51 protein-coding genes, 1 tRNA gene and 4 pseudogenes (2 of these 56 only partly in view) are annotated in these 57,671 nt (G+C 56.1%); 29 read left to right on the forward strand and 27 right to left on the reverse strand.

Annotated features, from left to right (window positions below; genetic code table 11):
* Positions 1 to 296, reverse strand: the 5' portion of a protein-coding gene (gene proB / locus HAD_RS10225; RefSeq protein ID WP_035570875.1) for a glutamate 5-kinase. 820 nt of this gene lie to the left of the window's left edge; only the first 296 of its 1,116 coding nucleotides appear in the window; its start codon is at positions 294 to 296; the stop codon falls past the left edge of the window.
* A 101-nt stretch (positions 297 to 397) separates the two neighbouring features.
* On the opposite strand from proB, the gene HAD_RS10230 reads away from it, so the two are divergent.
* Positions 398 to 625: a hypothetical protein gene (locus tag HAD_RS10230; protein ID WP_035570876.1), complete on the forward strand. Its 228-nt coding sequence runs from the start codon at positions 398 to 400 to the stop codon at positions 623 to 625.
* A gap of 3 nt (positions 626 to 628) precedes the next feature.
* On the opposite strand, the gene obgE is transcribed toward HAD_RS10230, so the two are convergent.
* The 4 genes from obgE to HAD_RS10250 form a co-directional block, all read right to left on the reverse strand.
* A complete protein-coding gene (gene obgE / locus HAD_RS10235; RefSeq protein WP_035570878.1) occupies positions 629 to 1,675 on the reverse strand; it encodes a GTPase ObgE in 1,047 nt (348 codons plus the stop codon).
* A gap of 18 nt (positions 1,676 to 1,693) precedes the next feature.
* Positions 1,694 to 2,209: a GNAT family N-acetyltransferase gene (locus tag HAD_RS17995; protein WP_051596108.1), complete on the reverse strand. Its 516-nt coding sequence runs from the start codon at positions 2,207 to 2,209 to the stop codon at positions 1,694 to 1,696.
* A gap of 132 nt (positions 2,210 to 2,341) precedes the next feature.
* Positions 2,342 to 2,611, reverse strand: a complete 270-nt coding sequence (rpmA, locus tag HAD_RS10245; RefSeq protein WP_035570880.1) for a 50S ribosomal protein L27 — start codon at positions 2,609 to 2,611, stop codon at positions 2,342 to 2,344.
* Positions 2,612 to 2,652: 41 nt separating this feature from the next.
* Positions 2,653 to 3,279, reverse strand: coding sequence for a 50S ribosomal protein L21 (locus HAD_RS10250; protein ID WP_035570882.1), 627 nt, complete (start codon positions 3,277 to 3,279; stop codon positions 2,653 to 2,655).
* Between the two features lie 180 nt (positions 3,280 to 3,459).
* Between HAD_RS10250 and HAD_RS10255 the strand changes: the two genes are divergently transcribed.
* Positions 3,460 to 3,549: transfer RNA gene (locus HAD_RS10255), tRNA-Ser, on the forward strand.
* Between the two features lie 350 nt (positions 3,550 to 3,899).
* On the opposite strand, the gene HAD_RS10260 is transcribed toward HAD_RS10255, so the two are convergent.
* Positions 3,900 to 4,193, reverse strand: a complete 294-nt coding sequence (locus HAD_RS10260; RefSeq protein WP_035570883.1) for a hypothetical protein — start codon at positions 4,191 to 4,193, stop codon at positions 3,900 to 3,902.
* Between the two features lie 128 nt (positions 4,194 to 4,321).
* Here HAD_RS10260 and HAD_RS10265 point away from each other — a divergent pair.
* Positions 4,322 to 5,026, forward strand: a pseudogene (locus tag HAD_RS10265) (IS6 family transposase).
* A 60-nt stretch (positions 5,027 to 5,086) separates the two neighbouring features.
* On the opposite strand, the gene HAD_RS10270 reads toward HAD_RS10265, so the two are convergent.
* The 3 genes from HAD_RS10270 to HAD_RS10280 form a co-directional block, all read right to left on the reverse strand.
* Complete coding sequence (locus HAD_RS10270; RefSeq protein ID WP_051596110.1) at positions 5,087 to 7,651, reverse strand: PQQ-dependent dehydrogenase, methanol/ethanol family; 2,565 nt, start codon at positions 7,649 to 7,651, stop codon at positions 5,087 to 5,089.
* Between the two features lie 113 nt (positions 7,652 to 7,764).
* Positions 7,765 to 8,721, reverse strand: coding sequence for an NAD(P)H-dependent flavin oxidoreductase (locus tag HAD_RS10275; protein ID WP_035570886.1), 957 nt, complete (start codon positions 8,719 to 8,721; stop codon positions 7,765 to 7,767).
* Positions 8,711 to 10,762 (reverse strand): CaiB/BaiF CoA-transferase family protein, encoded by a 2,052-nt coding sequence (locus HAD_RS10280; protein WP_035570887.1) that lies wholly within the window; start codon positions 10,760 to 10,762, stop codon positions 8,711 to 8,713. Before HAD_RS10280 ends, HAD_RS10275 begins: the two co-directional genes overlap by 11 nt.
* Positions 10,763 to 11,012: 250 nt before the next feature.
* Between HAD_RS10280 and HAD_RS10285 the strand changes: the two genes are divergently transcribed.
* Positions 11,013 to 12,401: an aldehyde dehydrogenase family protein gene (locus HAD_RS10285; protein WP_206741252.1), complete on the forward strand. Its 1,389-nt coding sequence runs from the start codon at positions 11,013 to 11,015 to the stop codon at positions 12,399 to 12,401.
* An 86-nt stretch (positions 12,402 to 12,487) separates the two neighbouring features.
* On the opposite strand, the gene HAD_RS10290 is transcribed toward HAD_RS10285, so the two are convergent.
* Both HAD_RS10290 and HAD_RS10295 read right to left on the reverse strand, forming a co-directional pair.
* The gene (locus tag HAD_RS10290; protein WP_051596112.1) at positions 12,488 to 13,822 is read right to left on the reverse strand and encodes an MmgE/PrpD family protein; all 1,335 of its coding nucleotides are present in this window, start codon (positions 13,820 to 13,822) and stop codon (positions 12,488 to 12,490) included.
* A gap of 213 nt (positions 13,823 to 14,035) precedes the next feature.
* Entirely contained in the window at positions 14,036 to 16,498 is a 2,463-nt protein-coding gene (locus HAD_RS10295) for a TonB-dependent receptor (RefSeq protein WP_035570888.1), read from the reverse strand.
* A 168-nt stretch (positions 16,499 to 16,666) separates the two neighbouring features.
* Here HAD_RS10295 and HAD_RS10300 point away from each other — a divergent pair, with 168 nt between their 5' ends.
* Positions 16,667 to 17,440: an IclR family transcriptional regulator gene (locus HAD_RS10300; protein WP_035570889.1), complete on the forward strand. Its 774-nt coding sequence runs from the start codon at positions 16,667 to 16,669 to the stop codon at positions 17,438 to 17,440.
* Here HAD_RS10300 and HAD_RS10305 read toward each other — a convergent pair.
* The 6 genes from HAD_RS10305 to HAD_RS10330 are packed head-to-tail and all read right to left on the reverse strand — an operon-like array spanning position 17,437 to position 23,163.
* Positions 17,437 to 18,636, reverse strand: a complete 1,200-nt coding sequence (locus HAD_RS10305) for an acyl-CoA dehydrogenase family protein (protein ID WP_051596113.1) — start codon at positions 18,634 to 18,636, stop codon at positions 17,437 to 17,439. The genes HAD_RS10300 and HAD_RS10305 overlap by 4 nt on opposite strands.
* Before the next feature lie 34 nt (positions 18,637 to 18,670).
* A complete protein-coding gene (locus HAD_RS10310) occupies positions 18,671 to 19,588 on the reverse strand; it encodes an HpcH/HpaI aldolase/citrate lyase family protein (protein WP_035570890.1) in 918 nt (305 codons plus the stop codon).
* 20 nt (positions 19,589 to 19,608) lie between these two features.
* Positions 19,609 to 20,820, reverse strand: coding sequence for a CaiB/BaiF CoA transferase family protein (locus HAD_RS10315; RefSeq protein ID WP_035570892.1), 1,212 nt, complete (start codon positions 20,818 to 20,820; stop codon positions 19,609 to 19,611).
* Positions 20,820 to 21,317: a MaoC family dehydratase gene (locus HAD_RS10320; RefSeq protein ID WP_206741253.1), complete on the reverse strand. Its 498-nt coding sequence runs from the start codon at positions 21,315 to 21,317 to the stop codon at positions 20,820 to 20,822. Before HAD_RS10320 ends, HAD_RS10315 begins: the two co-directional genes overlap by 1 nt.
* 17 nt (positions 21,318 to 21,334) lie before the next feature.
* Entirely contained in the window at positions 21,335 to 21,850 is a 516-nt protein-coding gene (locus tag HAD_RS10325; protein WP_206741254.1) for a MaoC family dehydratase, read from the reverse strand.
* Complete coding sequence (locus tag HAD_RS10330; protein WP_035570894.1) at positions 21,847 to 23,163, reverse strand: spinster family MFS transporter; 1,317 nt, start codon at positions 23,161 to 23,163, stop codon at positions 21,847 to 21,849. Before HAD_RS10330 ends, HAD_RS10325 begins: the two co-directional genes overlap by 4 nt.
* Positions 23,164 to 23,400: 237 nt before the next feature.
* Between HAD_RS10330 and HAD_RS18855 the strand changes: the two are divergent.
* Positions 23,401 to 23,634, forward strand: a pseudogene (locus HAD_RS18855) (IS6 family transposase); the annotation flags it as partial.
* Between the two features lie 101 nt (positions 23,635 to 23,735).
* Here the strand turns inward: HAD_RS18855 and HAD_RS18000 are convergent.
* A complete protein-coding gene (locus tag HAD_RS18000; protein WP_051596114.1) occupies positions 23,736 to 24,431 on the reverse strand; it encodes a Crp/Fnr family transcriptional regulator in 696 nt (231 codons plus the stop codon).
* A 156-nt stretch (positions 24,432 to 24,587) separates the two neighbouring features.
* On the opposite strand from HAD_RS18000, the gene HAD_RS10340 reads away from it, so the two are divergent.
* From HAD_RS10340 to HAD_RS10390, 11 genes and pseudogenes are all read left to right on the forward strand, one after another.
* Positions 24,588 to 26,789, forward strand: coding sequence for a TonB-dependent receptor (locus tag HAD_RS10340; RefSeq protein WP_035570895.1), 2,202 nt, complete (start codon positions 24,588 to 24,590; stop codon positions 26,787 to 26,789).
* 238 nt (positions 26,790 to 27,027) lie between these two features.
* A complete protein-coding gene (locus HAD_RS10345; protein ID WP_277813278.1) occupies positions 27,028 to 28,224 on the forward strand; it encodes an acyclic terpene utilization AtuA family protein in 1,197 nt (398 codons plus the stop codon).
* Positions 28,221 to 28,547 carry a DUF4387 domain-containing protein gene (locus tag HAD_RS10350; RefSeq protein WP_035570896.1) on the forward strand — a complete coding sequence of 109 codons (327 nt, stop codon included), beginning with the start codon at positions 28,221 to 28,223 and terminating at the stop codon, positions 28,545 to 28,547. The genes HAD_RS10345 and HAD_RS10350 overlap by 4 nt, the downstream gene beginning before the upstream one ends.
* 13 nt (positions 28,548 to 28,560) lie before the next feature.
* A complete protein-coding gene (locus HAD_RS10355; protein ID WP_156942222.1) occupies positions 28,561 to 29,994 on the forward strand; it encodes an MFS transporter in 1,434 nt (477 codons plus the stop codon).
* Positions 29,995 to 30,228: 234 nt separating this feature from the next.
* Positions 30,229 to 30,873 (forward strand): annotated as a pseudogene (locus HAD_RS10360) (IS6 family transposase).
* Between the two features lie 253 nt (positions 30,874 to 31,126).
* Positions 31,127 to 32,275: a lipid-transfer protein gene (locus HAD_RS10365; RefSeq protein WP_035572087.1), complete on the forward strand. Its 1,149-nt coding sequence runs from the start codon at positions 31,127 to 31,129 to the stop codon at positions 32,273 to 32,275.
* 2 nt (positions 32,276 to 32,277) lie between these two features.
* Entirely contained in the window at positions 32,278 to 32,721 is a 444-nt protein-coding gene (locus HAD_RS10370; RefSeq protein ID WP_035570900.1) for a MaoC family dehydratase N-terminal domain-containing protein, read from the forward strand.
* 7 nt (positions 32,722 to 32,728) lie between these two features.
* Positions 32,729 to 33,145: a MaoC family dehydratase gene (locus tag HAD_RS10375; RefSeq protein ID WP_206741255.1), complete on the forward strand. Its 417-nt coding sequence runs from the start codon at positions 32,729 to 32,731 to the stop codon at positions 33,143 to 33,145.
* Between the two features lie 26 nt (positions 33,146 to 33,171).
* Positions 33,172 to 33,999 carry an SDR family NAD(P)-dependent oxidoreductase gene (locus HAD_RS10380; protein ID WP_035570902.1) on the forward strand — a complete coding sequence of 276 codons (828 nt, stop codon included), beginning with the start codon at positions 33,172 to 33,174 and terminating at the stop codon, positions 33,997 to 33,999.
* 42 nt (positions 34,000 to 34,041) lie between these two features.
* Complete coding sequence (locus HAD_RS10385) at positions 34,042 to 35,604, forward strand: long-chain-fatty-acid--CoA ligase (RefSeq protein WP_206741256.1); 1,563 nt, start codon at positions 34,042 to 34,044, stop codon at positions 35,602 to 35,604.
* 14 nt (positions 35,605 to 35,618) lie between these two features.
* Positions 35,619 to 36,473, forward strand: coding sequence for an enoyl-CoA hydratase (locus HAD_RS10390; RefSeq protein ID WP_051596115.1), 855 nt, complete (start codon positions 35,619 to 35,621; stop codon positions 36,471 to 36,473).
* Positions 36,474 to 36,519: 46 nt separating this feature from the next.
* On the opposite strand, the gene HAD_RS10395 is transcribed toward HAD_RS10390, so the two are convergent.
* Positions 36,520 to 37,128, reverse strand: coding sequence for a TetR/AcrR family transcriptional regulator (locus tag HAD_RS10395; RefSeq protein ID WP_277813274.1), 609 nt, complete (start codon positions 37,126 to 37,128; stop codon positions 36,520 to 36,522).
* Positions 37,129 to 37,360: 232 nt separating this feature from the next.
* Here HAD_RS10395 and HAD_RS10400 point away from each other — a divergent pair, with 232 nt between their 5' ends.
* Positions 37,361 to 38,158, forward strand: a complete 798-nt coding sequence (locus tag HAD_RS10400) for an SDR family NAD(P)-dependent oxidoreductase (protein WP_035570907.1) — start codon at positions 37,361 to 37,363, stop codon at positions 38,156 to 38,158.
* Positions 38,159 to 38,678: 520 nt separating this feature from the next.
* Here HAD_RS10400 and HAD_RS10405 read toward each other — a convergent pair.
* A complete protein-coding gene (locus HAD_RS10405) occupies positions 38,679 to 40,235 on the reverse strand; it encodes a class I adenylate-forming enzyme family protein (RefSeq protein ID WP_051596116.1) in 1,557 nt (518 codons plus the stop codon).
* Positions 40,236 to 40,348: 113 nt separating this feature from the next.
* Between HAD_RS10405 and HAD_RS18005 the strand changes: the two genes are divergently transcribed.
* From HAD_RS18005 to HAD_RS10430, 5 genes are all read left to right on the forward strand, one after another.
* Positions 40,349 to 40,942: a TetR/AcrR family transcriptional regulator gene (locus HAD_RS18005; RefSeq protein ID WP_162177495.1), complete on the forward strand. Its 594-nt coding sequence runs from the start codon at positions 40,349 to 40,351 to the stop codon at positions 40,940 to 40,942.
* 328 nt (positions 40,943 to 41,270) lie between these two features.
* Entirely contained in the window at positions 41,271 to 43,325 is a 2,055-nt protein-coding gene (locus tag HAD_RS18010; protein WP_051596118.1) for a fumarylacetoacetate hydrolase family protein, read from the forward strand.
* Positions 43,326 to 43,406: 81 nt separating this feature from the next.
* Entirely contained in the window at positions 43,407 to 45,653 is a 2,247-nt protein-coding gene (locus HAD_RS10420; RefSeq protein WP_035570908.1) for a TonB-dependent receptor, read from the forward strand.
* 149 nt (positions 45,654 to 45,802) lie between these two features.
* Positions 45,803 to 47,131, forward strand: a complete 1,329-nt coding sequence (locus HAD_RS10425) for an MFS transporter (protein WP_162177496.1) — start codon at positions 45,803 to 45,805, stop codon at positions 47,129 to 47,131.
* 21 nt (positions 47,132 to 47,152) lie between these two features.
* Entirely contained in the window at positions 47,153 to 47,362 is a 210-nt protein-coding gene (locus HAD_RS10430; protein ID WP_035570910.1) for a glutathione S-transferase N-terminal domain-containing protein, read from the forward strand.
* A 544-nt stretch (positions 47,363 to 47,906) separates the two neighbouring features.
* On the opposite strand, the gene HAD_RS10435 is transcribed toward HAD_RS10430, so the two are convergent.
* Positions 47,907 to 48,713, reverse strand: coding sequence for an enoyl-CoA hydratase/isomerase family protein (locus HAD_RS10435; RefSeq protein WP_051596119.1), 807 nt, complete (start codon positions 48,711 to 48,713; stop codon positions 47,907 to 47,909).
* A gap of 194 nt (positions 48,714 to 48,907) precedes the next feature.
* Here HAD_RS10435 and HAD_RS10440 point away from each other — a divergent pair, with 194 nt between their 5' ends.
* The 3 genes from HAD_RS10440 (at position 48,908) to HAD_RS18675 (ending at position 51,280) form a co-directional block, all read left to right on the forward strand.
* Entirely contained in the window at positions 48,908 to 49,564 is a 657-nt protein-coding gene (locus HAD_RS10440) for an IS6 family transposase (protein ID WP_035572095.1), read from the forward strand.
* A 101-nt stretch (positions 49,565 to 49,665) separates the two neighbouring features.
* A complete protein-coding gene (locus HAD_RS10445) occupies positions 49,666 to 50,481 on the forward strand; it encodes a hypothetical protein (RefSeq protein ID WP_035570912.1) in 816 nt (271 codons plus the stop codon).
* A gap of 547 nt (positions 50,482 to 51,028) precedes the next feature.
* The gene (locus HAD_RS18675; RefSeq protein WP_162177497.1) at positions 51,029 to 51,280 is read left to right on the forward strand and encodes a hypothetical protein; all 252 of its coding nucleotides are present in this window, start codon (positions 51,029 to 51,031) and stop codon (positions 51,278 to 51,280) included.
* A 102-nt stretch (positions 51,281 to 51,382) separates the two neighbouring features.
* Here the strand turns inward: HAD_RS18675 and HAD_RS10455 are convergent, their stop codons facing one another.
* The 4 genes from HAD_RS10455 to HAD_RS18015 all read right to left on the reverse strand — a co-directional run bounded on the left by HAD_RS10455 (position 51,383) and on the right by HAD_RS18015 (position 54,549).
* Complete coding sequence (locus HAD_RS10455) at positions 51,383 to 51,883, reverse strand: hypothetical protein (RefSeq protein ID WP_156942224.1); 501 nt, start codon at positions 51,881 to 51,883, stop codon at positions 51,383 to 51,385.
* Positions 51,884 to 52,019: 136 nt separating this feature from the next.
* On the reverse strand, positions 52,020 to 52,787 hold the full coding sequence (locus HAD_RS10460; RefSeq protein WP_035570917.1) for a DKNYY domain-containing protein: 768 nt from the start codon (positions 52,785 to 52,787) through the stop codon (positions 52,020 to 52,022).
* Between the two features lie 3 nt (positions 52,788 to 52,790).
* The gene (locus HAD_RS10465) at positions 52,791 to 53,690 is read right to left on the reverse strand and encodes a hypothetical protein (RefSeq protein ID WP_035570918.1); all 900 of its coding nucleotides are present in this window, start codon (positions 53,688 to 53,690) and stop codon (positions 52,791 to 52,793) included.
* Between the two features lie 37 nt (positions 53,691 to 53,727).
* Positions 53,728 to 54,549, reverse strand: a complete 822-nt coding sequence (locus HAD_RS18015) for a hypothetical protein (RefSeq protein WP_051596120.1) — start codon at positions 54,547 to 54,549, stop codon at positions 53,728 to 53,730.
* 223 nt (positions 54,550 to 54,772) lie between these two features.
* Here HAD_RS18015 and HAD_RS10480 point away from each other — a divergent pair, with 223 nt between their 5' ends.
* Positions 54,773 to 55,042 carry a hypothetical protein gene (locus HAD_RS10480; protein ID WP_035570922.1) on the forward strand — a complete coding sequence of 90 codons (270 nt, stop codon included), beginning with the start codon at positions 54,773 to 54,775 and terminating at the stop codon, positions 55,040 to 55,042.
* Positions 55,043 to 55,099: 57 nt separating this feature from the next.
* Here HAD_RS10480 and HAD_RS10485 read toward each other — a convergent pair whose 3' ends face one another.
* Together HAD_RS10485 and HAD_RS10490 are read right to left on the reverse strand one after the other, a co-directional pair.
* Complete coding sequence (locus HAD_RS10485; RefSeq protein WP_156942225.1) at positions 55,100 to 55,540, reverse strand: hypothetical protein; 441 nt, start codon at positions 55,538 to 55,540, stop codon at positions 55,100 to 55,102.
* 13 nt (positions 55,541 to 55,553) lie between these two features.
* The gene (locus HAD_RS10490) at positions 55,554 to 56,195 is read right to left on the reverse strand and encodes a hypothetical protein (protein ID WP_156942226.1); all 642 of its coding nucleotides are present in this window, start codon (positions 56,193 to 56,195) and stop codon (positions 55,554 to 55,556) included.
* A gap of 125 nt (positions 56,196 to 56,320) precedes the next feature.
* Between HAD_RS10490 and HAD_RS10495 the strand changes: the two are divergent.
* A pseudogene (locus HAD_RS10495) lies at positions 56,321 to 57,025 on the forward strand (IS6 family transposase).
* 536 nt (positions 57,026 to 57,561) lie between these two features.
* Positions 57,562 to 57,671, forward strand: partial view of a sulfatase family protein gene (locus tag HAD_RS10500; protein WP_084331876.1) — the start only. Its footprint extends 1,636 nt past the window's final position; the window shows 110 of its 1,746 coding nt (coding positions 1-110); the start codon lies at positions 57,562 to 57,564; its stop codon lies off the right edge, out of view.

Genomic DNA, 57,671 nt, shown 5'->3' on the forward strand with positions numbered 1-57,671 from the left:
AGGCCGTGAGGACTGAAAGCCGCCGCGAGGGCGGCCATCAGGCGCGGCTGGCCGATGGCGGCAGCAGCCTGCTTCTGGTCCAGCCTTGCCGTGCCCGCAGAGCCGATCTCCGCCCGGCCCAGCGCCACCGCGCCGGAGGAAACGAGGATGACCTCCTGCCCATGCGCCCGGCAGGCGGCGATGTCGGCGGCCAGCTTCTCCAGCCAGGCAAGCCGGGGGTGTCCGTCTTCGGCAATCAGGGCCGATCCGGTCTTAACGACAATACGCTTGGCTTGGGCGAGGACGTCAGCAATCATGGCGCGCAGCGATACATGAGTGTGGCCTCCGCCGGAAGGAAAAAGTCGAGCGTTGACAAGGCGGGCCGTTGCGCCTCAGTGAGGCGAAAAGAGAGGTGCCCATGCCGCAATTCAACATGATCCTGATCACGCCCGAACAAGCCGCCGGCCATGATGTGCTGGAGCACACGGCAGGCACGCCTGCGCGCGAAGGCGGCGGGGACGAGACCTATCGCTGCGGACGGTGCAAGACGACGCTGCTGGTGGATGTGGCTCATCATGATGCGCATGGTGTAATCGTAAAGTGCGGCAAGTGCGGCGCGTTGAATACCGAACCGCACCACCACTAGGTCCTAGAGGGGCGTCCAGCTGTCATCCGTGTCCGGATTGGCTTCTGCTTCCAGCTCCGCCTGTATGCCCAGGTGCCGGGCGACCTCATAGAGTGCTGGCTTCACACCCTGTCCGGTCACACCGGAAATGAGCAGCGGCTTGCCATCGTATACGGTGGCGAGTTGCTTTGCCTGTTCCTCGACGAGTTCGGGGGTCAGCGCATCGATCTTGTTGAGGCAAACGATCTCCGGCCGCTCGGCCAGTTCGTCATCATAGGCTTCCAACTCGCCCCGGATGGTCCGGTAGGCGCCGGCGACATCATCCTGCGTGCAGTCGATCAGGTGCAGCAGCACTTTGCAACGCTCCACATGGCCCAGGAAGCGGTGACCAAGGCCTGCGCCATCTGCTGCCCCTTCGATCAGGCCCGGAATGTCGGCCAGCACGAAGCGCGTGCCGGGGCCGAGGTCGACCACGCCAAGGCCGGGGTGAAGCGTCGTGAACGGATAGTCTGCGATCTTGGGATGGGCTGCCGTCACGGTCGACAGGAAAGTGGACTTGCCGGCATTCGGCAGGCCGATCAGGCCGGCATCGGCGATCAGCTTCAGGCGCAGCCAGATCCATGCCTCTTCGCCTTCTTCGCCCGGATTGGCGCGGCGCGGCGCCTGATTGGTCGACGATTTGAAGCGCATATTGCCCCAGCCGCCATTGCCGCCCTGTGCCAGCAACACGCGCTGGCCGACTTCGGTCAGGTCCGCGATCAGGGTTTCCTGATCTTCCTCAAAGATCTGTGTGCCCACGGGCAGCTTCAGGACGACATCGTCGCCCTTGGCGCCGGTGCGCTGCTTGCCCATGCCGTGGCCGCCGCGTTTGGCTTTGTGGTGCTGCCGGTAACGATAGTCGATCAGCGTGTTGAGGCCCTCAACCGCTTCGGCCCAGACGTCGCCGCCCCGTCCGCCATCGCCGCCGTCGGGGCCGCCATATTCGATATACTTCTCCCGCCGGAAGGAGACACAGCCTGCGCCGCCCGTTCCGGACTGAATGTATACCTTGGCCTGATCGAGGAACTTCATGATGCTCTCTTACGTGTTTCAGCCAACGCGCGCCATGTCGAAATGATCGACGCGCTCGCCCCGGCCCATACAGAATACTTTGCGCCGGTCCGCCTTCATGAACCTCAGCTTTTCCAGCACGCGGCCTGAAGCCGGATTGTCGACCAGGTAGCCGGAGACGAAGGCGCGTTCGCCCCGGTCGCGCAGCCACTGCAGCAGCGCTCCCGCCGCTTCGGTCATAAAGCCATTTCCCCAGGCAGACGGCGCCAGCCAGTAGCCGACATTGAAGGGCAGGTGCGTGTCCTTCCGCTCGCCGCTGACGACTCCGATCAGGCGCTTGTCCTGCTCGATCGCCAGGATGTGCCTTGTGTTGGTTTCCCGCCCGGATGGGTGCTTTGCGATCCAGTCTTCCGTCTGTGCCACGGTTTGGTGAGCCGGAATGCTGACCACCATTCTGTAGATCTGTGGCTGGTTCACCAAATCGGTGATGGTGGGAGCGTCTTCCAGCCAGATGCGACGCAAGGTGAGCCTGTCTGTGGTTATGACGGCACTCATGCTGTGACTCCTTCCTGAGTCGTTAGCCAGCAGGGGAGACATTGAAAAAGGGGGAGACAGTGGCCTGCCTCCCCCTGGAAACTGATCGTCTGAAGCGATCCGGCCACGTTCCCGCGGCCGCGCTGTCAGCCGCTATTCTGCTGCTTCCGCTGCCGGTACAATGTTTACGTAGACGCGGCCCTTGGCCTTCTTCGCAAACTCGACCTTGCCCTCGGTAAGCGCAAAGAGGGTGTGATCACGGCCCATGCCGACGCCTTTGCCCGGCCATTTCTGGGTGCCGCGCTGACGCACGAGGATGTTGCCCGGGATGACATGCTCGCCACCGAACTTCTTCACACCGAGATACTTCGGATTCGAATCGCGGCCGTTACGGGACGAACCACCTGATTTCTTATGAGCCATAGTCTGCTCCTGATCCTTTAGCGGAGGGCCTTATACAGGCCTTATGCGTCTTTTGCGAGTTCTTTTGCCTGCTCGACCCAGCCGTCCTTTTCGAAGCGGCCGGAAAGACCCAGCTGCTCTTCCAGTTCGGCGATCTGCGCGTCGGTGAGGGCGGCGACCTGAGCGAAGGTCGTGATGCCTGCGCCGTTCAGCTTTTTCTCAAGCGCCGGGCCAATGCCGGTCATTTTCTTGAGATTGTCGGCAGCACCTGCTTCGGCGGCCGGGGCAGCAGCGGCCTCGGCTTTCGGCGCAGCGGCTTCAGCCTTCGGGGCCTCTTCCGTCTTGGCAGCAGCTTTCTTGGCCGGCTTCTTGGCGCCATCGGCGCTGATTCCGGTGATTTTCACCACGGTGAGGTGCTGCTTGTGGCCGATCGTGCGGCGGTAGGTCTGGCGCTGGCGCTTCTTGCGGGTGATGACTTTGTCACCACGGGTCTGCTCAGCAACTTCGCCGGTGACAGCCGCGCCAGCCACGAGGGGCGCGCCAACCGTCACATTTGCGCCTTCGCCCAGCATCAGGACGGTATCGAACACCACATCCTTGCCAGCGTCGGCATTAAGCTTTTCGACAACAATCGTATCGCCTTCAGCGACCTTGTATTGTTTGCCACCTGTCTTGATGACCGCGAACATGGGTCTCATCCTTCCGGCATGGAAATAAACGGGATTCGCGCGGAGCCGTCGCCGACCCCGCGCCTGAAGCGGGGGGTAAACACCAAAGCGGCAGCGCTGTCAAATATCATCTTCAGGCGTTTTCAGGTGGTTGAAATCTGCGCGCAGTCATTATAGGTGACGGCGCTTCAACACCGGCGCGGAGAGGTGCTAGAGTGGTTGAATAGGCTAGTCTCGAAAACTAGTGAACTCGCAAGGGTTCCGAGGGTTCGAATCCCTCTCTCTCCGCCAGCCACCCCCTCATACAGAGAAAAGTACCGCTACCTCCGCGCAAAGCCCCACACACCGCGGGCTTTCGCGCCAAGGCTGCGTCTCCGTTTCCGGAACAGGGTAGATTTTGCGCCCAAAATCCGCCGCCGTCTCCATTCGCCAAATGCAACAGTACCCTCAGGCCCGATTTCCCTGATAACCCGCGATTTACAGGGAAAATTGGAAAAATAACAGGGAAACGTCCCGCAGTGCGCCTGGAAACACACGCAAAATCAATAGGTTTTGGGTAAATTCCCTACTTCAGGAACAGGGAATTTCCTGAAGACGAACAGGGAAATGTTTTCGGAGAACAGGGAACCAGATTGCCGGTATCAGGGAGCTGCGTCAAACCCCAGCGCTGCCCATTGCTCATCCCAGTCCAGTGGAATGTCGGACGTTACGAGCTGCGTCAGCGTCAGCCCCTCGGGCTGTCGTCCATCCAGGATCGCCCCGACAATTGCAGGCGACAGGAATGCCAGCTGAATGCGCTGCCGGACCATCAGCGTCTGCCACCCATAACGCTTGGCGATGTCCTTCATGAGAATGCCCGCCTTGATTTCCTCCAGCCAGGAATGGGCAAGGGCAATCATCCGGATCAGTTTCGGGTCAGGCGCCGTTTGGACCACCCCAAAAACCAGTCTCGATTCCTTCCCGCGTCGCCTGACCCCGAACGGCGCTTCAAGCCGAAGCTTGGTACTGGCATTGTCAGGGCAAATGGCCTTGAGGCGTAGGGCTGGGCGTTTAGCCTTGGAAGATGACCAAGAACCCGTTCCGCTATTTCAAGACGTCAGCTGAAATCATCCAGCTTTCGGTGGTGATGTAAGTCAGATTTCCGCTGTCGTTGCGCAATGTGGAAGACCTGCTTCAAGAGCGCGGGATCGATATATGCCATGAAACGGTCCGTCACTGGGTCGACCGGTTCGGGACTTTCTTCGCGCACAAGATTCGCAAGCACCGATCTGAAAGAATGAGACAATCGCCGCAATGGCAGTGGCACATGGACGAGGTCTTCGTGAAGATCCGTGGGCAGACTCACTATCTGTGGCGAGCGGTCGATCACGAAAGTGAGGTTCTGGAGTCCTTTGTGATGAAGACTCGGGACAAGGCTTCCGCATTGAAATTCATGAGAAAAGCAATGAAACGGTACGGGAATCCGCAGATTGTGGTGACGGACAGGTGCCGATCGTATCGGGCTGCCATGAAGGTGATTGGAAATGCCGGGCGCCAGGAGTGTCGCTGGCATTTGAGCAATCGCGCCGAAAACTCACACTTGCCATTCCGACGAAGAGAACGCGCAATGTCCCGCTTCCGGCGAATGCGAAGTCTCCAGAAATTTGCTTCAGTCCATTCGTCTGTATACAATCACTTCAATCATCAAAGGAATGTCGAGAGCAGGCCCAGGTTCAAATCGCTACGTGACGCCGCTCTTCGCGAGTGGCGCGAACTTCTCGTTGCGTAGCACCCGGTAGTCCGCGAATATCGGAGACTGGTTTGCACCCGTCTGACAGCACCATCGTGACTAATCTGAATTCATGGTCTTCAGAAAGGCGATGATGTCGGCGCGTTGCTGTTCGCGGGGGATTTTGATCGCCATAGCTGTGCCGGGCGCAAATTCTGAAGGCGACGCGAGAAAGGCGTTGAGCTTTTCGGGGGTCCATGTCCCTTCGAGGCCGGACAATGCGTCTGAGTAGTGTACGCCTTTGGATGATGCGATATCTTTTCCCACAATGTTCCACAGGTTGGGGCCGATGCGCGTATCGCCACCCTTTTCAAACGTGTGGCAGCTAGAACATATTGTTGCTGCGCGTTTTCCCGCCACGGGATCTCCACCTGGCAGGGATCCTTGTTTTTCCGGCTCCTCCTGCCCTTGCGAAGATACACTTTCCTGTGGGCCAGCCGCCCAGGCTGCTTTTTGATAATCTGCGACGGTGCGGTTGATCTCTAATGGCGATTGTCCCGCCCGAAGGGATTGGGCGACAAAGATGACATAGGCACGCAGATCCTCAATATCCTTTGTACTCAGATGGTTCTGCATGGGCATGCCACGCTCGGCGAAGGCGCCTTCGCGGATGATTCCCTGGTAATTGTCGAAAACGGCTTTGTTAGATCGCGCGAGATTGGGAATTGCGCCGCCATTTCCGCCTGGAAAACTGTGGCAGCCGACGCAGTTCTGAAAATAGTGCGTATAGCCCCAACCAATATCGACCGGGCTGGCGTTTGTGGTTAGCTCCGTAAGTTTGCGCCGGTCCGAAGGACGTTTCGGTGGCGTCTCCGCCGTCCCTCCGAGTTTGAATGTGTACACAGTGCCGGAGTAGAGGGCGTCGGTAAGACGAAAGGTCTGGCCTTGGCCGCCACCCCATTCGGCAATGATTGTGATATATTGCTCTCCATCAACCAGATATGTGACGGGTGGAGCGATAACGCCCGAATTTACATCGAACTCCCAGAGGACTTCACCGGTTTCCGTATCACGGATACGGAAGAAACCTTCTGCGTCCCCCTGCATAAGAAGGCCTGTGGTGGTGGATAGGAGTCCACCATTGTAGCGACTTGGTTGTGGGATCGCCCAAACTCGTTCCTGCCTGATTGGGTCGTAAGCGATGAGTTCGCCGCTGCTTACTCCTGGTGGAGGAGCATTCGGATCAATCACTTGTTCGTTCCAGGCACGGAATGGAATTGAGACCGCAATGTCGCTGCCGCGTAGAACTCCGCCCGTCATATTGGGCGAGTCGTCGTTCGTTCCGTAAGGTGAAGACTGAATAACACCTGGAATATAAACAAGCCCGGTTTCATGATTGTAAGACATCGGGAACCAGTTGTGGGCGCCATGAGAGCTTGGCGTAATCCAGTGGGTCCGGCCGTCTTGGTATCGTGCATTGTCAGTCTCAATCGGTCTTCCATTTTCATCAATGCCGGTCGCCCAGTTCATATAGCTGAATGGCGCAGCCGAGATGAGTGTGCCGTTCGTTCGGTCGAGCACGTAGAAGAAGCCATTTTTCGGCGCCTGCATCAGCACTTTGCGGCGTTCTCCGGCTATGTCGAGATCGGCGAGAATAATGGGCTGGGTTGCAGTATAGTCCCAACTGTCGCCGGGTGTGGTCTGATAATGCCATTTGTAGGCGCCGGTTTCGGCGTCCAAAGCGACGATACTCGAAAGGAAGAGATTGTCGCCCCCGTCGGGGCTGCGGATCGCGCGGTCCCAGTTTGACCCGTTGCCGACACCGACAAGAACCTGGTTGAACTCGGGATCGTAGACAATGCTGTCCCATGCTGTGCCGCCGCCACCGTTTTTCCACCATTCGCCGGTCCAGGTCTTCGCCGCCATTTCGAGTTCTGGTTGCTCCAAGGGTTGCGATGGATCCCCGGGCACTGTGTAAAAGCGCCAGACCTGATCGCCGGTCGCTGCATCGTATGCCGTAACAAAGCCGCGGACATTCGCGTACTCTGCGCCGCCATTCCCGATCAATACCTTGCCGTTTGCAATCCGAGGTGCGCCGGTGATTGAGTAGTTGCCACCGTCCGGTACGGTCATGACGGACCAGTTTTGTTCACCGGTCGCCGCATCGATGGAGATAAGGCGTCCGTCCAGTGTGCCAACGAAAACCGCGCCCTTGTAAAGGGCAAGCCCCCGATTTACGACGCCACAGCACAAATCGATCGCTTTGACCCGTGGGACTTCTGGGTCGAAGGTCCAGATCTGTGTGCCGGTGCGCGCGTCGACTGCGTAAACAACTGACCAGGGCCCGGTGAAGTACATAATTCCATTAACGACGAGCGGCGTTGCCTGAACACCACGTGTCGAGGTGAGTTCCAGGGTCCATGCAAGCCCGAGTTCGCTCAAGTTTTCCTTTGTGATCTGGTCGAGCGGTGAGTATCGGTCTTCACTGTAATTTCTGCCATAGCTGAGCCAATCTCCTGGCGTTTCGTCTGCTGCCCTGAGGCGCGCGTCATCGACCGTCAGCGATGCATCTTGATGCGAAGCCGTTGCGCTATTCTCGCTATTGGTCGTCGGCGCCGGCCCGCCACACGTGGCAAGGACTGCAATTGCGACCAGAATTGAAATGGACTTCAAGACGTAAGTCATCGGCAGGACCTCCTCCTATGCACCGCTTGGCGGGTGTTTAAGCCACTCAAGCATATTAGAGTGGTTGGGCCGCTGCTCGGGTCGGCATGCATCATGTCTGTGATGGTGGCATATCAGGCAGTGGTGCGAAGAAGATTGTTTGCGAATGCGCGCTTCGATCGGTTGTATTCGTCGATGATCCGGTCGCAGAGGTCCGCGGCGGATTCCACGGATTCGATCATGCCGACGCCTTGCCCGGCGGACTTGATCTTTGAGTAGCGTGCGCGCGCAGCCTGATTCTGAACGCGCTGACCGGGTGTGTAGGCGGCAATTTCATCTGGGTCCAGACCTTCCTGGATAAGGCTCGGGCGAAGCCAGTTCGCCGGTGCTCCGTCCAGTGCTGCCGAGAAAAAAATGTCCTTAGCGGTTGCTGCGACCATCATGTCCCGTGTTGCGTCATCCGACAGGCATTCGCGGGTGGCGATAAAGCGGGTGCCGAAGTAACATGCGGATGCACCCATGGCTTGCGCGGCGAGAATGTCTTGGCCCGTGCTCATGCCTCCCGCAAGTATGATTGGCTTGTCAGTCACCTGACGAACTTCATTCAGGAGGGCAAAGGGGTTGATCGTACCCGTGTGTCCACCTGCGCCGGCGCATACGGCAATAAGTGCGTCGGCACCTGCTTCCGCAGCTTTCTCCGCATGCCTGGCCGACGCGATATCGTGGAATGCGACTCCGCCATAATCGTGGATACGCTTGAACACATCGTCAGGAGCACCTTTCGAGGTAAGAATAACTGGAACCCTGTGCTGAATGCAGAGTTCGAGGTCTCCCGGATAGCGCTCGTTCGTCGGATGAACCACTAGGTTGACGGCGAATGGCGCGGGTGCCTCCATCTCGGCGAGACCGCGTTCCATGTCCTCCAGCCAGTTTGCAAAGACGTCTCGATTGCGAGTGGAATGTGCCGGAAAACTGCCCATCACGCCACGCGAACAACATGCCAGCGCAAGAGGTGGGTTCGAAACGAGGAACATGGGCGAAACGATAAGCGGTACTTTCAGGCGACCGCCGAACGTGAAGTCAATCGACATGGGGCGTTTCCTCACGGGAGTTGAGAATGATGTGAGTATGCTCGCCTATTCCAGGCGCATTGCTGTGGATCCGCATTGGCGTTTGCAGGAGTTGAAACGGAAAGCCCTTGACCAAGTCGCCGCTTGGGCTGGTCGCAAAGGCCCCGGCGGAGCGGATGGCCGGCGCATCGGACAGGTCCTTTCCACTGCGTGCCACTGCTGCGCCGATGCCTGCGTCCAGAAGTGTTTGAGCGCAGTCGGCAGCATTCCATAGCGCGGCCCAGTCCATCAGAGGACAGCCCGATAAGAGGGCTTCAAGGAGGGCGGGGTCCTCACAATTCACTGCGACATACTCGCCGTCTGCACAGCGCAGCATATTTGGGGCATCCGGTCGACGGAAAATCGTATCAGCAGGTCTGGCATCGCTGGCTACGCCGTCCGCGACCCGGGCAATAATATCGCCGATTTGGTAGATGGCGCAGTCTCTTTGCGAAATATCGAGATGCCGGGCGACGCCGTTATGTCGGCACATGATGGCCTGTGCCGCGATCACTGCAGCGCCATAGAGGCATACTGTCTGGTCCGGATAGTTCAGGTTCCGTCCTGAAATGACCGGGACGCCATCATCATAGCTTGTCAGAGACGCAAATCCCGAACTTGCTTCAAGCGTTGACCCGAACGTCGTGTGGTGGGCTCCCGGGCCGGACAGTCCTTGTCCCGAAATAGAGGCGAGCAGGATTGTCGGATTCGCCTGCACTAAACGCTCGAAGGTGACGCCCAGGCGGTCGAGCACACCGCGACGGAAGTTTTCGACAACGATATCGGCGGTTTCAGCCAGTTTCAGAAATTCTCTCAGGCCTTCATCGGTCTTCAGGTTCAGAGTGATGCCCTGTTTGTTTCTGTTGTTGCTTTTGAACAGTGGTGAGTCACCACCGGCCGCTCCGGCCCAGGAGCGGAAAGGGTCGGGGTAGGTATCGGATTCGACCTTGATTACTGTCGCGCCCATATCGGCAAGTAGCGCAGATACGCCAGCACCAGCAGTAATGATTCCAAGATCAAGAACCCTCAGGCCGCTTAGCGGAAGCGAGCCATCAGAATCCTCCTTGGGCGTACCACCTGTCATTTCCCGCTCAATCCTGTGCGGCAAAGCTGGAGCGATGCTGCCTTCCGGTGTTCTTACCAATGCGTTTCGATGCGTAAGCAGTGGGTCGGCAAACAGGTCCTCAATTGTCGACACAGGGGCTCCGGGAACTTCCCGCTCAACAAAGATCTTTGCAAGATCGGCTTTGGTCAGGCCGGCGCACCATTCGGCTATCGGAGCCATATAGTCTGCACGATGTCTGGCCCGGCTGCTAAAACTGCTGAAGCGTTCATCGTTCAAGACAGGATTGCCGATCATTTCGATGACCTTGTTCCAGTCTCTCTCTGTGTAGACGAAGGCGACATGTCCGTCCCTGCAGGCGAGGACCGGCCATTCAGCGCCTTCGCCCTGGCGTTTCAGATCTTCACCAAGCGTACCGGCGATGGCGGCTTTCCAGTTAATCCAGGCGAGCGCCGCCTCTCCATGCAGCCAGGCCTGTTCTGCCCGTCCATGCCGAAACCGTGCCGCAGCGACAGCCGTCAGTGCGGCAAAAGCGGCATAACCGATCGTATGCGCCCCGTAGTTTGCGGCAGGAACCAGAGGTGCGCGGTCAGGATCACCAAGAAGACGGGCCAGTCCGGAGGCAGCAAAGAGCGTATTTTCGGACTGCCATCGCTCGAGTTCGATAGTGACGCTGCTGATAGATCCATCGAGGCATTTTTCTCTGCCGGATTGTGCGGCACGCAGAATAACGCGATGCCGCCCATTGGAAGTGTCGTGAGCCCAACTGATCGGAGACGTTTCAACTCGGGCAGGCTCAATGTGGGATAACTGTGCCAGGGCGGGGCCCTGTTCTTCTGCAGAGATATAAGTTCTCGCACCGAGTTCGCACGCGATCTTGGCTGCGAACTGAACAGCAAGACAGGCTTGTGGGGACGAATTCTTGTCGAAAATCTGCAGAAGGTCAAAATCTTGAAACAAGCGGCACTATCCTGTCATTCTCACTGTTCTTCTTGTTGAGGAGTACGGCGCGCAAAACCAGCGCCGTTCTTTCGGAATCACATACATGATGAACTGGGGGCGTGCGTACTGCGAACACGCATGATCTGGCTAGGCTATTGGGAAAGAGATGCTTGGAAGGTGTAGAACGATGTCACAAGATGCCGCAACCGCGTCAGCAAAAGTGAGGATAGCCGACCATTTCATCGACGGGCGGAGTGTGCCGCCTCACTTGGGCACCTATTTCGACTCTATCGACCCCTCGAACGGTCGGGTGTACGCGAGCGTCGCATCAGGCGATGCCACGGATGTCGAAGCAGCGGTGGCTGCGGCCAAGGCAGCGAGTCCCGCCTGGGCTGCCATGAGGCCACTTGACCGCGGGGCAATTATTCAGAGAATCGGGGAAGCTCTGCTTGAGCATAAAGCGTTGCTTGCTGAGATAGAGACGCGTGAAATGGGTATGCCAGCCCAGGCATCTCCCGATGTCATTGCCAGCTCAGCTGAATATTTTACCTATTATGGCGGTCTGGCGCCTTCGGTGCTTGGGGATACGATCCCGGTAGATGAAGGGACATTCGCTTATACGCTTTATGAGCCTTATGGTGTGGTTGGTATCATCACGCCTTGGAATGCGCCGCTCAATCAGGCTGCACGGAGCGTGGCGCCCGCACTGGCTGCAGGCAATACGATTGTCTTGAAGCCGAGCGAATATACATCGGTCGCAACTGTCGAACTCGCGCGAATTGCTAGTGAAGCAGGTTTGCCGGCGGGCGTTCTGAATGTTGTGACCGGAACCGGGCCAGATGTGGGTGAGCCGCTGGTGCGCCACAGGGGTATTGAAAAGATCGGGTTTACCGGATCTGTGCCAACCGGAGCCCGGATAGGTGCGATCGCCGGGGAGCGGATTGTGCCGGCCACTCTGGAGCTGGGCGGAAAATCACCGGATATCGTGTTCGCTGATGCAAAGCTGGAGGTCGCTGTGCCGCAAGTGCTGTTCGGCTTTATCGCAAACTCCGGACAGATTTGTACCTCCGGTACGAGAATTATTGTTGAGCGCTCAATTCATGACAAGTTGGCGGAGATGCTTGCCGCGGCGGCGCGGCGTATCCCCATAGGTGTGGAAAAGCCGTTTCCCTGCCTCGGTCCCATCGCCAATCGGATGCAATACGAAAAAGTGTTGAACTATTTCGAAAGTGCAAATGCAGAAGGTGCGCAGCTCATCACCGGTGGGTGCCCTGCGCGAGGGGAAGGGCTTGAAGGTGGTCTGTATATAGAGCCCACCATTTATACGGACGTGACGCCAGATATGAAGATCGTTCGTGAAGAGATATTTGGGCCTGTAGGCGTGCTGATCCCCTTCGATACAGAAGATGAAGCCATTGCGATCGCTAATGATACGGAATACGGGCTGGCCGCCGGAGTGTGGTCGCAGAATGCAAGTCGTGTTCACCGTGTCGCCGCACGGCTTCAGGCAGGAACGGTCTACATCAACACTTGGCATGCGCAGGCTGTGGAGGTTCCGACGGGCGGGTACAAGCGTAGCGGCATCGGCCGAGAGCGCGGGCTCAGTGCGATCAAATCCTATATGCAGACCAAAAACGTCACACAGAAATTAGTCTAACCCCTCATGGACCCCGGGTTGGAGGTCTCCACAGGATTTGGTTCACCTTTCCATCAGAAGATTGCATGTCGGTCGCCATGACCGCGTCATTTGACAGCGAGTAAATCTCGCACATCTGAAGCGTCGGACAGATTCATTATGCCCGACCTGAGACGCTCGGCCTTTTCGTGTCCGACAGCGTGCCAAGCATTGCTCAAAAACTTGGTCCCAACACGTCTGCTGACAGTCTCTACGTTGCTCATCAGGTCTCGAAAATCAAAGCTGGATTCGTAATGTCCACCATCGAGCATTGAAATCGAAACGCTTGTTTTGAAGGTATCTGTTCCTGTCTCATTTGCATGAACCAAGGGTCTCAGAAAGGACAGCGTCTTATCTTCTACGGCAGCCTGACTGTAGGATTCATCGGAGGCTGTGTCGCGTCCGGCGAGCACGAGCGCAGCAACATGGGGGAAGGAGAACTTGCCCTCAAGACCTGATTTGGGCTCACCAACAGAAGCGGTCCGCAAGCTCAGTGGAGTTGTAGATACATCGACGCGGGCAATGCGGTGAACGTCGAAGGCATGCTCCGCGACGACGGCGTGCAGCGCTTCGATCATCGGGTGTGTTGCGTGACAAGCAGCGTGGAACTTGAATGCATTATCACGAATGCGGAAAATGCCCGGGTTCTCGACTTTTCGTTCCCCTTCGGTGAGGCCGAAAAACATGGAAAGATACCCTTTCTCTATTTCGAGAGCATTCAGTGGGGCTGTGAAGCCGCGAGCAACCAGGCGGGCTGCGAGCAGTCCGGATGATGCGGCGTGTGCGGCGTTGTAGGGCTTCGCCATCGTGCCGAAAGTGCACTTAAGCCCGCAAGCTTGAGTGGCTGCGAGACCAAGAGCTGCGCGCGCCTTTGTAGAGTCGAGCTTCAGGAGCTGACCAGCAGCAGCGGCGGCACCGAAGACACCGACAGTCGCGGTTGGATGAAAGCCGAGTAAGTAATGGTCGGGATGAAGGAGCGCGCCCACTCGAGCGGCGGTTTCGTACCCTGCGACAACGGCTGTTATTAGGTCTGGTCCTGATGCGCGGAGTTCACATGCCAGTTGGAGGGAGGCGCTGACAACTGCACTGCCGGCATGGGCGGACATTGCCGGTACGAGCGTGTCGTCGAAATCGATTGCATGAGCGGCCGCCGCGTGAAGCATCGCGCGGTTATTGAGCGAACCATTCAATTGCCCAGACAACAGGGGTAGGGCGTCGATGCTGCATTCAAATAACTCTTCGGCCATCAGCTGGACGAGAGAGGATCTGGTACCCCGTATAGTACAACCGATATTGTCAAGGACAACGAGCCGGCCGAGGAGTTCTACATCATCCGGAAAGTCCCGGTGCTGGTAAGACGCAGCGATCGTTGCAATAGCCTCTGTCAGTTCTTGCTGGATCATTGAGGATGCTCCTGTTCTGGGGAAGTGTTTGGGGCGGGCATTTCTGACCTATTCATGCAGACAGCATTCTCTTTTGCGGTCCGGATTTTTTTGGAGCCTGATAGAGCGTTCGCAGTCATTCTGACCGGTAGGGACGAGCATTTGAAAAAATGGCCGGCGGCTTGCGCCGCCGGCCGTCAGGCTGGTGTATCCAGGCACAAAAGGAGGAAACGCCTAGAACTCTTTCTTCAGACGCACCCCATATGTTTGCGGATCACCGGGATTGCCCATGGGGGATCCCCCGGAGACAAAAGGTTGGTTGAACGCGTAGGTGAAGTACTCTTCTCCGAAGCAATTCTTGCAGAAGATCTGGGCGTCCCAATCTCCGGTCACGCGCACGCCAATCTGGGCACCGAATACGCCATATGCATCTTGCTTCTGGAAGCTCAGGGCGTTTGAGCCATCCCCTTCACCAAGGAACATGTCAGAATAGTATGAGTAGTTTGCATTTGCGTAGAAATCGATCGCTTCCGTGATGGGGCGCTGATACTGGCCGCCGAATACGAGCGACAAGTCGGGAGACAAGCCGCGCTGACGTCCGGCTGGCAGGTTCACCACGTCGTCGCCATACGACGCGTCCATCCAGGTCAGGGACATGTTCGCCGACAGATTGTCATTGAAGATGTAGTAGTTTTCGACCTCGATACCTTCGGTCGAGGATGTTCCCGCATTGATGACTTCGAATACCTGCCCATTGAAAGTGGAGACCTGCAGGTCCTCGAATTCGGACCGGAACAATGTCACACCCAGACGGCCAGCGCCGAGGTATTCCCAGCGAAAGCCTAATTCGTATGCGTCTACAAACTCTGGTGCAAAAGTCACAATCTCCGGCGTATCGTCGAGATAAGAACGACCATTGATGATGTTTGTACCGCCGATGGCTGGCTGGCCACCTGCTGCATCATTCTGGAGGTTTATTCCACCCGCTTTGAACCCATGGGCGAACTTTGCATACAATTGCATATCGTCGTCAGGACGGTATTGCAGTGTCAGGTCATATGTGAGTTCTTCGTCTTCTGTACTCGCGGTGAAGTCGGGGCTCGACAGACCGGACCCATTGAGTGCGTAGAAGGCAAATGCCGAGCTCGTGATGAGATCGTAGTAATCCTCACGATCGATCGCTGCATTGTTTTTGTGCGAACCATCTTTCTCGACAGAATTCCAGCGGAGTCCGGCAATCACGCTCCATTGATCGTTAAAGTGGTACGTGCCCTGTCCAAACAGGCCCCAGGAGGTTTCGTTCTGTGTGAAAGCAGAATTCTGGAAGTCGACGCCAACGGAACCAAGTACATCACCTGGTATTGTCCCGCCTGTCAGCAGCTGGCTGTATACGGGCCCGAACTGGCTGCCAACGCTTGCTTTGCGTGTATAGGCGATTTCTTCGGTAAAATAGTTTATGCCAGCGACATAGTCGAATTTGTTCCCCACGGAGCCATTGAGGAGAAATTCCTGCGAGAAGGTCTCGAAGTCAAAATAGAGGCTGAGGCTGCCGCCGAAGTCGAGCGGACCGAAGTCCCAGTCTCCCCCTTGATTGTCATTGTTAATTTCCCGATATCCCGTGATGGAGCGCAGCTGAAGATTGTCTGAAATATCGAAATTGAGATTCAGCGTGAGACCCTCCTGATCCAAAACAGCATCAGAATCATGGTTGGTCGCGATATTGTAGGAGAAAGGATCCGCTGCACCGGGGTTTGTTCCAGTTGGATCTGGTGTCCAGTACCAATAGCCTGCACCGCCAGCGGACTGGTCCAAGGCCGATTGTGCCCAGATCGTGTTATTTAATCCATTCGTGTCTGTATTATCGATACGGGTCGATGAACCGAAGTTCCCGGGGGAGTCCCATTTGCTCCAGTCATAGGTCAGGCGACCGGAAATCCGGTCTGTAGGTTCGAAAGCAAGAGAAGCCCGGATTGCCTTGTTCTTGCTCCACGCGGTGTCCCGCCCGTCGACCGGGTTGGAAAAAAATCCGTCCGTTTCATCGTTCAGTCCTGCCAGGCGAAAAGCGAATTTTTCTCCCATCGGGATGTTGATCATGCCTTCGACACTGCGCTTGCCGTAATTGCCGGCTGTAGCTTGCAGTTTAGCTTGAAACTCATCGAAAACCGGTGCGGCCGTGCGTTGAACGATGGCGCCGGCAGTGGTGTTCTTGCCAAATAGTGTGCCTTGAGGGCCACGCAAAACTTCCACGCCCCCCATGTCGAAAAAAGTCGTGAGGGCGGCGCCCGAACGGGACCGATAGACATCGTCCACATACATGCCGACTGCGCCTTCAAAGCCGGGATTTCCACCTCCCGTGCCGATACCGCGAATTCGTACCGGGGAGTTGCCAATCGGATCCGATAACGTATTGGCAAAGAAGCTGGGGCTGGCCAGGTTGAGGTCGAGAATATCCACCACGCCCGCGACTTCCAGAGCCTCTTCGTCAAACGCGGTTACGGCAATTGGGACGTCAAGAATATCCTGCTCGCGGCGTTGGGCTTCGACGACAACGCTAGGCAGACGACGCGCTGAGTTCGTATCGGTGTTGTTCTCGATTGAAGAGACCGAATCCGATGCGTCTGAGCTTTCCTGGGCAATTGCCGGAAAAGCCAAACCAGAAAACACCAGCGCAGTGCAGGTCAGTAATCTTACTTTCATTTATTCCTCCCGATGGCGCCGTTAATCAACGCTGCACCGGGAACTTCAATGGTGGGCGATAAAGCGCCAATGCACCAGATGTTTTCATCACGTATATGATGTGCCAAGTGTGCGCCATTACATATATGATCAGGGGCGTGGATAAATGCGCCAAATCGTGAGGCAGGCATGGATACTTCGATCAAATCGTCTCAGCGGACGCTAGCATTGTTTGAACTCTTCTCGCTTGAGCAGCGGCCACTCACAATCAAGCAAATCACTGATGCGTTAGATATTCCGCAATCCAGCGCGTCTGTGCTTACCAAGTCACTGGTGTCTCTCGGGTACCTTGAAAAGAATGAACAGAACCGGACCTACTATCCGACGTTACGCGTATCGCTTCTTGGCACCTGGATGCGCCGCCAGCACCAAAGGGCAGGCCAGTTGCCCGCCCTTTTGAGCGAAGTGGCAAGGCTGACCGGTGAATCGACAATACTCGCCATGCGCAACGGCATGTACTCTCAGTATCTGATCGCGCAGAAGGGCAGCTCGCCTACGCGCGCGCAAGTGGAGTCTGGTATGCTCTACCCACTTGCTTGTTGCTCGACCGGCTGGTGTTTGTTGACGCTGGAACGCAAGGACGTGGTTGGAAAAATAGTCCGTAGAACAATATCTGAGGCAAAGGAGGACTATTGGCGAGAAACCGCCAGGAACGCGATTGAACAGGTGCAGCTCACCCAAAGCCGGGGGTACGCCTTTTCAAAAGGGGAGACCATGCGGGGGCTCGGGGCAATTGCAATACTGCTTCCAAGCATGCCCGGCGCCTACGCGATGAGTGCGGGGTGTGGCGGACGAATTGAACGGGTGGAAGCCAAAAAGGATCTGATCCTGGACGCGCTCAATGAACTTGCAAGGTCCGTCAGAACACTGAAAGAACGCGAAGAGCATTTCCTTTTTTCCTAGGTTTTTGTCGGCTTGCCGAGAATGGCATCGGAAATGATGCGCTGCTGAATTTCTGAGCTTCCTTCGAAGATTTTCGTGAGGCGCGCATCACGCCAGTAGCGTTCCACGGCATGCAGGGTTGTGTAGCCAGCCCCCCCCAAAATTTGCAGGGCTTCACTGGTCGTCCGCTCGGCCATCTCAGCGGCATAATATTTGACCATTGCTGCCTCCTTGTCGCAGCGGCGGCCGGAGTCGATCTCATTGCAGACATGATACATAAGTTGGCGCGCCGCTTCGATTTCCGTTGCCATAGTGGCAAGCTTGAAACGAATGGCCTGAAAGTCGCTAATCGGTTGCCCAAACTGGACGCGTTCTTTTGAGAAGGCTATGGCATCTTCAAGGGCCGCTTGGGCGAGACCGATTGAGCGGGCCGCTGTGTGGGCACGGGCACCCTCGAGTCCGGATGCAATAGCTTTGAAGGCACCACCATCAAACTCACGGGATGGCAGCGCCGGCGTCCTAGCCTCATCGAATGCGAGTTCGAACGTCTTCCATCCAAAATAGCCTATTTTCGGAATTGACGCACTGGAAACACCCTTTGGAAAGGTGCCGGGCTTCTTTTCAAACATTATGGATGTCAGTCCGGCCCATCGCGGTGCGTTGGGATCCGTATCTGTACGGCAGACCACGTTCAGGAAGTTTGCCCTATCGGCAAATGTGCACCAGTACTTGTTCCCTGTCACAACCCAATCATCATTCTCCCTGCGAGCGCGGCAGGTGATTGAGGCGACGTCTGAGCCTGCATTTGGCTCTGACATCGCCATGGCGCCGAGGTATTTTCCTTCGGCCATGAGTGCGATCTTCTCGCGCTTCTCAGTCTCGTTGCGTGCCGGGATGGACCGATAGAAAGTGTTCCCCCTGGCGATGATCGATCCAGCGCACATCCATGCACGGGAAAGTTCTTCGGCCACGATACAATACTCGAAATAGCCGAGACCCAACCCGCCATATTCTTCCGGAATGAGAATTCCAAAAAAACCTAGCTCTCCCATTTTGTCTATCAGATCTTGAGGGATGTCGCCCTTTTCCGGGTCGAGTTTGTTTGCAACCGGGAGGACTTCATTCATGGCGAAGTCGCGCGCCATGTCACGCATCATCAGGCGTTCTTCAGTCCAATAACCGGTCTGGGTGGGAGCCGGAGTGACCATATCTGGCATTGTGATGCCCTTCCTTTTCTATGCGCTTGTTTACCTACATCCCGATCAGATCGGCACGATCAACAGTGTTCTGAAAAAGGCGGGCGGAGGCGGCATCTACCATGACGCCTTTGTGGCCTATCGAGCCAATGCCTTCCGCTTCCGCCCTGCGGTACACGTCAATGATTTCGCGCGCGAAATCAACGTCATCCCGCATCGGTGAGAAGACCTCCAGTGCTGGTTCGATTTGTGCAGGATGAATGGCCCACTTACCGACCATTCCGAGGGTGAGGGCACGTTTGCATTCTTCGCGATAAGCATCGGTATCCTTGAAGTTTGCAAACGGACCATCGACTGCGTCGATACCTGCCGCACGGCAAGCGATAGTGAGTTGGTAACGAGGGTAGTGGAAAATATCGCCGGGATAGCCACCCGTTCCGCCAATATGCTTGATCGCCATGCCTTGGCTCGCGGCATAGTCGCCCATTCCAAAGATAAGGCATTCAAGGCGTTCGCAACAATGGGCGATATCCCAGACATTCTGCATCGCCTCAACTTCTTCAATCAGGCATTCTAGGCCGATACACTTTTTCAGTCCGAGTTTCTTTTCCAGTTGGGACAGCAGCGTGTCAGCAAACCGGACGTCGGAAATGGTCATCGGCTTAGTCAACATGATCGTGTCGACGTTTTCTCGCGCGCCTTCCACGATGGTGATGATATCCTCATGGCACCATTCGGTGGTGACGTCATTGACGCGAACGCACCGGACCGTATCCCCCCAGTCGAGGCCGTTGAGTGCCTCTACAATGGTTTGCCGTGCACCAACCTTTGCGGAAGGAGCGACAGCATCTTCAAGATCGCAGAATACATGATCTGCTTGGGATGCTGCGGCTTTTGTCAGCATCTTTTCACTTACGCCCGGGACGGCGAGCTGGCTGCGGCGTAGGCGCATGGTCCGTTTTCGCTTGCTCATCAGTCTGTGTTCCTTCTCACTCAGGCTGGCAAAGCCGCCTTTATTTTTTCAATTTCTGAATCTGTAATCCCGCTTTGGCGCAGAACCTCCTCGGTGTGCTCGCCGAGATACGGGCCACGATGATGAATTCCTCCCGGAGTTTCACTGAGCTTCACGGGAATGCCAGAAACATGGGTCATCTGGGTGGAGCCGGGCTGTTCGACCGGCACGATCATCTGGCGAGCCGCGAAATGCCGATTTTCGGCGATCTCGTCCATTTGGAGAACGGGGCCGAACGGAATTCTTCCGCCCAGCCGTTCAGAAAGTTCGGCTTTGGTGAAATGGGATGTGACATCACAGAGAAGGCGTTCCAGAACGTCCCGGTGCCGACTACGTTGCTCCGGAGAGGCGAAACGTTCGTCTGCCTTGACGTCCGGTGCGTCTATGAGATCACAAAGTAATTCGAAGAAGCGTTGATGCGGAGCCGCGATGGTGACGTGTCCGTCCTTCGCCGGATACATTCCAAAAGGACACATGAAAGGATGCCCGTTACCGATCGGTACGGGAATGCGGTCAGTGATATCATACTGGTAGACGCCCCGCTCGCACACCGCCAGGACCGCATCCAGCATTGCAACATCCACGAATTGTCCAGTACCGGTTCGGCGGGCATGGTGAATTGCACTGAGGACACCGAAGGCAAGCATCATGCCCGGAACGATGTCGCCGATGCCTGGGCCGACTTTTGTCGGATGATCGGGATCAGGGCCTGTTATTCCCATGATCCCACCCATCGCCTGCGCGATGACGTCGAAGGCTGGCCATTCGGCATAGGGTGACCTGCCTGTGCGCGGATCACCGAAGCCACGCAGGGCGCCGTAAACAAGCTTGGGGTTCTCTTCACGAAGGACTTCGTAGGACAGGCCGAGTTTGTCCATGACACCGACCCGAAAATTCTCAGTGATGGCGTCGGCGTCCCTGATCAACTCGAGTAGTACTGTCCGGCCTTCGACGGATTTCAGATCCAGGACGATCGACTTCTTATTCCGGTTCACGCTCTGGAAATAACCACCATGGGTCCGCAGCATGTCGTCGTCGTGCCATGGACCGTTCGGACGCGTCATGTCACCGGTGGGGGGCTCAACCTTGATCACTTCGGCGCCATGATCCGCCAGCATCATCGTGCCATATGGCCCGGCGAGCATTTGTGTCAGGTCGATGATCCTGATGTCAGACAGCGCCCCAAAACTCATTAGCGGTTGCCCCAGTGTGATTGGCGCTTGATCAGGGCAGTCCGCTGCAGCTCGGCGATGATCTTGTCGTTCTGGTTGACCCCCCAGTGCTGGAACACGATGAAGCCAGCATCCTCGCGGTTGCTGTCGTATTTCTCAAGCACGCGGGAATACGCGTAGATCGTGTCGCCATGAAAGATTGGATGTTTCAGGCTGATCTTATCAAGCCCGGTCTCGGCGAGCGCATTTTCGATCGTGTCCTGAGAGGACAAGCCGAGGACAATAGAGAAATTCACACCACCATAGGAGATGACATGACTGCTGCGGGCGCCCGGCGCATTCTTCCTGGTTTCGCCACCCAGACGGGTCATGAAATCCTCATTGAAATGTCCTTGAGCGGTGTTCATCACCATGTTGGTGATGTTTACATTTTCCAGGTTGGTCACGGTCTTGCCGCGCGCATGACGAAGGGTTTGACCAACTTCAAAATGCTCGAAAAAATTGTTGCCGCTGGTCAAGCGTGTAAGTGGCCCCATTACTGAGCTCCTTCGCGTATCATGGCAGAGGCGGACAAGTTTGCTAGATTGGAGCGATGGAAATCGATCACGCGGTCACCAGACTGATTGAAGCCTTCAGTATGCCAGGTGATGACCCCTTTGTTGGGATCACTGTCTGTGATCCGCTTTTCGGTTGTGACAGATTGGGCGGTGAGCGTGTCGCCAATGTAGACGGGGGAATGGTAGGTGAGATCGTAAACACCAAGGAATGGCCCGGCGATTCCTTCTGAGCAATCTTCAACCGACAGGCCGAGAATAATGTTGAAGACAAGGTGAGGGTTCACCACCAAGCATGGGTGCCCATGCGCTCTGGCGTATTCAGAATTGAAGTAGAGGGGATTATAGCTCAGTGTCAGAAAGGTGAATTGTATGGCATCGGCCGCGGTCACCGTCCGTCCCCAATGGTGGTAGATGGTTTCGCCGATGTTGAATTCATGGAACATGCGTCCGCGGGGGCGAAAAACCGCCGCAGCTTTAAGGTCTTCGATATTCACACTGCATTCTCCTTTAAGACGTCCGCATGTGCCTCTCCCAAAATCCTGAAGTCTTTCAGCTGGCGGGCTGTCCAGAGAAATCCAATGCCAGCGATCAGCATTGCTATCAGCAACACTGCGAAGGTGTAGTTCAGCGACATTGCGCCAAATGCCGGTTTCAGTTTCTGGCTGATCCAGCCGGCGAGGGGAGGGCCAATAATTAGTCCAAAGACGTTAGACAGGAGGAGGGCGAATGCGGCGCCGGTTGCGCGCATGTTCGAAGGGATAACGGTCTGGATAATTCCAAGGCTGGGCGCATGGGCGATGTTGAAGACAAAGATGCCGAACCCGAACAGTATGGCCATCGGAAGTGCTCCGCCTACAAATAGGGCAGAGAGAAAGATCGGTATACACAAGAAGCAGCCAGCCGACGGGACCCATCCCATCCAGCGGGAATCGCGCTGGCTCAGCGTGTCGGACAGGTATCCGCCTGCCATCATGCCGGGCACTCCGCCAAGGAGGATGGCGGGGCCTAGGATGAGACCGACTTGCGTCTTGGATATTTCGAAATTCCTGATGAACAGGGCCGCGCCCCATGAGGTAATGACATAGCCCATGAAAACTGCAAACGCGTGGGATAGCACTGTGCCGACATAGGCTTTGTTGCTAAGGAGTTCTGGCAACGCCTTGGTATATGAGGACCTTCTCTGCCTCGCAGGCGTTGCTTCAAACCGCCCCCGCTTCGGTTCTTTTACCGTCAGGAAAATAAGTATACCGCAAATGATACCGGGCGTTGCGGCAATCAGGAAAGTTGTGCGCCAGGACGTCAGGTCTGCAATGAGACCTCCGGCCATTAGGGCGATGGTCGCGCCGAGCACTGTGCCCAATGAAAACACTGCGATAGCGCGTGAGATTTCCATCTTTTTGAAATAGTCGGACAGGAGCGAATGGGCCGGGGCAGTTCCTCCCGCCTCACCGACACCGACCATCATGCGCGCCACAAAAAGGGAGGAAAAACCGGAGGTGGCGGCGCAGGCGGCAGTTGCGATACTCCAGAGGGAAATCGCGCTCGCTATGATGTGCTTGCGGCTGGTATTATCTGCGAGCATGGCAACCGGCACCCCGAGCGTCGCATAGAACATGCCGAACGCCGGTCCCATGAGAAGCCCCTTTGCCATATCGCTCATGGGGCGGCCATTCGCTGCAAATTCCAGCCCTATGTCTTCGATGAGGATAGAGAGGATCTGGCGGTCCATATAGCTGAGGAGATAGCTCAGTGTGAGAAGAGCAAGGACGTAATAGCGGTATATGCCCAGTTTGGGGCGGGCGGTCATCTCCGCTGATGTATTGCTGACTGCCACGATAAGTCCCGCTTTCCCAAACGCACAATTTGGCAAAGCTTAGTCGAGGCGGGCTTATGAGAGCCATTGGCTAAGAAGGTTCATCACATTTGTGATGAGCTGCTGCTCTGTCGAATTGCGGCGTCAGATTAGCTAACCGTCAGGTGGTGGAAATGGGCGAGCAAGCATTATCAAAGGAACCGGGCTTGAAGGAGGCGGATGCGGAATAGCCAAGAAGTCCGTCGGCATTTGCATGGCCGGGCGGAGAATTCACACCTGCTATTTCGACGAAGATACCATGGGATGTTGCGCTTCCCGCGCACGCGAAATCTCCAGAAATTCGCTTCTATCCATTCGTCTGTGTGCAGTCACTTCAATCATCAAAGGAATATTGAGAGCAGGGCCAGGTTCAAATCACTTCGCGACGCCGCTCTTCTCGAATGGCGCGAGTTGGTTGCGGCCTGAGGCCTGCTCGTCCGCGAAAGCGGAGACTGGTTCGAGTTAATCTGACACCACCGCCGAGTGTACCGACAATGCAAATATGGCGTTCACCCAGTGATCAACTGTCAAATGGCCGAAGCATCGGCAGATGCGATCAGCTCCGACACTTTGCCGACGTCATTGATTTTCCAACGGTTCAGGGACTTGCTGAGCAGGCGGGCGTTCTTGAGCTTGGTTATCTCTTTTTGAACCGTCTGACGGGTCACGCCAAGAAAGGCGGATAGCTCGGCGATCGTGATTGGAATGTCGATTTCCTTTGAATTGCCGATCCGGGGCGTCGAACTGCATTCGGCGAGATTCAGCATCACGATGGCAACCTGTTCGCCAATCGGGTGCTCGGATTTGACTTCGCGGAAGCGGATGGTGGATGACACCGTATAGGCAAACTTGCGGCATAATGCTTCCGGAATTTCCGGAAAGCGCGCATAACAGGCTTCAAATTCCGCTTTCGGCAGCACACTCAATGTCACGTCTGTTGCGGCGATTGTGGTGTGAAACAGGTTCCGTCCACAGATAACGGCAGTTTCTCCGAACACATTGCCGGGGACAAAAACGGCGAGTAGCGCGCGTTCCCCACTCGGCAGGTCTGCGACAAGCTTGATATAGCCTTCATCTACCTGGCAGATGCTGAGTCCCGGATCGCCCGCCTCCCGGACCAGCTGTCCGGCCGGGACATGTCTCGTTTGCATCCGGCCGCGCAATTCCTCCCGGATATGCGGCGCCAGTTCGGAAATCCAGTTGTTGAGCCCGGCTATACGCATTTTTCTAGTCTCTGGCCTGACCTGTGTAGCAATGAAACAAAATGCGCGGCGAACGCTATTTTGACTTTTGGAAAATTCTTTCCACGCATTCTGACAATCTCCCGGTAACCCGACAATTCAGAGCAGCGAATTGCCGGACATTATTGGGAGGAATATATGATCAAACTTGCAAGCCGTCTTTTCATGGGCGCATCTCTTGGCGTACTTGTCGGTCATGGGGTTGCAGACGCGCAACAGGAAAATGACGGATCTGCCGACAAGTCCCTCAGAATCGAAGCAGTTACGGTGACCGCGCAGCGGCGCGAAGAGAACCTGCAGACTGTACCGATCACTGTCACCGCTTTCTCCGGTGCGGTGATCGAGCAGAAGGGCCTCGACAATATCCAGTCGATTGCCGACGCAACACCGGGCCTCAGCATGGACGCCTTTCCGCGGACAACGCCGCGTCCGTTCATCCGGGGGATCGGCAGTTCGAACCAGTCGGCGGGTGCAGATCCATCATCCGTCGCTTTCCTGGATGGTGTTTACCTCGGGCGTGGTCCCATGCTGTCCGTCGATGCGTTTGATGTCGAACGCGTGGAGGTTCTGAAGGGGCCGCAGGGGACATTGTGGGGGAAAAACGTGGTCGGCGGTGCGATCAGTTTCATCACAAAGAAGCCGGTCGATGAATTTGAGATTCATGCGCGTGCGACATATGCCGATTACGGCCAGCATGACTATAATCTCGTGCTGAACACCCCCGTCACGGACAAGCTGCTGACTCGGATCGCCCTCTCGTCCAAGAAGAATGACGGGTTCCGCACGAACCTGAACACCGGCGGGCCTCTTGACGACGACGAACGCATCAGCGGCCGGTTTCACGCGCTCTACAAGCTGGACGATGCCACCAATGTTCTTTTCACGATCGATGGCACAAGCGACGATACAGCCGGGCCGGCTCGGTTCAACATTGCGCCCAATGGCAGCAAGGATCTGGACAAGCCCAATGCCACCAATCCCGACCAGCCGGGCTATCTGAAGCGGGATACATGGGGCACGAAACTCGAACTCAATTCCAGCGCACTGGGCTGGGCAGATCTGACCACCTACGTGTCCTATCGGGATCTGGACAATTCGACATCGGAAGATTTCGACGGAACCACGCCTGCGGGAAATGCGGCCAATGGTGTACCGGTTGCAGGCATCCAGGTGTTGAAGGAGGAACAGGCCGATTCGCTATCAGCGGAAATCAGACTGGCAACAAAGTTTGACGGCCCGTTCAACTGGGTTGGCGGACTATTCGCATTGAAGGACACTGTTGACCGCCAGCGCGAGAGCGAGACCAGTGTGCCGGACCTCAGCGAAAACCGTTATATCGCCACCAACGTCACGAAGAGCTTTGGAGTCTTCGGTGAAGGCCGCTATGAGCTCACCAGTGCTTGGACAGCCTTTGCAGGGCTTCGCTTCACAGATGAAACGAAGGAATACGAGATCCGCCGTCTGGTCGGGGACCGGGCCAACCCAACTGTAAATTACACGACCTATGGAAATCCGGGTGTTTCCGACGAGCAGAAATGGACCTGGCGGATCGGTAGCGATTACCAGTTGAACCCCAATGTCTTCCTGTTCGCGACAATCTCGACGGGATTCAAATCTGGTGCGTTTCAGGAACAGCCCAACGCGCCGACCGCAAGGCTGGCGACGGCTCCGGAAACGGTGACCAATTATGAAGTCGGTATGAAAAGCGATTTCTGGTCGGGCCGTGGCCGGGCAAATATCTCAGTCTTCAACGAAGACTATTCCGATCTTCAGACAATTCAGGTCATCGATGATGCCACTCAGGGGCTAGGCGGATCCCGCGTCGTGACGGATACCGGCAATGCAACGATCCGCGGTGTGGAAACGGAATTCCAGTTTTTGCCGACCGACAATATTCGTCTCGGCCTGTTCTATACCTATCTCGACGCAACATTTGATAACTTGCTTGAAACGGAAGAGATTCTTGCCGATGGCACGCCGATTGTCGCCGACCTGAGCGGGAACAGGCTCAGCCGAACGCCGGAACATGCGCTTGCCTTCTCGGCGTCCTACGAAACCGACGATTATGCTTGGGGGTCCCTGTTGTTCGGCGTGGACGCCAATTACCAGAGCAAGATCTTCGACGACAATTCGAACAACAATATCGAAACGCGCGATCCGCGAACGCTGCTCAACGCCTTCATGACCTATCGTGCGAGCGACCGCCTTTCGCTTCAGTTCTGGGCCCACAATATTACCGATGAAGTATATCGCGTGCACCAGGCGGCAACGGCGGGCGGCCATTTTGTTCAGTACGGTCCGCCTCGCCAGATCGGTGTAACGGCGACCTTCGACTTCTGAGTTCCTCCAACGGGCGTGGCGGCCGGAGACGGCTGCCGCGCTCCCTTTTTTTGAAGTGTACGGCATGACAACATTCTCCGAAGATACGTGTAGGATCTTGGTCCCGTCCGGCGTGCTTGGCTCCGGCTGTCCGGAAGAAGCCTTTCAAAGAGGCTTATCACTCGGCCCGCATGCGATCGCGCTTGATGCCGGGTCGACGGATTCCGGACCGTACTATCTGGGCTCGGGCACATCAAAGATGACGGATGCGGCTATCCAGCGGGATCTTCTCCAGATGATTCCTGCTCAGCTAGAGCGCGGAATTCCCCTGATCATAGGCTCGTGCGGAACCTGTGGCAGCAATCAGGGCGTCGATAATGTCGCTACGATCTGCCGTAGTATTCTCAAGGAGCTTGGCTTGTCTGCGCGCATCGCGAAAATCTATTCCGAGCAGGAGCCGGCCGAGATCGAGACGTATCTAAAGCGAGGTGCGGTAGCGCCTCTTGCTCCGATGAAAGACCTTAGCGTCGAAACTATCCGGGCATGCAGGCGTATCGTTGCTCTCGCCGGGCACATCCCGTTCGTGAAGGCGCTTGAGGCCGGCGCGGACATCGTGCTGGCGGGGCGGGCAACCGACACGGCAGTGATCAGCGCCTTTGCGCTCATGCACGGGTTTCCTCCTGCTCCCGCCTGGCATGCAGCCAAGATTGCCGAGTGCGGAGGAATCTGCACCGAAGACGTTCAGCTGGGAGGGGTAATGATAGACATCGATGCGGGCGGGTTCACGGTCGAACCGCTGCATAAGGAAAATCGATGTACGCCCCGGTCTGTCTCTGCTCACATGCTGTATGAGAATTCCGACCCCTTCAAGCTGGTTGAACCGGGTATCGTTCTTCATGTTAACGAGGCTGTCTATACTGCGCTCGATGAACGGCGTGTCCGCGTAACGGGGGCAACGGCACAGGAGACTGCGCCGACCATAAAGCTGGAAGGCGCCCGGCATGCCGGATACCAGACAGTCAGCTTTGTCGGGATTGCCGATCCGGGATTGCTTGCAAACATCGATTCCTGGATCGAGGCGCTATCGATCCATGCACGGAAGCGGATAGCCGGTGTCCTGGGCTATACGGTTGGGGACTATGATATTGACTTCCGGCCCTATGGGGCAGGCGCGCTCAATCCGCTGCCGGCAGGCACCGTGCCTGCAGAGGTTGGACTGATGGTCGTGGTGACGGCGGAGACGCAGGAGAAAGCCAGCGAGATCCTGAAGCTCTGCAACCCGCTACTTCTGCACTTTCCATACAAGCGGAACGCACCCTTGCCGAGTTTTGCCTTTCCGTACTCGCCGGCAGAGATCGAACGCGGTCCGGTCTACGAATTCTGTCTGAACCATGTCGTGGAAGTCAATGAGCCCGGCGAACTGCACCGGATGGTCATCGAGGAGGCCGGCCAATGAGCATTTCCAGGCTTGGCGACCTTGACGTCTATATCCGGTCCAAGAATGCCGGACCGTTCTGGGTCACGATCGATATATTCTGCGGCTCCCGAGAAACCTACCATGAGATTGACGCGAGTGGTGTGATCAACGCTACCGGGATAGCTGATCTGTACGGAGCCAACTCCAATCTTGTGCGCATCTTTCATGTCGAAGATCTCAATGTCCTGAAGATCTCGTTCCCGCGACCCTATCCACAAGGACACGCCCGAGATCGCGACCAGCATTCCGGGCAATACTTCGTGCGATTGCTTGACCTCACCCTTCCCGGCAAACAAGCCTGACGGAGGACGAACCGTGGCATCTGTTCGCAAATTATCCATGGTCACAATGGTGTCCTTCGGTGTCGGGAACTCCGCCGAAGGTATAAAGAGCGCGGCGTTTGGGGCCTTCCTGCTCTTTTACTACCAACAGGTATTGAGTGTACCGGGTGTGCTCACCGGCGCCGCGCTGGCATTGTCTCTGTTTGCCGACGCCATTACAGACCCAATGGTAGGGCACCTGTCGGATGGCGCAAAATCACGATATGGGCGCAGGCATCCGTTCATCGCGCTGGCGGCGGTGCCGCTGGGTCTCTGTTTCTTCCTGTTGTTCAGTCCGCCTCAAGGGCTTTCCGAATTCGGTTATTTCATCTGGTTGGCCGTCTTCGCGATTTCGGCCAGGGTCGCGATGACTTTCTATGATATTCCGCATCTGGCACTCGGAGCGGAAATGGCGCCGGACTACCAGCAACGCACGACACTTTTTTCCATCAGCACATGGTTCCGGGTTGTCTCCGGCGCTGCCGTTACCTTCGTGGCTTACCGGTTCCTGTTCCCGACAACAGAGGCCTTTGATCCGGGCCTGCTCAATCCGACAGGGTATTTCTGGCTCGGGCTGATCTTCGGTTGCGTGATGGTTGCAGTTCTCGCCGTCTGCGTGCTGGGCACGAAAAGCGAGATCCCTTTTCTCCGGAAATCGGATGAAACAGAACGCAAGAATCTGTTCGGTGTGGTCAGGCAGATGCTGGGTACCTGGCAAAGTCCGTCATTCCGGTACGTTTTCGTCGGGCTCTTCCTCTACGTTCTCATCGTCAATATCGAGCAGAGTCTCGGTACCTATATGGCTGTGCATTTCTGGGGTCTGGCGACGGAGACAATGAGTGTACTGCCTCTGGCGAGTCTTGCCGGCGCGGTGGTCGCATTTCCAGCAGTAAACCTTCTGACCCGCGTGTTCGATAAGAGGATGGTTCTGGTTCTCGTGACCTGCATTGGTTTCCTAAACATCAATATCTTCGTAGCCGGGCGCCTCTTCTTGCCTGGATTGCTACCCGAGAATGGATCACCGGTCATCACATGGTTCGTTGTGACGAATTTCTTCATCACCGGTTTCATTAGCCTGTCTGTCATCACGACGATCAACTCGATGTATGCCGACATCGCTGACGAATACGAGCTCATTGCGGGCAAGCGCCGAGAGGGCATGCTCTACGCGACCCGCTCGTTCGCCAACAAAGCCGCAGCTGCCGTCGGTCTTTTCCTGGGGGGGGTACTACTGGATGCAATCCACTTTCCGGCAAAGGCGAGCGTCGGAAATGTTTCTGGGCATACGGTCTGGAGCCTTGGCTTCCTGTATGGCCCTGTCACGTCGCTCCTTATGCTTGTAACGATCTATCTGTATCATCGCTACGCCTTGGACCGCGCCGCCGTGAATAAGATCCAGGAGAGTCTGACCGCTCGCCGGCTAGGATAATTGCCTCTGAAGTTGGCTATTTCTTGTCGTCCGTCTACGCACTGTGACTGCGTTGAGTCGGTTCGCCCGAGATTTGGGTGCCAGGGCAGGACAAGAGTCTGCATCAAGCCTTTCGCGGGGATTGTCAAAGGAACTGGTCTTGAGGCGGCGCATCCAGGCGTTTAACCTCGGAAAATGACCAAATCGCCATTCCGCTAATTCAAAACGTCGCCCGAGATTATCCAGCTTGCGGTGATGCTATATGTGAGATTTCCGCTTTCGCTGCGCAATGTAGAAGACCTTCTTCACGAGCGTGGGATCGACATTTGCCACGAAACGGTCCGTCACTGGGTCGATCGCTTCGGCATTTACTTCGCGCACAAGATTCGCAAACGTCGATCGGGGGGCATGAAGCAAAGTCCGCAGTGGCAATAGCACCTGGACGAGGTCTTTGTGAAGATCCGTGGTCAGACTCATTACCTTTGGCGAGCGGTTGATCATGAGGGAGAGGTGCTGGAGTCGTTCGTCACGAAGACTCGTGACAAGGCTTCAGCATTGAAATTTATAAGAAAAACCATGAAGCGCTATGGTAATTCCAAGGTGGTCGTGACGGATAAATGCCCTTCATATCGGGCGGCCATGAAAGTGATCGGGAGCGAGAGGCGTCAGGAGACCGGCCGGCACCTGAACAATCGCGCCGAAAACTCACACTTGCCATTCCGACGAAGAGAACGCGCCATTTCCCGTTTCCGGCGCATGCGAAGTCTCCAGAAATTCATTTCGATCCATTCGTCTGTGTACAACCACTTCAATCATCAAAGGAGCATCGAGAGCAGGGCCAGGTTCGATTCGCTACGCGACGCCGCTCTTCTTGAATGGCGCGAGTTGGTTGCGGCCTGAGGCCTGCTCGTCCGCGAAAACGGAGACTGTTTCGAGTTCGTCTGACACCACCCTCCAGCCCTCTCAATAAATAAATCGACTAGACAGTCGAAAAATTGTTTATTATTCGACTAAAAAGTAAAATAAACTCGGAAGGACCGTAGACTTCGCTTCCGATGGAATGAAGATCTGTCGCAATGACAATTCTGGGTTGTCGAAGAAAAGTTCAGGGAGAACGAAATTGTTGAACAATGTTGTCGTTGCCGGAGTTGGCATGATCCCATTTGCGAAGCCGGGGGGGAGCGAGCCGTATTATGTCATGGCATCGAAGGCCATCAGGCGGGCGCTTGAGAATGCCGGGATCGGGCTTGAAAAGGTCCAACAGGCCTATGCTGGCTATGTTTATGGCGACTCCACTGCCGGGCAGCGAGGACTGTACGAAGTTGGCATGACGGGCATCCCGCTGGTCAACGTGAACAATAACTGCTCGACCGGATCAAGCGCCCTCTTCCTAGCGCGTCAGGCTGTAGAGTCCGGAGCTGTCGACTGTGCGATTGCCTTCGGCTTCGAGGAAATGGAGCGCGGTGCGCTGGGAACATATTTCCGCCACCTCGAGAGCCCGATGAGCAAGTTCGAGGAGGTTACTTCGGAGCTTACGACCGAAGACCTTCCGTCGGCCCTTCGCATGTTTGGCGGGGCAGGCGAGGCGCATATGCGCGAGTTCGGTACGAAGATGGAAACCTTCGCAAAGATCCGTGCCAAAGCCAGCCGTCACGCTACGAACAACCCGCTCGCGATTTTCCGCGATGAAGTCACAGAGGAGGATGTCATGAACTCTCCGCTCATGTGGCCGGGTGTCATGACGCGGCTGATGGCCTGCCCACCGACCTGCGGAGCGGCTGCGGCTATCGTTACCTCCGAAACTTTCGCTAAAAAGCATGGGCTGGACACCTCCGTGCGCATCCGCGCGCAGGCCATGACGACCGATGTGCCGGCGGCATTTGACGCACGCGACATGCGTGAGGTCGTCGGCTTCAGTATGGCGAAGAATGCAGCAAATCAGGTGTACGAGGCCGCTGGTATCGGTCCGAAGGATATCAGGGTCGCCGAGCTGCATGACTGCTTCGCGCACAATGAACTCGTGACCTATGAAGCGATCGGCCTGTGCCCGGTTGGTGGTGCAGAGAAGTTCGTCGAGGACGGAGACAACACTTATGGCGGGCAGGTCGTGACCAATCCGTCGGGCGGTCTGCTCTCCAAAGGCCATCCCTTGGGTGCAACAGGGTTGGCACAATGCACTGAGCTTGTTGAGCAACTACGCGGGAAGTCTGAGAAGCGCCAGGTGGAAGGCGCCAAACTGGCCCTTCAGCACAATCTCGGTCTCGGTGGCGCGTGCGTCGTGACGCTGTACGAGAAAGTCTGAACATGCTCGATAAAAGTCTGATCGGGCACGAATTCGAACCGGTTACCGTCGAGGTCGAAAAGGGCCAGCTGAAATTCTTCGCCAAGGCGACCGGCGAGACCAATGCAGTCTATTTCGACGAGGATACGGCACGCGCCGCTGGGCATCCGTCCTTGCCGGCACCGCCGACCTTCGCATTCAGCCTGTCATTGCTGAGCCCTGAGCCGTTTTCCACCCTGACATTGTTCAATGTCGATATCGGTCGGGTTCTGCATGGTGAGCAGCGGTTTTCATATTCCGGCCAGATCTATGCCGAAGACCGCATTACGCTGAAGCAGCGAATTCGCGATGTCTACGACAAGAAAGGCGGTGCGCTCGAATTCATCGTCCAGGAAACCGAAGCGACGAACCAGCATGCGGAAGTGGTTGGGCTCTCAACCACAGTCACAGTGGTTCGCAACGGGTGAGATGATTATGACGATTGAATTTGATAGTGTTGAAGTGGGCGACGAGCTTCCTGAACATGTGAGCCCCGAAATTACCCGCCACGTGCTCGCCCTGTTTTGCGGCAGCTCGGGAGACCACAACCCGATGCATGTGGACATCGATTTTGCGAAATCGTCCGGCATGTCTGACGTTTTCGCGCACGGCATGCTTTCCATGGCTTACCTGGCACAGCTGCTGACACACTGGGTGCCGCAATCACAGCTAAGGGAATGGAATGTCCGGTTCCTCGCAATCACGCCCGTTCATGTGCGCGTGAAATGCACCGGGAAAATCATAGAGAAATTTACGTCAGACGGCGAAAATCTGGTTCGCCTCGACATCAATGCGCACACCGACGCTGGCAGCCATACGCTGGCCGGTGAGGCCGTGATTGCACTCAACTAGAAACTATCAAAGCAGGCAGGATAGACATGTCGAAACTCGAAGGAAAAGTCGCACTTATCTCGGGCTCGGGGCGCGGTATCGGCCGGGAGCTGGCCCTCCGTCTCGCCAGCGAAGGCGCGCAAGTTGTGGTCAACGATCTCGACGAGGCGCCCGCGGCTGAAGTCGTCAGCACGATCAAGGAAATGGGCGGCAACGCGGTCGCCTGTGTCGGCAATGTCACGGCGCCGGACTTCGGCGATCGTTTTGTTCAGGCGGCTCTGGAGTCCTTCAATGGCATCGACATCATCGTCAACAATGCCGGATATACTTGGGACTCGGTGATCCAGAAAATGACCGATGAGCAATTCCAGGCCATGCTGGATGTTCACCTGATTGCACCGTTTCGCATCCTGCGCGCAGCCTCGGAGCCGATCCGTGTTTTTTCGAAACAGGAAGCCGCACGCGGTGAAGAAGTGTTCCGCAAGGTCGTCAACATCTCGTCGATGGCAGGTACAGGCGGCAATCCGGGGCAGGCGAACTATTCGTCTGCAAAGGCCGCGTTGGTCGGCCTCACCAAGACGCTGTCGAAGGAGTGGGGACGCTACAAGGTGAATGTCAATTGTGTTGCATATGGTGTGATTGATACGCGCCTGACTCAGTCAATTGAAAAGTCCGGCGGGACTGTTGAAATTGACGGCAAGCAACTCGCCGTGGGTGTGCCGGAGGCGATGCGCGCTTCATTGAAGACGATGGTGCCGATTGGCCGCGCCGGAACGACAGAAGAGGCCGCAGGCGCGATCCATTTCTTCTGCAGCCCTGACAGCAACTATGTCAGTGGTCAGGTCCTGCTCGTTGGAGGTGGTTTCAGCATCTGACATCTACTCCGCGCAAAATAAACATAGAGGGAGGGCGCGAACATGATGAATCTCACGAATGGACTTCAAAGGTCGGCGTTTCTTTTTCCCGACCGAGTCGCGACAATATTTGGTGAGCGCAGACGAAGCTGGAAAGATGTGCACGAGCGCGTTACGCGACTGGCCGGAGCGATGGTCAGGCGGGGGATCAAGCCCGGCGATCGTGTGGCCTCAGTCGCGGTAAACAGCGATCGATTCTTCGAATTGTATTTTGCGGTGGCCTGGGCCGGCGCTGTCATCGTTCCAGGGAATTTCCGCTGGAGCGCTCCGGAACATGTCTACGCCTTGAATGACAGCGGGGCCAAGCTGGTTTTCCTGGATGGACAGTTCACTGGCATGGCCGGTCGCCTGCTTGAGGAATGTCCTTCGCTGGAGGCGGCCGTTTATATGGATGACGGACAGGCACCGGACGGCCTGCTTGATTTCGAACAGCTCATTGGCCAGTCAGACCCGATCGAGGATCGCTGTGGTCATGGAAGCGAACTCTGCGGGCTCTTCTATACAGGTGGCACGACGGGGCGTTCCAAAGGGGTTATGCTGTCGCATGACAGCCTCATCGGAAACTATATGTGCCGGAACCTGACCGTTCCTCGTACTGAGGAACAGATCTACATTCATTCCGCCCCGATGTTCCATCTTGCAGATGCGGCCGCAGTTTACGGTCTGACCTTCACCGGTGGGACCCACGTGATCATTTCGAGCTTTACGCCCGAGAACTTCGTAAAAGCAGTTTCAGCAGAAAGATGCACTGATGCCACGCTTGTTCCGAGTATGCTCGGAATGCTTCAGGAATACCTGACCGCAAATGGGGGCGATCTTTCATCCATCACCTCGCTTGTTTACGGAGCTTCAGCGATTTCCGACGCACTTGTGCGGCAGGTGATGGAGCTCTTTCCCAATGCATCGCTAACGCAAGCTTATGGACAAACAGAATTGTCCCCCTGCGCGACATTGCTGACGCCGGAACACCACCGTGCCGCCTTGGAGGGCAAGCCATGGCTGCGCTCGGCAGGTCAGCCGATGTGCGGCATGCAGATCAGAATTGTAGACGAAAACATGACGCCGCTTCCATTCGGCGCTGTTGGCGAGATCACAGTGAGCGGGCCTGGCGTGATGCTGGGATACTGGAATCAGCCTGAACTTACGGCTGGGACACTGGTCGATGGTTGGGTGCGAACGGGCGATGCGGGCTATATGGATGACGAAGGCTTTGTCTATGTTGTTGATCGCGTCAAGGACATGATCATCTCCGGCGGGGAGAACGTTTACTCTGCTGAGGTCGAAAATGCGCTATCCTCCCACTCGGCGATACAGGAATGCGCCGTTATCGGTGTGCCGGACGAAAAGTGGGGTGAACGGGTTCATGCCATCGTGCGACTGAAGTCGGGAGAGAGCGTAACCGCAGAAGAACTCTCCGCTCACTGCAAATATGCCATTGCCGGCTACAAATGCCCCCGGTCCATCGAGTTTCGCAAAGAGCCTCTGCCGTTGTCCGCACAAGGCAAGATTCTCAAGGTCGAACTTCGCAAGCTTTTCTGGCAGGATACCGAGCGCAATATCGGCTAGAAGGAGCACGCGATATGAACACGACACAGGCTTTCAGCTTTATTCGCTTTGACACGCCACGTGATCATGTCGCCCGCATCACGCTGGCGCGCGCCGACAAGCACAATGCGCAGAATTATGATATGTTGTATGAAATCAATGATGCGCTGGATGCAGCCATGTATGACGATGATATCAAGGTCGTCATCATCGCGGCGGATGGAAAGAACTTTTCATCCGGACACGACCTTCAGGATCTCGGTGCCGATCATAAACCGCTTTTGGGCATTGGGGGCCATGAACATCCTGGACCGCAGGGATATATGGCCAGGGAGCAGGAGGTCTATCTCGGCCTTTGTTGGCGGTGGAGAAATCTGCCCAAGCCAATCATCGCCCAGGTTCAGGGCAAGGCGATTGCCGGTGGACTCATGTTGATCTGGCCGTTCGACATCATCATTGCCAGCGAGGACGCAGAATTTTCTGACCCTGTCGTCGCGTTCGACATGAATGGGCATGAGTATTTCGTCCACGCATGGGAAGTGGGCCATCGCAAGGCCAAGCAAATGCTGTTCACGGGTGATGCGATCGGCGCTGCGGAAGCCAAGACCCTTGGCATGGTCAACGAAGTTGTGCCTCGTGAAAAGCTGGAAGACGTCACGCTCAATATGGCGTCAAAGATCGCCCTGCGTCCGGCCGCCGGCCTGAAGATGGCAAAAATGAGTGTCAATCAGTCACTTGATGCGCAAGGCATGTGGACTGCACTGCAATCAGCTTTCAACCTTCATCATTTCGGCCACGCCAACAATCGGGCCATTCATGGCAAACTTGTCGATCCTCGCGGTGCTGACGTGATCCGGGCTGGCGCGCGGTCGAAAACGAAGCCCACATAGGGCAAGCATCGCCCTGTGTTTCCGCACCGGCGAAGCCATCAGGGATCTATGGCTTCGGCAGCAATCCGTTGATGATGAGATTAAACAGGTTCTGCCCCATCTCGTCTGGTGGCGGACCTTTATGTTTATAGAGTTTGGGTAGCGAGTTGAATGCGCCGAAAAGCACAATCAGGGCGTACTTCCGGTCGCATTGAGCCAGAGATCCATCGGCAATGCCCTGATCTATCAGGCCACCAACGATGTTGTTTATTTCGGACACCCTTTTAGCCGCTTCTTTCTGGCTTTCGGGGCTGAGAAAATGATTCTCGGATGCGAGGAAACAGCGGGACGCGTCATCGCATACAGCCTCGCTGTAAATCTGAAAGAACCGGGCGAGCCGTTCCCGTCCCGTGCCGTCGCCAAGTTCCGCATTCACGCGGTCCGTGAGCTTCTTGAAGCTCCATGCATAACACTGGTTCAGCAGGTCATCCTTGCTCTTCGCATAATAGTACAAGCCGGGGCGCGTAAGTCCCAGTTCAGCCCCAATGTCTTCCAGGGTCGTGGCAGCATATCCTCGCGAACTGAACATCGCTGCCGCGCACGTCAGAACCTCCTCATGACGCCGGTCAAGTCTGGGTCTGCCGCGAGGGCGCTTGGACTGAGCAGTCTGAGACAAGTTCGCTCCTTCGGTTCAAGGTCAGAATTGCACTGGAGAGTTGATGTAAAAGCCTCTCGCTCTCAATCCTAATGGCAACAGCTACAGATCACCAGCAGGGTGAGCATCCCGCAAGTACCACCGGGCCCGAATTTGGCAGGATCTCGCAATCAGCCTTTCTTGACAGCAGAAATCTGTGCTACGGATAATTCGACTATATAGTCAAAAAAAGAATAATGTTGAAGGTAAAAGCATGCTGGCGGCGGATCTGAAAGGGAAGAGCGTTCTCATCACGGGCGCAGGCCGTGGCATTGGGGCCGGCATCGCTGAACTGTTTGTCGCGGCGGGTGCTCATGTGGCGCTTAATGACATCAAGGTGCCGCCGGCCGGTTCTCCCGCTGTCTCCGAAGGCGGTGACACCCTTTGGGTAGCGGGTGATGTCAGCAAGCTGGAATCGGTCGAAGACATCGTCGAACAGGTAGAAGCCTGGCGGAAGATCGATGTGCTGGTGAATTGCGCGGGTATCGCGGGTGAACTCGCTGCCCTTCATAACCAGTCGGTCGATGCCTGGCAGAACGTCATCGACGTCAATCTCAAGGGAACCTACCTCATGAGCCAGGCCGTCGCCCGGCATATGAGGCAGCGGCAATCAGGCGCCATCCTGAATATTGCTTCCATTACCGGCCTGACCGGTTTCCCGGCGTCGAATGCCTATGGCGTCTCGAAGGCTGCCATCGTGATGCTTACGAAAACGTTCGCAACCGAACTGGCGCGATACCGGATCAGAGTCAACGCAATCGCTCCGGGCGTGATTGAGGCCCCGATGCTAGGCCATATGACAGGGGGCAAGGACGGCACCAGCGCCATCGTCAGACGGGTGCCCCTTGGCAGGCTGGGCGCGCCGTACGACATTGCAAATGCAGCCCTGTTTCTTGCGAGCGATGCTGCCTCCTATATCACGGGCGTTACCTTGCCCGTCGACGGTGGCTGGCTTGCTTTTGGCGGCGCAGGCGATGCTTCCCGTGAAGAGGGGGTAGTCAGCGCGTCTTGAGCATTGTCAAAGGAGCCGGGTCCGAAGTGGTCGATCCTGGCGTTTAGTCTCCGGGAACGACCAAAACGTCTTTCGTATTCCAGGATGCTGCCCGAATTCATGAGGTTCGCGGTGATGGTTCAGAATAGGTGTGGGGTAAATTCCGTATAACGTCGATCGACAAAACGCGGGGGGATGTTTCATGAAAGCCGCTCCAACAGTGAATGGATGTGAATGATGCCCAGGGGGATCTAGGGCAAAGTCGTAGTCTTGGGTATAGGCTGTACGGAGGCCAAAGAGCGCTGATCGGCCAATGTAGATGATCTACGAGAACTACCTGCAGCTGCTAGCGCGCGCCGGTGCGCAGCAACGAAGCGAACCGCCGACTCTCGGTCTCTCGTATAATCTTGGAGATGCGCCGTCGCGGAATGTTTCCGCAATTGCCATTGTGGGATTGCACGAGGCCTGATTGTACGAAAGGCGATTGTTTCGGCCGCACTTTTGAAACAGGCGCGCGACGCGTGAAGTTTAGGTCGCAGGCCTATTCCATCAGCATGGCGTCGAGATGCATCTGTCGTAGCCGTTTCTTGTCGATCTTGCCATACCGCGTAAGCGGCAAAGCATCGACGCGGTGAACGGTTTTCGGAATCTTGTACGCTGACAAGATGCCTGCAAGGTGCTGTTTGAGCTCCTTATGCTCGATGACGTCATCACTTACGATAACTGCAATGACGGCTTCGCCCCAGTCCGGATCCGGCGCGCCGATAACCGCCGCATCGGATACGCGTGCATGTTGACGAATGGCGTTCTCGACCTCGACGGAATAGACATTCATGCCGCCGGTGATGATCATGTCCTTGGTCCGGTCAACAAGGAATATGTAGCCGTCATCATTCTGATAGGCGAGGTCCCCCGTCCGCAACCGTCCGTCTACAATTGTGTTCGCAGTCTGTTCGGGGGCGTTGTGGTACTCTACAAGAAGATAGGGGGATGCTGTCGTCAGCTCACCGATGTCGCCAACCGGAACAGTTTTTCCACCCTCTCCGAGAAGCGTGACATCGCAGAAAGGCACCGCCTTTCCGCAGGAAGATAGCAGATCTGTATTGAGATGATCCTCCTTGCTGAGTGTGCAGATGTAGTTCGGGCACTCTGTCTGGCCATATAGCTGAATGAATACCGGACCAAACAGCTCGAGCCCCTGCTTCAGGCGGTCTTCGCTCATGGGCGCTGCGCCGTAGACGACGGTGCGGAGCGACGGTGCCATCTGTCGGCCGGCGTTGACGGCATCGAGAAGCCGATAGAGCATCGTCGGTACCGCGAACATCCAGGTCACATTTATACTCTCGCATATCTTCAGAACGCGGTCTGGTGAGAATTTGTCTTCCAGAATCGCATGACCACCCGCAAAGAGGCAGGCCTGCATATGATATCCTGCGGAATGCGGAAGCGGTGTTGTCAGCAACATGACTTCATCGTTCCGCACATCGCCACACAGGACCTGGGCCAGAAGGTTGATTCCCATGCGCTCCTGGTTGTGCACAACGCATTTGGGCTGGCCGGTGGTGCCACCGGTGTATGCCATTATCGCACGGCTTGATGGGGACACCGGCTCCGGGGCGAATGTGTCTCCGGACTGATCTTCGGCGGCGAGGGCCGCGTTCCAGTCAGTACACGTATCATTGTCAGCTGTGCCGGGGCCGTCAGAAACGACGATGCAGGTTGGCGTCAGGTCGGCAACATTGTCCGGGGCAGGAAGGGACGCATGGCGGATCAGCAGTTTGACGCCGGCGTGGTTCAGGCAGTAGCCCAACTCTGCGGGCGACATGAGTTCGTTAAGCGGGCATTTGGCTGCGCCGAGTTTCAGGATGGCAAGATCAGCGACGATATATTCAATCGAGTTGCGCATATGCAGCGCCACGACATCATTGTTCTGTACGCCGCGTCGGCGCAGCGCCAGGGCCAGAATGTTCGACAGTCTGTCGAGTTCGGCGTAGGAGACCGTCTGGCCATTGCAGGTAATGGCGGGGCGTTGCCCGTGCCGGCGAATTGCCGCAACAATGAGTGCAGACAGGGTTGTGCAAGAGTAATGGGTCTGCATAATTTCAATTTGTGGATACGATTATTGTGATATTCGTACCGTAATCCAGCAAACGACTCTGAGTCAATGAGAGCGTTTATATGCGTCGGGGGAGGCTCCAAATCGCTGAGGACATGAATCTTGAGGCACGAGAGAACGGCGGGACAAGGAAGTCACGCCGCCGCGAGGCCTTGCTTGCTGAGATGGAGTCGATCTTCCTTGAAGAGGGGTTTGCTGCGGTCACAGTGGACGGCCTCGCGAAGCGGTTAAAGTGCTCCAAAAGAACGCTGTATGAGATAGCGCCAACCAAACAGGACATCGTTCTGTTGGTGGTCGAAAGATGGCTGGCGCGCGTGCGCCGAATGGGCCGCATTGCTGCGCTCGGTCAGGACGGACCGCAGCGGCGCATCTTTGCCTATGTCAGGCCCGGTGTTACGGAAACGAAGAAGGCGAGTAGGAAATTTCTTGAGGATATTCAGTCGTTTGAACCCGCATTGCTGGCGCTGAAGGATCACCAGAAGCAGCGGATGGAGATGCTCGAGGAGATTATCGAGGACGGTATATCCAAAGGCCGGTTCCGGAAGTGCCATGCGCACCTGTTCGCAGAAATCCTCCTGGCAGCGGTCAATCGGATCAATGAGCCGGATTGCCTCGATGCTGCCGGCGTAGGCTTCAGCGAAGCGTTCGACGAACTCTACGATATTATTCTCAACGGCGTTCTCGTGTAAGGGCGGGGGCAGAGGAACATTGCCATTGTGGTAAGCTCTCTCTGTGTACCCGGCTAACCGCGATTGGCGCCGCCCCTCGACCCTCACATTCCTGAGTTTCTGTATCCTCACTGCGGCGCCGTGTGGCATTTTTTTGATTGTTGAAAACTTTTGTTGACGTACGGAACGGTACGATATTAACATCATTGGTACCGATAGGGATCAGAATAAGATCCGGCATAATTAGGGGGAGTGACATGAATTATCAGCAGCGATCACGAATATGCTCAATACGGATAGCGCCCGTCCGCGTCCGGCAGGCCGTTGTGGCTCAGAATCGGGGCGTGTCGTGAAGCTCGTCACCTACAGACTGTTGTCAGGGCAACCTGAAGAGAAGCTCGGCGCCCTCTCGTCCGACGAATCCGAAATCATCGATCTCCAGGCAGCCTGCCAGGCACTGAATGGCGAGCCGTCGGCGTATTTTAAAGACATGATCGCGTTCGTTTCCGGCGGAAGCGCGGCGCAGGAACAAGCGGCTGAACTCGTCTCCAAGGCCAGACCTGACGCAAAACTTTCCGTATCGGATGTCAAGCTGCTCGCTCCGCTTCGGCCGCGCGTCATGCGCGACACGATGTGCTTTGAAGGCCATCTGATAAATTGCCGGAAAACGTCAATGCGGATGCAGGGACAGGATCCCGATTCGGTTGATCCCGAGGAGCTGATGCCGGGAGAGCTGTGGTACACCCGGCCGCTGTATTACAAGGTCAACGTGAATTCCATCATCGGGACGGATGAAGAAGTGACCTATCCCGAAGGCGAGCAGTTCAAGGACTATGAGCTCGAGCTTGCTGTCGTGATTGGCAAGGAAGGCAAGAATATCAATGCCCGCGACGCGATGGACTATGTCGCCGGGTACACGATTTTCAACGACTTCTCGGCGCGCACGACACAGGTTCTGGATATGGGTGATCCGAAGCTCAATCTCGGGCCGGGCGTCTCCAAGGATTTTGCCAACGGACTCGGTCCCTGCATGGTGACGGCCGACGCCTTTGATTTCCGCGATGCAAGGGCAATCGTGCGGGTGAACGGGGAGGTCCGCAGCGAAGGTAATCATGGAACGATCGATCATGATTTCGGTGATGTCATCGCGCACGCCTCTAACAATGTGACGCTCTATCCCGGTGATATAATCTGTACCGGCACCATTACGAATTGTAGCGGGTTCGACATTGGGCGGCCTGTGCGCGTCGATGATGTGATCGAGCTTGAAATTGAGGGCATCGGCGTTCTTCGTCACAAGGTCGTCGCGCCCAAGGCGCAGAAGATGCGTAACAGGCACGGAACCTACAAGCGATCGGTGTGTGCGGTGGGGCCGTCCGGATCACACTTTGCAATCAAGGGCGATTATCCTGATGTGTGGCGCATGTCGGAGCAGATCGCTGACACATGGCGTGTGGATGAGATTCCGGCAACCGCGTCGGCAACGATGACCCGAGATATGGGCAATCTGCCCGTCGAGCATGAGCCACCCAAAGGGGGGAGTATCCTCCGGCACGTCGGTGTAGATCAGAGCTCAATGCCGGTGCTGAAGGATGTTCCGGAAGCGATGCGTCCGGAGGTGATCGCCCGGATTACCGAGATGCACAAGATTATCGGCACCCATTCATTGCCGACGCCGGAAGAGCTTGAAAAGCACCCCACCATGCACAAGACGGACACACTGAATCTGTTCTTCTGCAGTCAGTCGGATGGCTTCGTCTCGCTCAACGAACGAGAGGACATTCCGCTGGAACCCGGCGACACGCTGATCCAAGCGGGTTGCATGCATGGTTGGCGCGGAAAGGGTGTCATCAGTGGCATCCTTGTGTCAGCCGACATGTCGACGCTGGCGCAGCTGACTGAAAAGCCAGCATCGGCATCGTCTTCGGGCCTGAGGAAATTCCGGCGCTATGTCGCGGGAACGATGAAGAGCAACCGCAAGGAAAGCGGAGAGTCTGATGTTCTGATCAATGATTACTCTCCGAATGCTGCAGAGCTGCGGGATGCGGATGGCGATCTACTTGGCTATGCAGGGGATATCTGGAAAACATCAAGTCAACAGGCTGATATTTCCTGCAAAGAAGACGTGATCACAGAGCCTATGGCAGACAGGCCTGCCAAAGGCGGTGTTACTTTCAGGATGATCGAGCTGCTGCCCGGCAAGAGGCTGAACACCAACCCGGACATTCTCAACTACTATTGCGTCGTGTCAGGCGAACTGAGTGCGCACAGCGAAAATGGTGCCGCAATCGCTCGGGATATGGAAGACATCATTCAGCTGCCGGGAGCGGCACTAACGCTCGAGAATACGGGAAGTACTCCGCTGACAATGGCACATTTTATGACCGACGCAGACAAAACATAGCGGACAGCGAAGGCGAACGGGGTGGAACAAACTTCGGCCTGGGAGACAGCAAAGTATAATTTCTGTTCTGGGAGGAACACGATGACCAAAATAAATCTTGAGGTCTTGAAACTGTGCACAGCGTGCTCGATTATTGCGCTCACTGCGGCCCCGGCCGTAGCACAGAATGCGGACACCACTGATGCGGACGAAGTGGCGTCGGCGTCCGAGGCCGCGCCAACCGAATCCAGAAGGCTGGCGCCTGTGACGGTTACCTCGCGGAAGCGCGAGGAATCGCTTCAGGACGTACCAATGTCGATTACCGCAGTCGATGCGGGGTTGATGCAGGACTCGGGCTATATTGATCTCTCGCAGGTGCAGAGGGTTTCGACCAACGTCGTCATCGCCAATATCGGCACGTACATTCCCCGTATCTATATTCGCGGCATCGGGACACGCAATTTCGACCTCGGAAGCGAACAGTCGGTTGGCGTGTTTGTCGACGGTGTGTACCAGGCTCGGCCCTCAAACCTGGACCTCGGTCTGTTGGACCTGGAGCGCGTTGAGGTGCTGAAAGGCCCGCAGGGAACGCTTTACGGCCGCAACACGATTGCAGGCGCACTTTCGGTTGTCACACAGGCTCCGTCAGAAGTCTTTGAAGGTCATATCTCGGCTGAGCTGGGTTCGAGCGTTATCAGCGGTGATGATTTCTACAACCTGTCCGGGCGCATTTCGGGTCCTCTGACGGAAAGCGGTGTCCGCGGTACGCTGGCGGTCGCCTATCGCAACAGGGAGGGCTACCTGCCGGTTCAGAACTCCAGCATTCGAGGCGGCGCAAACGAGGATACGGTCGCGGCAAGGGCGAAGCTGCTCATTCCGCTTTCCAACGCAGCTGACCTGACGCTCATTGGCGACTACATGACTCAGGAAGGCCCCGCTTATGTGCTGAAATCCGTGCCCGTCCTGGATGGCAGCGGCAACGTTGTTCCGCTTGATAAGGACGATCTCTATAAGCCTGAGGCCAACCGTGATGATATTGGACTCGATAGAGATACTTGGGGGTTGTCGGCGACACTTGATTGGGATCTCGGCGCTTTCGATCTGACATCGATAACAGCCTACCGTGAACTCAGCTTCTATGATCGCTTCGACAATGATGCGACCGCTGTTGATGCAACAGAGCGCGACACGACTGAAGACTCCAGTCAGTTCTCGCAGGAAATCAGGCTTAACCGATCCACCGATGCCTACAATCTGCTGCTGGGCGCCTATTACGGGCACGATGAAGGTGATCGGCTGTTTTCGCTGAACTGGACCTTGCCGGTTCCGACGTGGCAGCTCGACGCCAAGACGTCCCTCGATTCCAAGAACTATGCGGTTTTTGGTCAGCTCGAATACTTTGTGACGGATGCACTCAGCCTCACTGTCGGCGCGCGCTACGGTGAGGATGAGAAGGAGTTTGTATATAATACGGTCTCCAGCATGCCGGCCTTCGCAAACTTCACGCAGCCGCTGAACAAGAAGTGGGACTCCTTCGATCCGATGGTGTCGCTTGCCTACGACTTCAACGAGAACAATATGGCGTATGTGTCATACGCTTCCGGTTACAAATCGGGAGCCTTCCAGTGGCTGGCGCGCAACGCGATTGCTGCCAGCGAGGTTGCTGCGCCGGAAGACGTCGATTCATACGAGATCGGATACAAGGGCTTTCTGGCGGATGGTCGCCTTGAGTTGAACGCCTCCGCGTTCCACATGAAGTATAAAGATCTTCAGCTGCTGCTGTACCGGAATATCTCGCCGCCAAGTCTGCCTGAGCAGTTTATTCCTCTGACAGTAAACGCCGCAGATAGCACGATCGACGGACTGGAGATCGAGACAAAGACGATCCTTACCGATCAGTGGTCGCTGGATTTCAGTTATGCCTATCTTGATGGCACCTATGACGAGTTTGTCCGCGAATTGCCGACTGGTGAAATCCAGGACTTTTCAGGCAATCCCCTTGTGAGAGCTCCGAAAAATACCGTGAACGTCGCTCTGAATTATTTCGAGGATTACAGCTTCGGTACTGTGGGTGCCCGGGTCGGCTATTTCTGGCGGGACGAGTGGAACCATGAAGAGGACGCAAACGCGATCAACCCGCGGTCGACGGTTCCGGCAACGGGCCTGCTGGATGCATCGGTTTCACTGGGTTTCGATAATGGATGGGAATTATCGGTCTGGGGACGAAACCTTACTGACGAGCGATACCAGCAGGGTCTTATTAACACGACTGGTTCGCCTCAGCAGATCTTCCCGAACGAGCCCAGAACGTATGGCGTGCGTGTGAAAAAGTCCTTCGGCGGCAACTAGCTTGCTCTGTCAGTTTCCTCCCAAGACAGCACCTGTCGGTAGCGGCCCACTTCGGTGGGCAGCTGCTCGGCATTGTACTGGCCGTCAACTCGGCCCGTCTGGCGTTTCCCAGAAGCTGAACCCAGATGAGTTGGAAATTTAATTGTATGATGGCTGACGGAAAAGCAAAACGACTTTCCTTCCTGGCTCTATTTGGACTGGGTGCCCCGGCGTTTCCCATGTTCGCGCTTATGATGCCACTCGTCGTATTCATTCCCGCTTTTTATGCTGACAATATGGGGCTGGGTATGGCCACGGTAGGGACCATTTTCCTGGTGGCGCGGATTTTCGACGCGGTGACGGATCCCCTGGCCGGCTCTATCATGGACAAGACGCAAGCGGTGATTTCCCGCAAGGGATGGGTGGTCATCGGGGCCATTCCGCTTTTTCTCGCAACGTGGCAGATATTTCTGACGCCCGGCAGCAAGGGGGCTGTCGAGTTTACGGTCTGGCTGCTGGTCCTCTATGCCGGATGGACACTGATGAGCGTCGGCCTATACAGCTGGGCCGGCGAGGCCGGGAGCAACTATAACGAACGCTCGCGCATCATGGGCGCCATCCAGATCGCCAACAGTCTTGGCACGATCGGTGTTCTGCTGCTTCCCGTGGTTCTTGAGATATCGGGCGACAGCGAGAATGTCGCGCAAACGCGCATCTGGGTCATGGGTGCCTTCATCCTCATCGCGCTACCGGTAGTGCTGCTCCTCGCCTGGTTCCTGGCCCCGAACGGTCAGGTTGCAAAGAAGCCGGGCAGGGTCATACCCGCTCTAAAGCAGGCATTGAAAAACCCGGCCATGTTGCGTCTGCTGGCGGCCGATTTCATCGTTGGGTGCAAGGCCGGTATCGCGACGGCACTCGGAATCTTCTTCATAGAGATCGTATCTGACCTACCGGGCCGGGCCGGCACGCTCCAGCTTTTGTCGCTCGTCGCATCTCTGCTAGCCATTCCGGTCTTTGTGCGGCTGTCTGAACACTTCGAGAAACATCATGTGCTCGTCCTGAACGCGCTTGCGGCGGCAATCGCCGGCGCGATTGCACTGATCGCTCCTGTCGGAACGCTCTGGATCGTCGCGATGATCTATTTTCTGTTTGGCGTCGCGAACGGATCGACCCAGTTGCTGATCCGATCGATCATGGCGGACATTGTGGACGAGGAATATGCGCTCTCGGGGAACAGCAATTCCGGGCTGTACTTCTCCTTCCTGACCACAACCCTCAAGCTCAGTCTCAGCATCGGGGTGACAGCCAGTTTCTGGACTGCCGCCGCATTGGGCTTTGATCCATCACTGGCGCGCTTGGATGACAGTGCACACTGGGTTATCCGCACCTTGCTGGGCGTCGGGCCCATTGTTGCCGTGGCGCTCCTGGCGGCAGTCATGTGGCGGTTTCCGATGCGGCGGGAAGATTTATCCGCAGCCCCGGCCGACGCCGCATCCTGATGTCTCGGAAGGAAGCCGATCATGACAGATGCGACGCTGTATTATTTCCCGTGGGCCTGCTCGCGCGTGACAATGACCACGCTCGATCAGGCGGGAGTCGACTATAAGGCTGTGCTTGTCGACGGGCGGAAATGTGAGACACGATCCGGTGAGTATCTGAAAGCAAATCCGCACGGTAAAGTACCGGCCGTTTTGTGGCGCGGCCGGATCATGAGGGAAACGCGGCGCTGATCCTGTTTCTGTCGAAGCTCTATCCGAAGGCAGATATCCGTTCCGGGACGGACGACCTTTTTGAAAAGCAGGGCAAAGGGCGGATCTGTTCTGGTGTTCGAGCACGCTCCACCCCACCGCGCGGCAGATCGCGACGCCCCAGAAGCGGACGGTTTCACAGCCGGACGGTATCAGGCGGGACGGCCTGTCCAAGCTGGCGACGGATAGCACCCGGATCGCTGACCGGGTAGGGGCGGCTAGTGGTATGGCGCGCAATGGGGCATCATCGATGCCTATATCTGGTGGGCCGATGCATTGGCAGAGGGGAAGGTCTCCGGCTACGAACTACTACGACCTGGCGGAATGCCTTGAGCGATCCGCATTGTGGCCTGCTTATCAGCAGGCGTTGACGCGCGAAACAAGCGGGTGATGTTATTTCTGTTCTTCGGCGGGAGCCGTGTCGGTCTGAACGAGCTTGAAATAGTCCGTCCTGACGCTTCGTCTCGGCGAGATGTGCGTGAATATCGGTGAGGCAAATCTCTGCCTATGGTGCCCTGAGAAGAACTCACTTATCCGATCCAAAGTTAGGAGGGCGTTTTTCAAGGAATGCCTTCACAGCCTCAGAGAAATCTTTGGACACGAGGAGCTCGGGTTGCACTCTTGCTTCCATATCGAGGTGTTCGTGTAGAGACTGGCTGGTCGCCTTATCCATGGCGCGGCGTGTTTCGACGTAGGCGCAAGTTGGGCCGAGAGCGAGGATTTGGGCCGTTGCCTCTACCTCCTGATGCAGGTCTTCGTCCGGAACGGCCTTCCAAATCAAACCATGCTCGACCGCTTCTGTCGAAGTCATTGGTTCACCGAAGAAAGCGCTGGCAATGGCTCGCGCCCTGCCCATGCTCCTGGGCGGATGCCAGCTGGCGCCCATATCAGGTATGAGGCCGAGTTGGCCTGTGAACACGAGAACGAATTTGGCACTTTCAGCCGCAATCACCAGGTCGCATGCCAATGCAAGCCCATAGCCCCCTCCCGCCGCGACGCCATTGACGGCGGCGATCGTCGGGACCGGCATGTCCAGCAGCTTCTTTATGATGGCATTAAATTCCTCATCCATTCGCCGTTGATGTGCCATCTTCCGCTGGCTCTCGTCCCCTTCGAGGGGAACGCGCTCACTCAAATCTGCTCCGGCACAAAATCCCCGGCCGGCGCCCGTCAGTATCAGTACATGCATGGCTGGGTCTGCGGCGCACGCGTCCAGTGCCTCATTGAGATCATGACGCAGTTGCGTTCCGAGCGCGTTCAGCTTTTCAGGCACATCAAGTCTGAGTGTGAATACTGAGCCCCTCTTGCTGAGTTCAATGGTCCTAGTCCCCAATTCCTGCTCCTTTTACACCTGAAGTGCGATCTGCCTTCTGGCCATCAATTTGGCATGCAAATCGACCTGCGTCACAGAGAAAATCTGTCCGAGGGTCATTGTCTAAACAACCAAGGTTGAGGCGGTGCAATCTGGAGGGCATTGTCAGCGGAACTGAGCTTGAGGCAGCCAATCCAGGCGTTTAGCATCGGCAAATGAGCCAGAACCCGTTCCGCTATTTCAAAACGTCACCCGAGATCATCCAGCTAGCAGTGATGATGTATGTCCGAATTCCGCTGTCATTGCGCAACGTCGAAGACCTTCTCCATGAGCGAGGGATCGATATCTGCCACGAAACGGTTCGGCACTGGGTAGATCGTTTCGGTACTCATTTCGCATACAAGATCCGTAAGCGCCGGTCTGAACGAATGAGACAATCGCCTCAATGGCAGTGGCACCTGGACGAGGTCTTCATCAAAATTCGAGGAGAACGGCACTATCTTTGGCGGGCTGTCGACCATGAAGGCGAAGTGCTCGAGTCATATGTAACGAAGACCTGGAACAAGGCTTCTGCATTGAAATTTCTAAAGAAAGCTATGAAGCGATACGGCAGTCCGCGAGTGGTCGTCACGGATAGGTGCCCGTCCTATCGGGCTGCAATGAAGGTCATCGGAAATGATGCGTGCCAGGAAACTGGGCGGCATCTCAACAATCGTGCCGAGAATTCGCACCTTCCTTTCCGACGACGGGAGCGGGCGATGTCTCGGTTCCAGCGCATGCGAAGTCTGCAGAAGTTCGTTTCAGTTCATTCGTCAGTGTGCAATCACTTCAACTTCGAAAGGCATGTCAACTCCAGAATTCGATTCAAATAGAAACGTGGCGCCGCTCTACTCGAATCGCGGCAATTTCTGCCTTTCTGTGGACCATCTGTTCCAGCTATCCTCCCACCTTTGCGAAGAACCGCCAGAGATTGATGAAGACTGAAGACGCATTCGCCCTGATTGACCATGAGTATGAGGCCGATGACGGCCTGCTCATCAAGTTTCGCTTGAGCGACGATGTCGAAACCGAACGACTTGAACAGTTTCATGAGGCCCTTCAAACACTCGCTGAACATTATGACCAGCAAACGCATGTCGAGAGCGACGTGGCGTATAAAATCATGTCCTTTCGGGACACATTATCAGCGAGTGCCGGCCACTGGAAAGTCTCCCGCCCCGAGGGCCTGACAGTCCAGATGACCACGAAGCTCATAATTGCTCTGAGCGGAGTCTTCGCCGGTCGTGGGGCCTCACAGGCAAACTCGAACAAGCTGAACGGCACCATCCAGAAAAAATGGCGCGAAGGCTTTGTGGTCGGCTATGACTGCATTACCTATGGCGACGGGCAAATCGTCTTCGCGAATGCCTACAGCGTCTACGATCCGAATACCCATGAGACGACGCTCTACTGGTCGCCTCTCTGCGATACGACCGTCGCCTCGCTTCTCAAATATAATGACGATATCTGGACCGAGGTCGATATCTTCCGCGATCCCTTCGAGTTTCAAGGCCAGAAGATCGTCTTCGGTGATGGTGGCATGGGCAATGAAGGCTACATCGCCTCCGTGACGCCGGACAATGATCTCAACTGGAGCCTGTTCTTCACCAATTCGAACCCAATCATGCGCGCAGAAATGCGCGGCCGGACGATTGTGGCCTATGGCGAGACGGGCTTTATCGCCCACATCAACATCGACAATCCGGCGGACATCTCCGTCACCCATGAAAATTCGATCAGGGACACGTGACCGCCCGCGTAACGCTACATCCAGATCGGCAGTGACGCGGCCTACTCCCAAAGCCTTCCGCGGCAGCAGATTTAATACAGTCTGCGCGCATTGTCGGAGACAGTCGCAGACCGCCTTCCTGCTAACTGAAGAAGACTGGCCAGAGCAAGCTCCCGGCTTGGCAAAGAACCTTCATTCCGTGCTAAGGCAGTCGCTTGAGGCTTGGTGCATTGAGAACAACGCCAAACTGGTTATCGATGAGACCGGCATTGCCTTCTGAACCTGGTCAATTTTGCTAGCGGAGTTTCATCCCATGCCGAGTGGAAAACAGATTCTCCTATCTCAGCTGACCGAATACTCGCAGCGCCGAACCGTTGAGGATGAGATTGAAACCGCCAGTGAAAGGATCAAGGCCGGCCTGCTCCTGCACGGGTCTACCTCACACCAGATGTGGAAAACAGTTTCTCATCTCGCATGGGTCCAAAGTCACAATCATACGGAAGGCCGACCGCCCTACCTTGAAAGGCAAGGATTGGGGCTTGGAAAGTCTGGCCTTCTTCTGAGTGATTTGTTCGAAGCCCTCACCGATGATCCGGCAATAGCCGAGGCGCTCGCAACCGATGACCCGAAATTGTCGAAGGACAGCGTACAGGCAGGCTTGCATGTGATCTGGCTGCTCCTCAAGGCGCTGGAATGGTCGAAAGCCCATGAGGCGGTTGAGATTGATGGAAGTTTCAGTGAAGACCGCAAGACGCAGCTGATCGCGAGCTATGTCGACAAACTCAAGGCGTTCGAAGCAAATCCGGATGATTTTTCATGAGATGGCGCTGATAGGTCTGCAGCACCTCCCTGGCTTTCCTGCATTCATCCATGCGAATTCAGGGTCTCTTCTATAAAGCAATCGGGGGCGGGCTGGTCCGGTTTAACCCGGATCTTCGCTTCGATATTCGAGCCTGTCTATGCGGAGCTCATCTTCCTCACCGGCAAGTTGGACGACCAGATAGTCAGACACGCCGCGTCCTTCGATGGATTCCCGATACGGATCGTTTTCGTGCTGATACACTTCAAACCTGTCCCAGTCTGCCAGCACTTTCTGGAGGTCAAACGTGATTTCGAATTTCGAAACTGGTTTGCGTTCACATGCCCAACCGTCGCCGTCATTTGTGACTTCCAGGCGGAATGGCCCGTCAACGCGACTGGCGGGGAGCGCATCAAGCACGCCATCCGTATTTCCGTCGCACCGGTTGTCGACGTGGTAGACGAAGGTGAATTCGGGGGCCATGAAGGCTGAGACAGCCTGTCCGTTCTCGAGGCGCCCGGACAAGTCCGTCAGAAAGACGAGCGGTGCATTTGCTTGCGCAACTGGCTCGGCATTGTCTGTTTGAGATGTCGGCGTGTCGCTTCCGGTTGTGGCTGTGGTCACAGTGTTTGTCGTTTGCGGCTCATGACATGCGGCAAGCGACAGTGCGACCGTCAGGACAAGAGCGCGGGGCGCTTGAGCGAACGACGTGCCGATGGCCTGCGGCCACTTGCGTGTCCTGAAACATGCTTTGCCCATATCAGATCCGGTTCTTCCCGGAGAATCCCGAATGCTTGTCGCGGGCCGTCCCGTCGGCAAGAATTTCAAAGCTCTCCCTGTCGGCGTCCTTCAGGACAAAACTCATGAAGTAGATCTTGTCGCCGCTCGTCGAATAAGGCGACTTGAGAAACGTCCAGTCATCCGGATTAGCGCCGGCCAGTTTCTTTGCGTTATAGAACACGCTCTTTGCATCGTGCGAAAAGCCATTCCTGACCATGCTCCACGTCGCGACATCCGCGCCTTTGATGAGTGCGCCTTCGTAAAAACACTGCGTGTCCGTCGTGGCGGCAGGAATGGGGTGCTCCCCGGTCTGTTCGACCAGGCCCAGGGTCATTGGCATGGCACAGCTCGTGATCGGCCGGCCGCAATAATAGGCGAAGGCGGCATCGCGCGCATATCCAGCGCCGATGACCTTGAGCCCCTCGGCAGAGCCGCTTTTCAAGGGCTTCAAGCTGGTTTCGAACTCGCAATAGCCGCAGTCCTTGTCGCGAAAATACCCATCTCCAAGCGGGGTGAAGCTATCGCGGTCGACGGTCTTCATCGTCGTCCAGGCATGGTACACACAGTCTTTGTCACGGGCGATGAAGTCAGAGCCTTCCAGGACTTCAAAGCTTTCAACATCTGCTGTTCGGTTCACCCGCGTCTGGTGCACGATCTTGCCGTCCGTGACTTCCCAGAAGGATTTCGCCTTGTCGATGTGCATGGGCACGCGTTGGTCCGGCAGATCAGTGAGCTTGATCCAGGTCATGTGTCAGGCCTCCACCCAGTCTATATGGTCAATCGCAGTGCTACGCGGCTTTCCGGACAGGCGCTCATATGTGTCGAGGAGCGTATCGAGCTTCTTGCGATTGCAGGCCGGGCAGAAGGCCCGCTGTCTTGAACCGATCGGCTTTATGAGCCCCATCGCGCCGCACTTGTCGCACGCATCCTCGGCATAGTTGGCCAGAAGATGCGGCACCGCTTTTTCACACCCCTCCGGCAGATACCGTTCCAGCTCCGCATAGAATTCAAAAGGGTGATGGAACGGGCTGATGTGGATATAGCGGAGCTTGCTGAAAGCCTGAAAATCCGCCGCGTTGAACACCGTCTTCTTGCTAAAGAATTTCAGGTGTTCGAGCTTTGTCAGGGTGAACAAAGCCGCTGTGTCCGGCAGCACGCTGCCACGTCCATGCAGGTCGCCTTCAATCGCAAACTCACGGAGGTTCGGTAGCGTGGCGAGGGCGCTGATATCATTGAGCTTCAGCAGCTCTGACAGGAAGAGGCTCTCAAGCTGAGCCATGCCACTTAGGAAAGACAGGTCCGCCAGCTTCTTCACATTGTACAGGATGAGGTATTTCAGCGCCGAAAGTGGTGCCAGAGATGGCCAGTTCTCCTGGCCATCATGACTGATTTGCATCACCTCCAGCTTTGGCAGCTGGCAGAGGTCATTGAGCAGTTCAGCCGAAAACGTATTTCTGCCTAGCCCCAAATAACGAACAGATTTGAAGTCAGGCAGAAGATGCAGGTTCTTTGTCTTCGAGCTGAAACTGATCAGCTCGGCATTCGGGTCCAGTTCCGCGAAATCGCTGACCGACACCTCTTCCTCATAAACTCCGAGATAGGGCATTTCATAGCCACCATTTATGGTGGTCATGAACGTCTTCTTCGTCATTGTCCTCTACTCCCCCCGATCTTATCAATGCGCCAATTTAATCAGCCAGGTCCGGGAAGACCTTCGACGCGACGTCGTAATCCACGCCCATACCGCCTCTCCAGCCGGCCAGCGGATGCACGATATCGGAGCGTGCGGGCTGGCCATCAGTATCATGATCGCTCGGAAGAATACCGGCTACGGCCAATGTTTGAAGGATGCCGTAGCGCTTATACTTGTCGGTCTTCGGCAACAGTTTTAGCGACGCGATCCGCTTTTCCAGCTGACCGGGTGTTTCGTCCTCGCTCGCATCGCTGATCGCCTGCAGTAGCGAGGATAATTTCTCAACCTGGACCGTCGTGACCTCCGGCGCCTCCCAGTCAGACGCCTCCTCCAGCTCCGGCAAGAAGTGCGCGGGCGTCTCGTTCCAGCTATGACCGAGATAATAGGTGTAGAGCGCATGGGTCCTGTCGAAGACGGTCTGCTGCGGCAGGCCGCAACCATCGCAATTCACATGGCGCTGTGATGGCGTGAACGCGTGGTCTTCCAGCCCTGCCATGAAGAGATAGCTCATCAGCGTCTGCCGGTAGCGCGGATGGTCCCCTGACAGACCTCTGATGTAATAGCGTGAAGAGGTCTCGAGAGTGAGCGGTGTGGTCTCTCTGAGTTTGAGGAACGCGCGCACCAGATCGTCGTGCGAAAACGTCTGGAAATTGTTTGGCTCAAGATTGTGTTGGCGAAGCAGCTCGGCATCGGCAGGGCTGATGCCGTCGGTCTTGTATCCGATCTCACCAGAGTATTTCATTTCGTAATCCGTATTGTCATAGCTGTAGACAGCTTTGAGCAATTTAAGAATTTTCGACCGCTTCTTGTTTGGCATAGTCTTCTTCTTAACGGGCAATGCGACAGAATTTCGACAAGTCTTGGCCGACAATCAAAACACTAAAGGTGAACATGCTATGACGACATTCCAGTTTCAGCCGAAATGGATGGAAGAAATCGTCGTCACCGCTTCAGGCGGTAGTTTCATTCTCGACCTGACCATGAGGGTCGTCCGCGCCACCTGATCGAAGGCGTGTCTGGCATTTCAAGGAGAGGAAATCATGGCGCTCACAGAACAGAACCTGACCACCGTCAGAACTGATTTCTCCGAGGAAGACATCCCCAGGGTCATGGCGGAACTGGACCGGATCACCACTGCCGAGACCATGGATTCCGAGCACAATCGCAACAACGCCATCGGCGCCATTCTGAGTTTGAGCAAAGGCGACTTCGAGGAACTGAAAAACCTCGTCACGGCCGCGAAGACTGATTTTCGGGATGTGATCTACTGGTGGTATCTGGAAAACAAGAAGGCCACGCATCCTGAATGAGCCGGCCGAGCGAGGCGTTCGAATGACTGAAAACATCAAGACCGTCCACGAAGGCTTTCATTCTTCGCCTTCTCCGGAAGTGCCGGAGCATTTGTAAAGCGGGAAACGCTCGCTCGTGTCCCAGATCATGTCCGTGGCATCGCGCCTTGCCAGGATCGCATCGGCTTGCCCAGCCCCGACTGGCTTCAGGCGCAGTTCGGAGTTCAGCCAGTTCTGTGGACGAAACCGGGTATGCCCCTTTGACACGCCTTCGACATGTACGCGTCCCCTGCGTGGTGGATCGCTCTGCGCCTGGGCTTCCATGCCGGTCAGACCTTCAATGCCATCTGCTGAAACGATGAAACTGATCATGACATCCTTTGTATCGCAGCTCCGGTACCAGGTGCCGTCAATCCAGCCATATTGCTCCAGCACCGACGGCTCTGGCCCGCAGGAGGCGAGAGCGGCCGTCGCAGCAACAGCAATGATCGCGTGCTTATGCCAGGCAAGTTTCGTCATGCGCCGCGCCAGATCATTGCGTCGCCGCAACCGGATCGATCTTGTACAGTCTGCAAAGCGGGTGTTCGGCGCCGTCATAAAAATAGTCTGACCCTTCCCAGCCTTCCTGAAGCGGTGTGGCGCAGACCGGATGATCGAGAAAACTCGGATCGTCCTCGCTGCCACCCTTCGCCTCCCATTCTGCGACCAGTTGCGGAAACTGAAGCCCAAAGGTCTCAAGTTCGTCCCAGTAATATCGTGACTTGAAAACGATCGGTTCGGCATCCGTGCCATAAGAATCGTAAAGCCGAGAGAGATCGCGGGCATGGGCTTCGCAATCCTCTACTTCCGCTTCTTGAAGGGCCTGATCACCCTCGTCCAGCCAATAGGCAAAGCAATGCTGGGGCGGCTTATAGTCCGGGTTCTGTTGCCACCCCAGGCGTGCGAACGTTTGTTGCGCTCCCAAATCCTCGATGAGCTGTCTTGCTGCCTCATCAGCTCTTGCGACGAAGTCGCCTCTGCGTGAATTCGATGCAGAGCTGTTGAGCTCTGCACTTGACTGCGTGCTGTTCTCGTTTGCTCCCACTCCAGGCGACGAACATGACACGATAAAACAGATGAGCGCCAATCCGGCTACGCCTCTATTCAAGCCACTGAGTTTCAGAAAGAATCGCATACATCCCCCACCGATCAGAAAAGGTTGAAACAATATTTTCGGGCGAAATAAGGGCATAAGGGCTTGTCGGCATTGTCAGATTAACCGGGCTTGAGGTGGCCAATCCTGGGATTTAGCCTCGAAAAATGACTAAATCGCCCTTCCGCTGCTTCAAGACGTCGCCCGAAATCATCCAGCTTGCGGTAATGCTGTATGTCCGATTTCCATTGTCGCTGCGCAATGCCGAAGGCCTGCTTCACGAGCGTGGGGTCGATATTTGCCATGAAGCGGTCCGCAACTGGGTCGATCAGTTCGGGACTTATTTCGCGCACAGTATCCGGAAACACTGTTCAGAAGCGATGCGGCAAAGCCCGCAATGGCAGTGGCACCTGGACGAGATCTTTGTGAAGATCCGAGGACAGACTCACTAACTGTGGCGTGCGGTTGATCGCGAAGGTGAGGTGCTGGAATCATTCGTCACGAAGACACGGGACAAGGCTTCCGCATTGAAATTAATGAAGAAAGCCATGAAACGGTATGGCAATGCACATGTCGTTGTGACTGACAAGTGCCCATCGTATCGAGCCCCAATGAAGGTCATTGGGAAAGAAGGTCGCGAGGAGTGCGGCCGGCACATGAACAATCGTGCCGAAAATTCCCACCTCCCTTTCCGCCGACGAGAACGGGCGATGTCTCGGTTCCGGCGGATGCGAAGTTTGCAAAAGTTCGCTTTAATCCATTCGTCTGTGTACAACCACTTCAATCATCAAAGGAACATCGAGAGTAGGGTCAGGTTCAAATCATTGCGTGACGCCGCACTTCTCAAATGGCGCGAGCTTCTCGCTTCCTAAGACCGGCTCGTCCGCGAAAAACGGAGACTGGTTCGAGTTTGTCTGACACCACTTCTTGACTCAATAGTCATATTGGACTAGAGCTCCAAAATACAAGTATTGGCGCTGGGAGGATAAGGTCAGATGCCGGTAACAAAAATTGAAGACATTGCCCATGTGAGATTTTCTGACCCGGGCTTGGTTGAAAAGCGCGCATTTCTGGAAGATTTCGGGTTCTCCTGTTCAATGCACGGGGGGGCGTTTGTATGGGCGGGGCAGAGATGGCCGTCCGTTTTTGCATGCGACTGAGCCTGGAGATCCGGGCTTCAGGGCGCTGGGTTTGCGGGCGTGTGCGCTTCCAATCCGGATACAGAAGAATTGGCGGCATATGCAGGATACATCCGTAACTGGTTGGATGAACACAAGGCGGAAGCCGTCCTCGTCCAGCCGGATAGATATATTTTTTGGAACCGGGGCGCGGGATCGTCTGGCCAAAGCATGGCGGGACAGCGTGCTCCTGCCGTGCGGTATTTTGGCCGAAGTGTGAGGAACAGGACATGAAAGATATGGAAGATAGTAACACGCTAACAAGGAAAACGTTTCTCATGGGGGCTGGAGCACTTCTTGGAACGACTCCTGCATGCGCATCTACTCCCGGTACGCAAGG

It is taken from the genome of Hyphomonas adhaerens MHS-3 (assembly GCF_000685235.1).
Lineage (GTDB): Bacteria > Pseudomonadota > Alphaproteobacteria > Caulobacterales > Hyphomonadaceae > Hyphomonas > Hyphomonas adhaerens.

What these genes read in the sequence shown, in the direction of transcription:
- HAD_RS10440 (WP_035572095.1), top strand. Translation starts at nt 48,908, where the DNA reads ATGAGCCAGAACCCGTTCCGCTATTTCAAAACGTCACCCGAGATCATC.
- HAD_RS10300 (WP_035570889.1), top strand. Translation starts at nt 16,667, where the DNA reads ATGGATACTTCGATCAAATCGTCTCAGCGGACGCTAGCATTGTTTGAA.
- HAD_RS10425 (WP_162177496.1), top strand. Translation starts at nt 45,803, where the DNA reads ATGGCTGACGGAAAAGCAAAACGACTTTCCTTCCTGGCTCTATTTGGA.
- HAD_RS10370 (WP_035570900.1), top strand. Translation starts at nt 32,278, where the DNA reads ATGCTCGATAAAAGTCTGATCGGGCACGAATTCGAACCGGTTACCGTC.
- HAD_RS10315 (WP_035570892.1), bottom strand. Translation starts at nt 20,820, where the DNA reads ATGAGTTTTGGGGCGCTGTCTGACATCAGGATCATCGACCTGACACAA.
- HAD_RS10250 (WP_035570882.1), bottom strand. Translation starts at nt 3,279, where the DNA reads ATGTTCGCGGTCATCAAGACAGGTGGCAAACAATACAAGGTCGCTGAA.
- HAD_RS10485 (WP_156942225.1), bottom strand. Translation starts at nt 55,540, where the DNA reads ATGACGAAACTTGCCTGGCATAAGCACGCGATCATTGCTGTTGCTGCG.
- HAD_RS17995 (WP_051596108.1), bottom strand. Translation starts at nt 2,209, where the DNA reads ATGAGTGCCGTCATAACCACAGACAGGCTCACCTTGCGTCGCATCTGG.
- HAD_RS10390 (WP_051596115.1), top strand. Translation starts at nt 35,619, where the DNA reads ATGAACACGACACAGGCTTTCAGCTTTATTCGCTTTGACACGCCACGT.
- HAD_RS10445 (WP_035570912.1), top strand. Translation starts at nt 49,666, where the DNA reads ATGAAGACTGAAGACGCATTCGCCCTGATTGACCATGAGTATGAGGCC.
- HAD_RS10385 (WP_206741256.1), top strand. Translation starts at nt 34,042, where the DNA reads ATGATGAATCTCACGAATGGACTTCAAAGGTCGGCGTTTCTTTTTCCC.
- HAD_RS10430 (WP_035570910.1), top strand. Translation starts at nt 47,153, where the DNA reads ATGACAGATGCGACGCTGTATTATTTCCCGTGGGCCTGCTCGCGCGTG.
- HAD_RS10490 (WP_156942226.1), bottom strand. Translation starts at nt 56,195, where the DNA reads ATGCGATTCTTTCTGAAACTCAGTGGCTTGAATAGAGGCGTAGCCGGA.
- obgE (WP_035570878.1), bottom strand. Translation starts at nt 1,675, where the DNA reads ATGAAGTTCCTCGATCAGGCCAAGGTATACATTCAGTCCGGAACGGGC.
- HAD_RS18000 (WP_051596114.1), bottom strand. Translation starts at nt 24,431, where the DNA reads ATGCGTATAGCCGGGCTCAACAACTGGATTTCCGAACTGGCGCCGCAT.
- HAD_RS10340 (WP_035570895.1), top strand. Translation starts at nt 24,588, where the DNA reads ATGATCAAACTTGCAAGCCGTCTTTTCATGGGCGCATCTCTTGGCGTA.
- HAD_RS10305 (WP_051596113.1), bottom strand. Translation starts at nt 18,636, where the DNA reads ATGCCAGATATGGTCACTCCGGCTCCCACCCAGACCGGTTATTGGACT.
- HAD_RS18005 (WP_162177495.1), top strand. Translation starts at nt 40,349, where the DNA reads ATGAATCTTGAGGCACGAGAGAACGGCGGGACAAGGAAGTCACGCCGC.
- HAD_RS10480 (WP_035570922.1), top strand. Translation starts at nt 54,773, where the DNA reads ATGGCGCTCACAGAACAGAACCTGACCACCGTCAGAACTGATTTCTCC.
- HAD_RS10230 (WP_035570876.1), top strand. Translation starts at nt 398, where the DNA reads ATGCCGCAATTCAACATGATCCTGATCACGCCCGAACAAGCCGCCGGC.
- HAD_RS10405 (WP_051596116.1), bottom strand. Translation starts at nt 40,235, where the DNA reads ATGCAGACCCATTACTCTTGCACAACCCTGTCTGCACTCATTGTTGCG.
- HAD_RS10420 (WP_035570908.1), top strand. Translation starts at nt 43,407, where the DNA reads ATGACCAAAATAAATCTTGAGGTCTTGAAACTGTGCACAGCGTGCTCG.
- HAD_RS10295 (WP_035570888.1), bottom strand. Translation starts at nt 16,498, where the DNA reads ATGAAAGTAAGATTACTGACCTGCACTGCGCTGGTGTTTTCTGGTTTG.
- HAD_RS10270 (WP_051596110.1), bottom strand. Translation starts at nt 7,651, where the DNA reads ATGACTTACGTCTTGAAGTCCATTTCAATTCTGGTCGCAATTGCAGTC.
- HAD_RS10330 (WP_035570894.1), bottom strand. Translation starts at nt 23,163, where the DNA reads ATGACCGCCCGCCCCAAACTGGGCATATACCGCTATTACGTCCTTGCT.
- HAD_RS10290 (WP_051596112.1), bottom strand. Translation starts at nt 13,822, where the DNA reads ATGATCCAGCAAGAACTGACAGAGGCTATTGCAACGATCGCTGCGTCT.
- HAD_RS18015 (WP_051596120.1), bottom strand. Translation starts at nt 54,549, where the DNA reads ATGCCAAACAAGAAGCGGTCGAAAATTCTTAAATTGCTCAAAGCTGTC.
- HAD_RS10345 (WP_277813278.1), top strand. Translation starts at nt 27,028, where the DNA reads ATGACGGATGCGGCTATCCAGCGGGATCTTCTCCAGATGATTCCTGCT.
- HAD_RS10380 (WP_035570902.1), top strand. Translation starts at nt 33,172, where the DNA reads ATGTCGAAACTCGAAGGAAAAGTCGCACTTATCTCGGGCTCGGGGCGC.
- HAD_RS10365 (WP_035572087.1), top strand. Translation starts at nt 31,127, where the DNA reads ATGATCCCATTTGCGAAGCCGGGGGGGAGCGAGCCGTATTATGTCATG.
- HAD_RS10350 (WP_035570896.1), top strand. Translation starts at nt 28,221, where the DNA reads ATGAGCATTTCCAGGCTTGGCGACCTTGACGTCTATATCCGGTCCAAG.
- HAD_RS10310 (WP_035570890.1), bottom strand. Translation starts at nt 19,588, where the DNA reads ATGAGCAAGCGAAAACGGACCATGCGCCTACGCCGCAGCCAGCTCGCC.
- HAD_RS10465 (WP_035570918.1), bottom strand. Translation starts at nt 53,690, where the DNA reads ATGACGAAGAAGACGTTCATGACCACCATAAATGGTGGCTATGAAATG.
- HAD_RS10400 (WP_035570907.1), top strand. Translation starts at nt 37,361, where the DNA reads ATGCTGGCGGCGGATCTGAAAGGGAAGAGCGTTCTCATCACGGGCGCA.
- HAD_RS10460 (WP_035570917.1), bottom strand. Translation starts at nt 52,787, where the DNA reads ATGACCTGGATCAAGCTCACTGATCTGCCGGACCAACGCGTGCCCATG.
- HAD_RS10375 (WP_206741255.1), top strand. Translation starts at nt 32,729, where the DNA reads ATGACGATTGAATTTGATAGTGTTGAAGTGGGCGACGAGCTTCCTGAA.
- HAD_RS10275 (WP_035570886.1), bottom strand. Translation starts at nt 8,721, where the DNA reads ATGTCGATTGACTTCACGTTCGGCGGTCGCCTGAAAGTACCGCTTATC.
- rpmA (WP_035570880.1), bottom strand. Translation starts at nt 2,611, where the DNA reads ATGGCTCATAAGAAATCAGGTGGTTCGTCCCGTAACGGCCGCGATTCG.